This window comes from Allobosea sp. GW823-FHT01F03 (assembly GCF_058798075.1).
On sequence record NZ_CM179505.1, the window covers coordinates 2,599,620 to 2,654,960 of the forward strand.

The window sequence follows — 55,341 nt, forward strand, 5'->3', positions numbered from 1 at the left end:
GGCAGCGTCTGCGATTCCGCGACATAGCCGGAGACATAGCGGGCGGGCGCACCGAGCGAGCGGGCACAGGTCATGAAGACATGTGCGACATCCTGCGGGATGCCTTCGCCCGCTTCGAGGCAGGCGCCGGCGCCGATGCCGAGGCGCTCTCCGGTCGGCACGCAGGTGATTCTTTCTTGCAGCGTCTCCATCAATGCGTGCAGGCGCGAGAGCTCGCTGCCGCCTCCGGCCGCCGCCTCGGTCGCGAGGTCGCGCAGAGCGGCGCTCGGCTCGGTCAGCCTGGTGTCGCGCATGAACACGGCCGGCGGCACCTTCTCGACCACGCCCCGGATGACCCCAGCGAGATCGATGGTTTCGACCATGCCGTTGACTTCGATCGCATAATTTTCGATCGGCCCGTCGGCTGAGAAATCATGGACGAGATTGCCGAACGGATCCTGGCTGGAACGCAGCCGGCCGTCGATGTTCGGTGTGATCCGCCAGGACATGACATGCTGGCCGTCATGGTCGCGGGGCGTCAGCCGCAACACCTGCCGGAGCTGGCGCACCGGCTCGGCATAGGCATAGGCGATGCTGTGCGAGATCCGGATACGCATGGCGGCTGCTTGAGGTCCTCGGTTCCGTCGGTGGCCAATGGCCTATTGCAGATATTGGTCGACGATGATCGCACCAAGGCGGTTGTTCTCGGTGATGAAGTCCTCGATGAATTCGTGCAGCCCGCGCCGGATCACCGCGTCGATCGGCATGTTCGACAGGCTGGCCAGGGTCTTGCGGGCCTGGCGCTGGGCCGGGCCGTGCCGGTCATAGGCATCGCCGATCTGGTCGAGGAAGCGCGAGATGCTCTCATAGCAGCTCGCCAGCGAGCGCGGCATGCGCTTGTTGAGGATCAGGAGATCGGCGATCAGCACTGGCTTCACCGCTTCGCGATAGACCCAGTGATAGGCGGTCAGCGCCGAGACCTCGCGCAGCATCGTCGTCCACTGGAAATAGTCGAGCGAGCCGCCGACCTGCTCGGTCTCCGGCAGAAGCAGATGGTACTTCACGTCGAGGATACGGGCGGTGTTGTCGGCCCGCTCGAGATGCACGCCGAGTCGCGAGAACCAGTAGCCGTCATCGCGCAGCATGGTGCGGTAGGCCGAGCCGTCGAAGACCAGCGAGACGTTCTTTACCCAGTCGAGGAAGCGGGCGAACTCCTCGCGGTCCATGCGCTTGCGTTCGAAGCGCTGGAGTTCGAGCCAGGCGCCGTTGAGCGCGTCCCACATTTCCGAGGTCAGCGCGGTGCGGACTGCACGGGCGTTCGAGCGGGCGAGGGCGAAGCAGTTGCGGATCGAGGACGGGTTATCCGGGTTGAAGGTGAGGAACTCGCAGACATTGCGCTCGTTCGCCTCGTCATAGGCGAGGGCGAAGGCATCCTCGCAGCCGGCGGTGGCGACGGCGCTCTGCCATTCGGTGCCGGCGCCGCCATAGGCGGAGGGCAGGTTGGTCAGGCGGGTCGTGGCGTCGAGGATGCGGGCGAGATACTCGGCCCGTTCGACATAGCGCGAGACCCAGTAAAGGCTGTCGGCGGTGCGCGAAAGCATGGTCAGGTCCGGGATTCCGGGAGGACTCGAAGACAGGTGAAAGCGGGCATCCTCATGCGTCGAGCACCCAGGTGTCCTTGGTGCCGCCGCCCTGGCTCGAATTGACCACCAGTGAGCCTTCCTGGAGGGCGACGCGAGTGAGCCCGCCGGGCACGCAGGAAATGCCGTTGGCGCCCGAGAGCACGTAAGGCCGCAGGTCGACATGGCGCGGCGCGACGCCGGAGGCGACGAAGGTCGGGCAGGTCGAGAGCGCCAGCGTCGGCTGGGCGATGAAGCCCTCGGGCTGGAGCTTGAGCTTCTGCCGGAAGGTCTCGATCTGGGCCTTGCTGGCATGGGGGCCGACCAGCATGCCGTAGCCGCCGGAGCCGTTGACCTCCTTGACCACCAGCTTTTCGAGATTGTCGAGCACATAGGCGTTGGCCTCGGGCTCGCGGCAGCGATGGGTCGGGACGTTCTTCAGGATCGGCTCCTCGCCGGTGAAGAACTTCACGATCTCGGGCATGTAGCTGTAGACCGCCTTATCGTCGGCGACGCCGGTGCCGACCGCATTGGCGAGGGTGACGTTGCCGGCCTTGTAGGCACCGATGATGCCGGGCACGCCGAGCACGGAATCGCCGCGGAAGACCAGAGGGTCGATGAAGTCGTCGTCGATGCGCCGGTAGATCACGTCGACACGCTTCGGCCCCTGGGTCGTGCGCATGTAGACGATATCGTCCTTGACCAGCAGGTCCGAGCCCTCGACCAGCTCGACGCCGAGCTTGTCGGCCAGGAACGAGTGCTCGTAGAAGGCCGAATTGTACTGGCCCGGCGTCAGAAGGCAGATCGTCGGGTCGGAGGAGGCGCTGCGGGGCGCGACCGAGCGCAGCGTCGCCAGCAGCTGGTCGGGGTAATTGTCGACCGGCGCGACGCGGTGGGTGGCGAACAGCTCCGGGAAGAGCCGCAGCATCACCTCGCGGTTCTCCATCATGTAGGAGACGCCGGACGGGGTGCGGGCATTATCCTCCAGCACATAGAAGGTGTCGGCGTCGACGCGGACGATGTCGATGCCGGCGATGTGGCAGTAGATGCCGTGCGGCACCTGGAAATCGACCATCTGCAGCTGGTAGCAGGCATTGCGGTAGACCAGATCGGCCGGGATGATGCCGGCCTTCAGGCACTCCTTCTTGCCGTAGACATCGGCGAGGAACATGTTCAGCGCGGTGACGCGCTGGCGCAGCCCTTTCTCGAGCTTGGTCCATTCCGGCTTGGTCAGCACGCGCGGGATGATGTCGAAGGGGATCAGCCGCTCGGTCGATTCCTCGTCGCCATAGACGGCGAAGGTGATGCCGATGCGCCGGAAGAACAATTCGGCCTGGGAGCGGCGCAGGGCCAGCATCTCGGGCGGCGCTTCCTTCAGCCAGCGGTCGAGCTCGACATAGGCCGAGCGCAATCCGCCTTTTCCCCCCGTCATCTCGTCGAACGCCGGCATGCAGGCTTCTTCCCCTGTTTCGGGTAGCCTATGCGCAATTGCGCGGCTTCGGAAAGAGGTCTGCTGCCGAGGGTTGCGGCGAAGCTTGCCCGTTCCTTGGGCAAAGCGCGGCGACCGGACCGCGGTGGGCGCGCCGACGAAAGGGGATGAGGGCGGAGCGATCATGCCTTGGACAGCGCAGGCGCTGCCAAAGGGGGGCCTGCGGCGTTGCTGTCGCTTGCCTGGCTGGCGGGAGGAGCGCAAGGTCCGCGGCGGCGACAGGTTAGAAAGATTCCAATATGGGATTGAAGCCCTATTTGCTCCGCTTGCACCGCTGGATCACCCTCGTTTTCGCGCTGCCTCTACTCGGAATCATCGTCTCGGGGCTGGTGCTGTCGCTCGAGCCGCTGGCGCAGCGCCAGGCACCGGCGGCGCCTCTGACCGAAGCGCGGCTGCTCGGCTTCCTCGACCGCTACGACCCGGACGGCAAGGCGACCGGCCTCTCGGTTCGCACCTATGACCAGCTGGTCCGACTGTCCGGCGTCGGAGAGGACGGAACAGTGGATGTCGGCCTCGCCAGCGGCGAGGAGGTCGAGACGGAGGGGCTCGCCGAATGGTTCGGCTGGGCGCGCGGCCTGCACGAGCGGCTGCTCCTGGACCTCGGCTGGCTGGTGACGGCCAGTACCGTCGCGATGATCGCCCTGGCCGTGCTTGGCGTCGCCATGGGCTGGCCGCGCTTGCGCAACACGCTGGGCGGCTGGCACGCCGGAATGGCCTGGCTCACCCTGCCGCTCGCCGTGCTGAGCCCGCTGACCGGGCTGTTCATCGTGATGGGCGTCGGAACCGGTGGGGCGCCTGCCGGGCCGCGCGGCGAGCGCGTGCCGATCCGCGCCGCGGTCTCGGCCGTCGCGCGCGACCATGATCTGGCCGGCCTGACCTCGCTGCGGATGCGGGGCGGGCGCCTGGTCGCCCGGATCTACGAAGGCAACCGGCTGTCGACCTATGTCGTGACCCGGGAAGGGCTGCAGCCGGCACCGACGAACTGGTCGCGCGCGCTGCATGAGGGCAACTGGCACGCCTTGCTGGGGACCACTTTCAACACGCTGCTGTCGCTGGTGCTGATCGGGCTCTGGGGTACGGGGCTGGTCATCTGGGCGAGGCGCCGCTTCCGCAAGCGCCGTCCACGGGCGCTGCAGTCGGCGCGCGCCGCGGCGTCCGGCTGATCCGGGGACGTTCAGATCAGGCCGAGCCCCTTGAAGCTGGCATGGCCGTCGCGGCCGACGATGATGTGGTCGTGGATGGCGATGCCGAGCGGCTTGGCGATGTCGACGAGCTCGCGGGTCATGCGCATGTCGGCGCCGGACGGCGTCGGGTCTCCGGATGGATGATTATGGATTAAAATCAAGGCTGTAGCCGATAGTTCCAAGGCGCGGCGCATCACTTCGCGCGGATAGACCGGGGTATGGTCGACGGTGCCGGTCTGCTGCACCTCGTCGGCGATCAGGGCGTTCTTCTTGTCGAGGAAGAGGATGCGGAACTGCTCGCGCTCGGCGAAGGCCATCGCCAGGCGGCAATAGTCGATGACCGAGGACCAGGAGGAGAGCACGGGCTTCTTGGCGATCTGGCCCTTCATCGCCCGCTTCAGCGAGGCCTCGACGATCTTGAGGTCGAGCGCGACGCTCTCGCCGATGCCCTTGACCTCCCGCAGCCGCGAGACCGGTGCGCCGATCACCTCGGCGAAGGAGCCGAAATGCTGGATCAGCTGCTTGGCGAGCGGCTTGACGTCGCGCTGCGGGATCGAGCGGAAGAGCAGCAGCTCGAGCAGCTCGTAATCGGGCAGGGCGCTGTCGCCGCCTTCGAGGAAGCGCTGGCGCAGCCGCTCGCGATGACCGAGATGGTGCGGGGCGGCGCTGGCGGGCGCGGCAACGGGAGCGGGACTTCCCTTGCCGCTTTCGCTCATCTGGGTGCGAGCGGGTTGTCGCGGCCGGCGGGCGAGCGCGTGAAGATCTCGCAGCCGTCTTCCGTGACGCCGACCGTATGCTCGAACTGGGCCGAGAGCGAGCGGTCGCGCGTCACGGCGGTCCAGCCATCGGAGAGCACCTTCACGCTCGCCTTGCCGAGGTTGATCATCGGTTCGATGGTGAAGAGCATGCCGGGCTTGAGCTCGGCACCTTCGCCGGGGCTGCCATAGTGCAGGATGTTCGGCGCGTCGTGAAAGACCTCGCCGAGGCCGTGGCCGCAGAAATCCCGCACCACCGAGCAGCGCTCGCCTTCGGCATAGCGCTGGATGGCGAAGCCGATATCGCCGGTGGTCGCGCCCGGGCGCACTGCGGCGATGCCGCGCAGCAGGCTCTCATAGGTGATCTCGATCAGGCGCTCGGCCTTGCGGGGTATCGCGCCGACGCCGAACATCCGGCTGGAATCGCCATGCCAGCCATCGAGGATCAGGGTGTAGTCGATATTGACGATGTCGCCCTCGCGCAGCGGCTTGTCGTCGGGAATGCCGTGACAGACGACATGGTTGATCGAGGTGCAGATCGACTTGGTGTAGCCGCGGTAGAACAGCGTCGCCGGATAGGCACCGTTGTCCATGGCGAACTGGAAGGCGAGATCGTCGAGCCGCTGGGTCGTCACGCCGGGCCGAACCTCGTCGGCGAGCATGTCGAGCCCCTGGGCGACCAGGCGCCCGGCCTTGCGCATGCCGTGGAAAGCTTCGGCGCCGTGCAGCTTGATGACGGGCTCGCGCCTTGCGCGCGCGATCGATTCGTCGAGGGTCATGTCGAGAAGTGGCTCCTTGATGCCTTTATTTATTGGCTTTGGCGGCTGGTGCAAGCCGGACGGGCCGGGCCGCGACATCGCGGTAGTGCTGGCGCAGGGCGGATTTGCCGTGTACAGCGCGCCGATGGCACTTAATGACATGCAGTCGGGCGAGGAACAGCCCTACGGAACCTTCGCGCCGCAGGGGCTGGTTGCACGGATCATCGCGCGCACCCGGCGCGCCTCCGGCTCCTATCTCGGTCGCAAATTCGCCTTCGCGCTGCGCCGGCTCGGGCTCAAGGCGCTGAAGGGGCGGCCGGTCGACATCGAGGCGCTGGGCGCCCGGATGCGGCTCTACCCCGACGGCAATGTTTGCGAGAAGCGCGTGCTGTTCACGCCGCAATATTTCGATGCGCGGGAGCGCGAATTGCTCGCGGCCCGGATCGGCGAGGGCTTCTGCTTCATCGATATCGGCGCCAATATCGGGGCCTATTCGCTGTTCGTCGCCGCAAAAGCAGGGCGCCGGGCGCGCATCCTCGCCGTCGAGCCGCAGCCGGAGATCTTCGCGCGGCTGACCTACAACATCGCCCGCAACCCCTTCGGCACGGTCAAGGCGGTGGCCTGCGCGCTTGCCGACAAGCCGGGCGAATTGACCTTGTTCCTCGACCCCGCGAACAAGGGTGAATCGAGCGTGCGCCTGCTGCGCTCCAGCACCTCGACCTCGGTGCGCGTGCCGGCGACGACGCTGCTCGCGCTGATGCAGAGCGAGGGCTATGAGCGGCTCGATGCGATCAAGCTCGATGTCGAGGGGGCCGAGGACCTGATCCTGGAACCCTTCCTGCGGGATGCGCCCGAGGCGCTCTGGCCGGGCTTCATCGTCATCGAGGATTCGCGCGCCCGCTGGCAGATGGATCTGCCGGCGCTGCTGGAGGCGCGGGGCTATCGCCTGCTGGCGCAGACCCGGCTCAACCTCGTCTATGAGCGCAAGGTGTCCTGATCCACCTTGCCGCGCATGACGGCTCCGCCCCGGACGGTGCTTGAGCGGCCGGGCCCGAGGCGCTTAGCTCCGTTCTGCGCAGGCGGCGTCATTCTCCGCTTCGACATTCCAGGAGCCTGCCCATGAGCGCGTCATCGAACAAGGCTTTCGAGCCGCCGGTCACCGCGGCGATCCTGGTGATCGGCGACGAGATTCTGTCGGGGCGGACCAAGGACAAGAATATCGGCTACATCGCCGAATTCCTGACCAATATCGGCATCGAGCTGCGCGAGGTCCGGGTCGTGCCCGACCTGATGGACGAAATCGTCTCGGCGCTGAACGCGATCCGCGCGCGCTACACCTATGTCTTCACCACCGGCGGCATCGGCCCGACCCATGACGACATCACCGCGGATGCCGTCGCCTGTGCCTTCGGGGTTTCGATCGACTACGATCCGCGGGCGATCGCCATGCTCGCCGAGCGCTTTCCGCCGGACCAGCTCAACGAGGCCCGCATGCGCATGACGCGCATTCCCGCCGGGGCCGAGCTGATCGCCAATTCCGTGTCGAAGGCGCCGGGCTTCCGCATCGGCAATGTCCATGTCATGGCCGGCGTGCCGGCGATCATGCAGGCCATGCTCGACGTCGTCGCGCCGACCCTGAAGACCGGGGTCAAGATCCTCTCCGAAACGGTGCGCGCGGGTCTGCGCGAGGGCGATATCGGCACGCCGCTCGCGGCCATCGCCGCTGCTCATCCCGACTGCACGATCGGCTCCTATCCGTTCTGGTCGGAGACCGGGCCGGACACCAATCTCGTGGTGCGCTCGCGCGATCCGGAGAAGCTGATGAAGGCGGTCGCTGCGGTTCAGGCGATGGTCGAGACGGAGCGCGCCCGGCTGAAGCGCTGAGCTTCGCTGAGCCGTCCGGAACAATTTCCGGTTGCGCAGGGAGACCGGGGTTCCCGTCAAGGTACAGGGAGCTCTCGCGTCGGCCGCCGCGCGCTCTCGCGCGTTGTTTAAAGTTATTAAAATCTGCAATCTGCCCGCTTGATGTGCGAATGTCTTCTGGATCGCCATTTCAATGGTGCGCTTAATTCTTTCTGGACTTTGTATTCGGTTTTGTATTGTTTGGATTTCGACGTTATATTTACTTTACAATTTTAAGTACTTTTCCGATCACGATTTTGTTATTCCGTGGATTTTTAAGCTCCTTAGCTGACCGTAAACTGTCGTCGTCTATCCTTTATTTCCGCGGATCGAGTTCCGCGGTGCTGAATGCAGGGGGATGGGCATGCGGCTAAATCCATTCACGGGCGGCGCTGCGCGCCGCGAACTCGAAGGTGAGATGGCGGCTCTCGGCCGCTCGATGGCGGTGATCACATTCAAGCTCGACGGGACCATTATCGAGGCCAACGAGAACTTCCTTGGAGCGGTCGGCTACACGTTGGAGCAGGTGCGCGGGCGGCACCACAGCATGTTCGTCAGCAAGGAAGAAGCGGCCAGCGCCGACTACAAGGCGTTCTGGGCGAAGCTGGCGGGGGGCGAATACCAGGCCCGCCAGTTCCTGCGCGTCGCGGCCGATGGCAGCGAGCTCTGGATCGAGGCGAGCTATAGCCCCGTGCTCGATGCCGGTGGCAGGCCGGTGAAGGTGATCAAGTTCGCGACGGTGATCACCGCGCAGAAGAACCGCGAGGCCGACATGGCCGGGCAGCTCGGGGCGATCCGCAAGGCGATGGCGGTGATCGAGTTCTCGCTCGACGGCACGATCCTCGACGCCAACGAAAACTTCCTTGCCGTCACCGGCTACTCGCTGGCCGAGATCAAGGGCCAGCATCACGGCATGTTCTGCGAGCCGGTCTATCGCGATTCGCCGGAATACCGCGCCTTCTGGCAGAAGCTCGGCCGCGGCGAATATGATGCCGGCCAGTATCTGCGCCTCGGCAAGGGCGGCAGGGAGGTCTGGATCCAGGCGAGCTACAATCCGATCTTCGATGCCAAGGGGCAGCCCACGAAAGTGGTGAAGTACGCCACCGACATCAGTGAGCAGAAGGCGGCGCGCCAGCTCGCCCAGGCGGTGGCGGAGGCGCAGGGCGTGATCGGGCGGGCCAAGGAGCGCGACCTGACCCAGCGCATCCCGATGGCGGGCAAGGAGGGCGAGGTCGCCGATCTCTGCAACGGCATCAACGAACTTCTCGACAATATGGCGCAGGTGATCGGTGCCGTCGGCGGCGTTTCCGGGAAGGTCGCGGCTGCCGCCGACCGGATCGCCTCGGAAAGCGTCGATCTCGCCGAACGCACCGAGGCGCAGGCTTCCAGCCTGCAGCAGACGGCGGCGACCACCGAGGAGCTCGCCGCCTCGATCAAGACCAGCGCCGGCAATTCGCGCCAGGCCGCGGCGCTCGGCGACGAGGCCAAGACCGTGGCCTCGCGTGGCGGCGCGATCGTCGCCGATGCGGTGACGGCGATGGGCCGGATCGAGCAGGCCTCGACCGCGATCGCCGACATCATCTCGATGATCGACGAGATCTCGTTCCAGACCAATCTGCTGGCGCTGAATGCGGCGGTCGAGGCGGCCCGCGCCGGTGATGCCGGCCGGGGCTTCGCCGTGGTCGCCTCCGAGGTCAGGGCGCTGGCCAAGCGCTCCAGCGAATCTGCCCACGGGATCAAGGAGCTGATCAGCAATTCGAGCGAGCAGGTCCGCTCCGGGGTGAAGCTGGTCCAGCAGGCCGGCAAGACGCTGGAGGAGATCGTCAGCGCCGCGACCCGGGTCGCCGGTACCATCGCCGACATCTCCAGCGCTGCGGTCGAACAGGCCAATGGCGTCGACGAGATGGCGCGGACCGTCGCGCATATGGACGAGATGACCCAGCAGAACGCGATGATGGCCGATGCCAGCTCCCGGCTCTCGCGCGAATTGCAGGGCGAGACTCAGGCTCTGGCGGCGCTGGTCGGGGCGTTTCGGCTCGGTGGGCGCGAAGCCTCGGATGCGCCCGAGAGGCTGGCCGCCGGCCTGCGTGCCATGCTCCCGGCAGCGAAGCCCGCGCCCGTCCCGGCGGGCAGGCCGCCGGTCCGCACGGCGGTGCGGGTCGGGAGCGGAGGTGCCGACGGCTGGGCCGAGTTCTGACGGTCCGAAGCGGTGGGACGATCCGGCCCGGCGAGCCGGGTCGGACCATGCCGTTGCGATCACAGCGGGGAAAAGCTTCCGCTCGGCACTTGCGCGCGCCGGCCGGATGCGCTTTGCGGAAAAGCCAGCCACGCTTTCCGCAGGACCGCCCGCCATGGCCGAACCGACCGCCAACAAGGCTTTCCCCGTTTCCTGGGACCAGTTCCACCGCGACGCCCGCGCGCTCGCCTGGCGCCTGGCCGATGCCGGGCCGTTCGAGGCGATGGTCTGCATCACCCGCGGCGGGCTGGTGCCGGCGGCGATCATCTGCCGCGAGCTCGGCCTGCGCATGATCGAGACGGTCTGCGTCGCGAGCTATCACGACTACAAGAACCAGACCGAGCTCAAGGTGATGAAGGAGATCGCCCCCTCGATCCGCGCCATCGGCGACGGCAAGGGCAAGGGCGTCCTCGTCGTCGACGACCTCACCGATACCGGCAAGACCGCCCGCGTCGTGCGCGAGATGCTGCCGAACGCGCATTTCGCCACGGTCTATGCCAAGCCGGCCGGCGTGCCGGTGGTAGACACCTTCGTCACCGAGGTCAGCCAGGACACCTGGATCTATTTCCCCTGGGATATGGCCCTGTCCTATGTCGAGCCGATCGCCAAGGGTCATAAGGGCTGAGGATATGCCCTGTCGTTCCGGGGCGCTGCGTAGCGGCGAGCCCGGACCCTATGAGCGCTCCTTTTTTCGTCATGGTCGGGCTTGTCCCCACCATCCACGCCTTCAGTGGTCGAGTGTCGTGTTCAAGACGTGGATGCTCGCCACAAGGGCGGGCATGACGGGCTGGAATTGCAGGGTGTCCATGGGTTCCGGGCCCAGGCCTCCAGCCTGTCCCGGAATGACTGCGGAAGGGCCGCTCAGCGCGCGCTCGGCGCCCTGAGCGCCACGACCATGCCGGTGATGGCGATAGCCATGCCGGCGATCTCCTGCGCCGAGGCCTTCTCGCCGAGCAGGGCGGCGCTGGCGATCGCGGTGACCACCGGGACCAGCGGCAGGAACAAGGCTGCGCCGCCGGCGCCGAGCGTCGCGACCGACTGGGTGTAGAGGAACAGCGCCAGCGCCCCGACCAGAACGCCCTGGTAGACGGCCTGCAAGGCGACGGCTGAGAGCGGCGCCTGCAGCAGATTGACCGGCTGCACGAGGGCGAGCAGCGGCAGGAACGGCAGCGCCAGCAGGCAGGTCGCCATGGTGACTTCGACCGCATTGGCGCCCCAGCGTCGGCAGAGCACGCCGAAGATCGACCAGAGCAGGGCGATCAGCACGAAGAGCAGATCGCCGATCCAGGCGCCTGCGCGCGTCGGCGTGTTGGCCAGCGCCTCCCGGGCGAAGACGGCGATGCCGAGCACGAGCAGGGCAAGGCCGATGAGGCGGGCCTTGCCGGCACGCTCGCCGAGCACGAACCAGGCGAGCGCGGCGGTGCAGACCGGGATCAGCCCCGGCGAGATCACCGAGGAATGCAGAGCGGGCGCGAAATGGGCACCGCCGACCAGGATCAGGCTGTAGGCCGGGCCGACCAGCGCGGTCAGCACCAGCGCCCGCTTCCAGCCGAGCGTCCCGACCGGGAAGGGCTTCAGCCGCTTCAGCGCGAAGGGCAGCATCACCAGCGATGCGGCGAGGAAGCGCAGCATGGTGACGTCGCCGGCCGAGAGCCCGTCGGCGACCGATTGGCGCGAGACCACGGCCTGGACGCCCCAGATCACGGCGCAGAGCAGGCCGCAGGCGACGCCGAAGGCGGGCCGCGAGGTCAGGGGAATGGCTTTGGTCACGCGGCGGCTTTCGGGCGAGGAGAGCCGGCTCTATGCGCGGGGGCGGGAGGCGCGGCAAGGGCGGGCAGGCGAGGGTGCTGCTCGCTGAATGCATGGACGCAACGTCATGCGCCGCCGGCGGATCACGGGCGCGTGGAACCCTCTCCTGCAAGGAGAGGGTAGGGTGAGGTGTAGGCCATCTGACCAGTGCCGCGAGCGCTGACCGCGCGGTCGGGTTCAGGCCAATAATTCAGCTTCCGAACACCTCACCCCTGCCCCTCTCCTTCCAGGAGAGGGGTTCTGCGTCGAGGTTCCGCCGCCTCACTCCACCGCCGCGACGAGCCGCTCCAGGAAACCGTCGATCGCGGCCTTGTCGATCCAGCGCAGCACGGCGACGAGGTCATGCTCCGGGTCGATCCAGATCAGGTTGTTGCCGGCGCCCTGGGCGCTGAAGCTGCTCGCCGGCAGCTTCGGGTTGGCGTTCAGCCACCAGAGGAAGCCGTAATTCGCCAGGGTCGGCGAAGGCTTGAGCGACTGCTCCAGCCAGGAGGAGGGGATCAGCTCGCGCCCGTCCCAGACGCCCTTCTGCGCGACGAGCTGGCCGAAGCGGGCATGGTCGCGGGCGCTGATGAACAGGCCGCCGCCCCAATGGCCGCCGCCGGGGACCGACTGCATGCGCTCACCGTCGATCTCGACCCACGAGGTCTCGTAGCCCTCCCAGCGCCAGCCCTGCGAGGCGCCGATCGGGTCCATGATGCGCTCGCGCAGGACCTGCGGCAGCGGCCGGCCGAAGCGGCGCAGCAGCGCATAGCCGAGCGCGTTCACCCGGACGTCGTTGTACTCGTAGAGGCTGCCGGGCGCGCCGAGCTCGCGGCGCTGGCCTTTCCGGCTGTTGTCGGCGCCGACGCCGATCTGGCGGAAATGGTCGACCTGGTCGGACTTGCCGAAGATTTCGCCCTGCCATTCGCTGTTCATGTTGAGCAGATGGCGCCAGGTGATCTTGGCATTGTGCGGGCTCGCGAAATGCGGCCCGTCGACGCTCTTGCCCACGGGCTCGTCGATATCGGCGATCAGTCCGTCGGCGACGGCGAGGCCGGCCAGCACCGAGAGATAGCTCTTGGCGATCGAGAAGGTCATGTCGGCGCGCTCGACATCGCCCCATTCGGCGGCGAGCTTGCCGCCCTTCAGCACGATGCCGGCCGGCCCGCCGCGCGGCTCGACCGGGCCGACGATCTCGGTCCAGGGACCCTTCTCGTCCCATTCGCGATTCCCGACATAGGCGCCGTCCGGATAGAACATGCTGCGCGGCCAGGGCGAGTCATGCGCCTGCGCGAATTCGACGGCGTCCTGGAGACGGGCGGAGGAGAGGGAGCTGGGCAAGGCGGGGACTCGGGGAAGGTAGCTGCTGATGGGGCCGGTTTAGCATTGCTGCCGGGGAGTGTCTTCGCCTGCTGGTGGAGACGGTGTTGTGCCAGATGGAAGGGCTGATGTGGGTAGGGAGCAGAGCTTGGGCTCGTTGAGTTGCTGCAGCACCCAGCGGCAGCCAAGGTACTACGGTTGATATCGCCCTTTCTCGCACCAGAAGCGCACGGTGACGCCGGGCTGGCCTTGATAAAGCTTGGAGGCGAAGTTGCAATTTTCGCGATTGTAAGCATCACCATCTTTAGCGTCGAAAGTTGCAATATGAATTCGCATGCCAGCGTCCGCAGGGCTGCTTCTATTATGTGCCACTGCGCTCGTAGCGTCCTAAGAAAGCCATCGCACAGCCAAATATAGACGTAATTATCTAGCATAATCTTAATTTAGATCTCCAATTTTTTTATTGTTCATTAAATAATTATTGTGCAATTATTTTATTGCGTTTTTTGCAGATTTGATATATTAAGTAATATGTGGTATATATCATTATTATAAATTAAAAATAAATATATTATTTATATATAGACTACCTTGTTCCTTGATGTATTCCATAACGAAATGTAGTTGCGTCGATGGCTTTATTTATTTGCTCTATAGCTATATTCGTATCTATGGTTCTTGAATTAAATGCAATGCGAGTTTTCCATGCTAGCTGCACCGCAAGATCGTACCCTGTTGCGTATTCGTGAGGCTTCAAGAATTGCACCAGAGCGGCAGAAAGGGCCCCGCCGGCAGCTAAGAATTTTGCTGCTATTTCATCAAAAAAACCAATCGCTGCTATGCCGGGTAGTATAATACTTAAAGATCCTAGAATTATATGTATCGCGAACCAAAGATAATAGCCCCCTTGCATTACGCGAATCGCGTCGTCGATATCTGAAAGTGTCTTTTCTGCCTGATCCATTTGGAGGCCCCTTTGGGTGTGGCGCTCAGTGACGAGATACGGCTAATTTGCAAGGTAACCTCCAATTTCGTGGCAATAATACCCTGAATATGTATGGCGACCGCTTTGCTGTCTGCTCCCTAACATTCGACGAGGGGCAGATATCGAGGCGTTGTCTGGAAGCCTAGTCAAATCATCTGCCCTATCGCCAGATTGGCATCGTCCCGCCGCTAGGACGATGCCTGGTAGAGGGCGGGCGGGTCGGCGTTCTGCTGGGACAGGTGGGGCCAACTGATATGGCGATGCAGTGCTCACATGGCTGACACGGAGCACGGAGCGTGAGATTGCCACCCTCACTCCTCCATCATCGTCTCCACGAACGTCGCGGGGGCCGCGCAGAACTCCCGCATGATCCGGTAGTGTGGGTCTGCTCGATCGTCACGGGATCGAGCCCGTATTTGCTCAAAGCCAGCAGGCGGGCGCCCTGATAGGCCATCAGGATCGGGGCAGAACTCCACGACAATTTGCGTCGCCATGATCACCTGGCACTGGCCGAGCATGGTCCATGCGGCGGAGCCGTTTCAGGAATTCGATCTGCCGGGTCGGCGATAGCGCGCCGCCGCCCAGGGCCGAGCGGGGGGCTTGAACGCTCACGCCGGGAGGCCCGCAGGCTTGGGACAAGACTCAACCTCATCCTGAGGAGATCGCTTCGGCGGCCGTCTCGAAGGATGTTCGCGGAGGCGCCGGAACCCGCTGGAGCATCCTTCGAGACGGCCCATTCGGGCCTCCTCAGGATGAGGTCTGGAGGTTCGGGGGCCCAACCCGGTCATCCTGGGCTTCGCGCAGCGAAGTCCCGGGATCCATCGTAGGGCTCCGGAGCTTTGCGATGGATCCCGGGCCGAGCTTCGCTCGCCCAGGATGACGGGGGGAGGCTGTGTGAGGTCAGCACGATCCGGACAAGCGATGTGGAATGCGATGGCTGCCGCGCGGCTGACGGGATTGCTTGCGACAGGCCGATGCTCTCGCCGGCTCGACGCCGCGAGGGGCTGAGGGGAACGCCATCCGAGGGAGGGCGCGGGGCCGGGCGGCGTCGCAGTCGACGGCTGCGTGCCGAATGTCGATGTCTTCTGTCGAAGCAGCGCCATTGGCCGCCGCCCGAGCCCCGCGCGCGGTTCTCTATGGTGTCTTCGTCGTCTGGTTACGTCCGGCAGGACTGGGAGGGCCTCTCCCATCGACGAAAACCCCTCCGCGGTGGAGCGGGCAGGCCGGCCGCAAAGGTGGATCACACCTTTGTGGAGCGCGCTCGCTCGGGCTCGCAAGGCCCTTTCGCCGCGAAGACCGCTCTCCCGCCCGGCCTCATGATGCCTCGCGAAGCCCCCTCGGTTCGGGCGGGACGGGCAGAAGCATAAGCGAGGTTTTGGGGGCGGGGATAAGTTGGCGGGTTGTCCCCGGTGGAACGCGGCTGCGCGCGAGGGAGAGGCGCGGGGAACCCTCTCCTGGAAGGAGAGCGCAGGGTGAGGTGTGTGAGGTTTGACCATCCCGCGCTGCGCCCACCGCACAGTCGGGGGCAGGCTCACGATATCCCTCCCGGACACCTCACCCCTGCCCCTTTCCTTCCAGGAGAGGGGTTTTGCGTCGAGGTTCCCGCGCCTGTCGCAGCTGCCTGCTGCGGCGCCGCAACGCTTTTCGCGGTTGCGGTAGAATTGGAATCCTGCTCCCCTGCGAGCCGCCTCATCAAACGATTTAAAGAAGACGGAGAGCGGCGTGGCTGCGGAGGAAATGTCGCCATCGGTGCTGGCGAGCGAGTTGTCGGCGGCGATCGTGCAGGCGCGCAGGGATGCGCGCGAGGACCCGTTCGGCAATCCGGTGCTGCGCGCCACGCTCTGGCTGACCCGCAAGATGGATCGCGGCGAGGTGACGCTCGCCGACACCGCGGCGCTGATCCGTGAGCTCGGCCGCGCCGCACTCGCCGACCGGGCGGGGCGCGTCGCCTCCTATGTCGGGCTGGAGCAAAGCGAGGCCGAAGCCTATGCGGCGCTGGCGCGGCGCGTCGGCGAGGAAGCGAGCGCCTCGGCCCAGCCTTTCGAAGCCTATGGCGCGGCGCTGGCCCGGCTGCGCTTCGCCGCCGTGTTCACCGCGCATCCGACCTTCGGGATGAGCCGGGCGGTGGCGCATGCCCTGGCCGAGCTCGCCTCGAACGAGGGCGAGGCGGCGGTGCTGAGGTCGGCCGATCTCTCCTTCCGGCCGGATGCGGCGATCACCCTGCAGGACGAGTTCGAGCAGGCGCGCTTCGCGGTGCGCCATGCCCGCGACGCGATCGACCGGCTGAACGCGGCCTTCCTCGCCGAGGCGCGGGCGCGCTGGTCGCAGCGCTGGCGCGAGCTCAGGCCGCGCGCTTTGCAGCTCGCCTCCTGGGTCGGCAGCGATACCGATGGGCGCACCGATATCGGCTGGTGGGACACTTTGCGCTACCGGCTGGAATCGAAGCGCGGCCAGTTCTTCCGCCTGCTGGAGAAGCTGCCGGAGGTGCCGGCGGCTGCCGAGGTGAGGGCACTGCTCGAAGCCGCGCTCGCTGCTGTCGAGCGGCAGCTTGCGCTCTGCCCGCCCCTGAACAGCCAGCCGGAGATCGAGGCCTTGCAGGCCTTCTCGCTGGCGCTGATCGGCGAGCGCGAGGCCGCCCTGCCTGACGCCTCGAAGCTGCTGGCGGCGCTCGACAAGGCGATCGTGCTGGCCGAGGACGATGAGGCGGCGGAAGCGCTGGTGCTGGCGCGGGCCGGCGTCATCGCCCATGGCGTCTCGATCGCGCTGCCGCATTTCCGGCTCAACGCCTCGCAGCTCCACAATGCGATGCGCGGCGTGATCCCGCTCGACGAGGACCCGGCCCAGCCGGCGCAAAGGCGCGCCTTCCTCGCGGCGGCGAACCAGGCGCTCGCCAAGGCGCAGCCGACGCCGGTCGATTTCGGCGCGCTCGCGGTCGAGCGCGCCTCGGCGGCGCGGATGATGATGATGGTCGCGCAGATCGTGAAGCATGTCGACGGCTCGCGGCCGGTGCGCTTCCTGATCGCCGAGACCGAGACCGGCTATACGCTGCTCTCGGCGCTCTATCTCGCGAAGCGCTTCGGCATCGCCGATCACGTCGAGATCTCGCCGCTTTTCGAGACCTCGGACGCGCTCGAACAGGGGCCGCGGATCATCGACGAGGCGCTGCGCAGCCCGCATTGGCGCGATTATCTCCAGCGCCATGGCAGGCTCTGCGTCCAGTTCGGCTATTCCGATTCCGGGCGCTATATCGGCCAGGTCGCGGCAACCTTCTGGGTCGAGCGGCTGAGGAGCCGCATTCTCGAATTGCTGCAGCGCTATGGGCTCACCGAGATCGAGCTCGTCATCTTCGACACCCATGGCGAGTCGGCCGGGCGCGGCGCCCATCCCGACAGCCTCGCCGATCGGCTCGCCTATCTCGATCCGGAATGGCCGCGGCGCGCGTTTGCGAAGGCCGGCGTCAAGGTCACCCGCGAGACCAGCTTCCAGGGCAGCGACGGCTATCTGCTGTTTGGCACGAAGGGGCTCGCCGGGGCGACGGTGGCGCGCATCGCCGAGGCCGTGTTCGCCGATCCGGCGGATGGCGAGGACGATCCGATCTATGCCGAGCCGGACTTCGCCACCGAGTTCTTCCAGACCGTGCGCGAGGAGATGACCCATCTCGTCGACGATCCCGGCTATGCCGCGCTGATCGGCACGTTCGGCCCGTCCCTGCTCGACAAGACCGGCTCGCGCCCGGCGGCGCGGCAGAGCGATGCCGGTGGGCCGGCGGTGATCCGCCATCCCCGGGAGCTGCGCGCCATCCCGAACAACGCCATCCTGCAGCAGCTCGGCTGGCTGGCGAACAGCGTGCACGGCATCGGCCAGGCGGCGGCAAGGGCGCCGGAGCTGTTTGCGAGCATGCGCGAGAGTTCAGAGCGCTTCGGCCGGGCCTATCGCCTCGCGGCCCATGCTATGGCGAACAGCGATCTCGACGTGCTGCGCGCCTATCTCGACACGCTCGATGCCGGCTCCTGGTTCGACCGGGCGCGGCGCACCGAGAAGGAGGGGCGGCGTGACGAACTGCTCGCGGTCGCCGAGGCGCTGGCGCGGCTCGACCTTGCGCCGGCGCTGCGGCGGCTGTTCTGGCGCTTCGCCTCCGATCGGCTGAAGCTGAAGGAGGCGGCGGGCGAGCCGCCGGCGATGCCGGTCAGGCTGGTCGCGCTGCACACGCTACGGCTTGCGCTGCTGCACCGGATCTGGCTCTCGGCGACGCATATCCCGGATTTCCGACCGCATGCCGGGGTGACGCGCGAACTCCTGCTCGAGCGTATCCTGCGGCTAGACATGGCCGGGGCGCTCGTCCTGCTCGGCGAAATCTTCCCGCTCAATCCCGACCCGGCGCTCGGCCTCGATTTCGGCGAGCCGCCGGGGCCGCGCGAGGGCGGCGCCTATGCGGCGCTGCATCGCGACGTGGTCGAGCCGATGCGTCAGTGCTTTGCGCTGCTGCGCGAGATCTCCGGCGCGATCCAGCACGAAATCGGGGCGTTCGGCTGAGATCGCCGCCCCGTCATGCTCGCCCGCGTGGCGAGCAGCCACGGCTTGAACGCCGCGCTTCGTCAAGGAAGACGTGAATGGTCGGGACAGGCCCGACCATGACGAAGCCGGTCGCGCTTGCGGCTTTGCAGCCGTCAGTCCAGCGCGAGGGAGCCGCGCAGCGGCCGGGAGGGCGGCATCAGCGCCGCGATGCGGGCGTCGCTCTTCGGCGGCGCGATGAAGGCCTGCGTGGTCTTGCGGGCGATGCCGAGATCGTAGGGGCGGCTCGGCGGCAGCGTCGCATTGGCGACGACATAGGAGGCTGAGCTCGTGGCCAGGGCGATCGCGGGGGCGGGCGCGGCCGGGGCGAAGGCGAGCGGCGCGCTGGCGAAGGCGGTCGAGGCCGAGGAGGCGCTGGTCGCGAGCGGCGCGGGCTCGGAAAGCGCGGCGACCTGCGAGCTCGGCTCCTCGATGCGGCGGCGCTCCGGGCGCTCGCCCTTGACGTAGAAGGCGTTGCCGCCAGCCACCGTCACATAGTGCATGTTGGGGTAGGAGAAGCGCATCCCCGCCATGTGGAAATGCTTGGCGTTGCCGACGGCTTCGTTGCGCTTGCCGGCGAGGATGGCTTCGGCGGCGGCCTCGGCCTTGGGGAGTTCGCGCGCCGACATCGGGCGGGTGAGCACGCCGGAGGCGAATTGCTTGGGGGCGCCGACGACGCCGCAGATCGTATCGTGATAGCGCGGCGCGCCGACCCGGTTCATCACCACCGTGCCGACGCCGAGCAGGCCGGATTCGCTGGAGCGGTTCGATTCGAAATACATCGCGCGGACGAGGCATTCCTTCTCGCGCGGGTCGGCCTTGGCCAAGGCGATGGCACGCTTGCGGATCTCGTGGCTCTGCTTCGGCGCGGTGCTCGCAGCGGTCGTCCGAGCCGTGGTCGAGGCGGTCTCGACCGGCGTCATGCTGCAGGCGCCCAGGACCGGAGCCGCCAGTGAAACCAGGAGCGGGATCGCCTTGCGACCGTGGCGGCTTTTGCCGGAAAGACGGGTAGCGTTCGCAGCGATCTCGGTCCGCGTCATGCGGCAACCTCCTGATTACGGGATCGGGGCTGCCCAGGGCGGCGGTCCGTCATCTCCGGCAAGGAATCCTCTTCCTCTTACCAGAAGGTTAATTTCGGAAGGAAGAGGCAAAGTTGTGCGGCGCGAGATGACGGCGACTCACGCTCGAAAACGACGAGGTGGGTTGTCGGAGGCCGCCCCGGCGGTTCGTTCTGCGACTGCGGGCGCCTCATGCGAGCCTACCAGGCAATAGACGGGAGCAAGATGATGACCGTCACATCACCGCCTTCGAACGCTCGCCCGACCGTGGCCGGGGGCTGGCGCGCGACATGCGAGTCCGCTGGGCTCTGGAAGAGGTCGGCCAGCCCTATGAGGTCCGGCTCCTGTCATTCCGGGTGCTGAGCGAGCCGGCGCATCTGGCGCTCCAGACCTTCGGGCACGAGCTTCGACGCGGTCTTCGAAGCCTCCGCGGCAGGCGTTCCTGCGTGACTTTTGCGCGAGCAGGTCGCGCTCTATTCTCAGCATGCTCATAGGGAGGCCAGCAGCGTGGCGAAGCTCGTTTTCGGCATGAACCAGTCCCTGGACGGCTATGTCGATCTCCACCCGGAGATGCAGGTGGGCCCGGTGCTGTTCCGCCACTGGACCGAGCATGTGCGCGCCCTGGCCGCCAGTCTCTATGGCCGCCGCATGTACGAGACGATGCGGTATTGGGACGAGGACGACCCTGCCTGGGATGCGGCGCGGCGCGATTTCGCCATGGCGTGGCGGAAGCAGCCGAAATGGGTGGTCTCGCGCTCGCTGAAATCCGTCGGCCCGAATGCGAGGCTCGTCGCGGGGGACCTCGCCGCGATGGTCCGCGGCCTGAAGGCGAGGCTTGCCGGGGAGATCGCCGTCTCCGGGCCGGAGCTGGCGCAAAGCCTGACCGAGCTCGGCCTGATCGACGAGTACCGGCTCTATTTCCACCCGGTCGTGCTGGGGCGCGGCATGCCGTTCTTCGCCGGCCCGCGGCCGCCGCTCCGCCTCATGGCCAGCGAGCCGGTCGGCGAGGGCGTGATCAGACTGAGCTACGTCCCGGCCTGAGCGCGGCCCGCGACGCTCAGCGGGCGCTTTCGGAGACCTCGACGGTGGTCATGGCGCCGTTGCTCTTCATGATCTCGGCCGGCTCCCAGACCGTATGCGTGTCGATGGGGGTCGAGACCATGTGCCTGAGCTGCTTCTTGGCCCGCTCCGAGAGCAGCCGGCTCTCCTTGATCGACTGGAAGCTGCTGTAGCTGCGTTCGCCGCCGCTGAAGACGACGACGCGGCCGTCGAGCACGATGACGTCGCCCTTCTTCAGCGTCGGGTCCTTGAGATACCAATAGGGATCGCTGGCATATTCCATCGGCGCGACGCGCGGCGTCGGCGGGGCTTCCTTGGTCGCGACACCGGGCCGGCCGTCCCGCGGTGCCCGCGGGCGCACGGTCATGTGCAGCGGCTCGCGTTCGGGCACCGGCGCCACGACCCGGCGCGGCGCGATGCCGAACAGGGTTTCGAGGAAGTTCGCCTGCGCCGGAACGGCGCTGGTCAGGGAGGCCGCGGCGAGGGCGATGACGGCGGTGAGGCGGTTGCGATCGGCGGACAAGGCGGCGTTTCCCAGCTCTGAGCATCAGGAGATAGCGAGCGGGCAGGGCGATCTCAACGTGCAAATCGGCAAGTGCTGAATCGCTTGTTGGCAATCCTTTCGAGGGCGTGCGCTCCGCTTTCCGAAGGTCTTGGTTTCATTCGCGTTTCTGACGCTTTCTCGGTTAATTTCCGAGGCGTTGCGGGCGGCGCATCGTCGCCATGCGCCGTTTGCCAGGAGCGGACGGGCCGGTGACCTTGCGACCCTGGCGCCGAAGTGCTCATCCGGCACGGCGACAGCTTCGGGGCCGAACCGACCGTTGACCGCGGCGGAAAGCCGAGACCATGATGGGCCGAAGCGGGGGGAGCAGGCATGCGCATGGCGTTGGCGTATCCGGTGGCGATCATCGGTCGTCTCCGGGGCAGGGGGCGTGCGGGGATTTCCGCAATGGCGGGCCGCGGCGCGGCGGGCGCCTGCCTGTTCGGCGCTGCGCTGCTGCTGGCGGGCTGCGGCTCTACCAGCCAGGGGCCGGCTGGCGGTGGGGGTTCCGCCGGCGGCGCTTCGGGGCCTTCGAGCATCCCGCGCGAGCGCCTGATCGGGCGCTGGGGCATCGCCTCCTTCCATACCGAGAAGGACCGCAAGCGCACCGAGGCGCAGGCCAAGGCCGGCTGCTCCCAGCCCTATACCATCTCCAAAGGCCCGACCGACGGCGTGATGATGCATGTCGCCGACGATCCCAAACCCTATGAATTGCGCCTGAAAGGCGGGCCGGGCGGCAAGAACTATGTCGGCTTCGAGGCGCCGGCGGGTGATCCGCAGGACCGCGAGATCCTTTCGGCGAGCGATTCGATGCTGACCATGCGCTTCGTCGATCCCGATGCGAACCGCCGCTACGGCACCTTCATCTACGCCCGCTGCGGCACCTGAAACCCGCGAGGCGAGATCGCGCATGAAAAAGCCCGACATGACACGGATTCTCGGCGGCCTCGGCGCCGCGGCACTAACGCTGGCGCTTGCCTGGCCGGCTGCCGTCCAGGCGCAGGGCAAGGGAATGGTGCCGCCGGCCGAGACGATGGATGTCGGCGACGAGCCGGGCCGGGTCTCGACCGAGGAGGTCACCATCACCGAAGGGCCCTATGCCCGGCAGATGGTGTTCTTCCGCTCGAACGAGGCGCCTGGCACGGTGGTGATCCACAGCGCCGAGCGCTTCCTCTATGTCGTGCAGCCCAACAACCGGGCGCTGCGCTACGGCATCGGCGTCGGCCGCGAGGGCTTCCAGTGGTCGGGCCTCGTCCAGGTCAGCCGCAAGGCGGAATGGCCGGACTGGCGTCCGCCGCCGGAGATGCTGCAGCGCCAACCCTATCTGCCGCGCTTCATGGCCGGTGGGCCGGGCAATCCGATGGGGGCGCGCGCGCTCTATCTCGGCTCGACCGTGTTCCGCGTTCACGGCACCAACCAGCCGGAGACGATCGGCCAGTCGATCTCGTCGGGCTGCTTCCGCCTGGCCAATGGCGACATCATCGACCTCTACTCGCGCGTTCCGCTCGGGACCAAGGTCGTGGTGCGACACAAGGCGACGATCTGACCGGCCTTTTCAAGGCCGCACGCCATTCAGCAATCAGGAGATCCGACCCCATGCGAGGCGCGTTCCGAATTCGTCTCCAGCCATCGGCGCTCGCCGTGCTCGCCGCGGGGCTCGTCGCGCTGCCGGCCGCTGCCGGCACGCTCGACAAGGTGAAGCAGCGCGGGACGCTGGAATGCGGCGTCAGCGAGGGGCTGCGCGGCTTTTCCGAGAAGGATGCGCAGGGGCGCTGGGCCGGGTTCGACGTCGATTTCTGCCGTGCCGTGGCGGCGGCGGTGCTCGGCGATGCCGGCAAGGTCAATTTCACGCCGCTCTCGGCCGGCGAGCGCTTCGAGGCGCTGAAACAGGGCAAGGTCGACCTGCTCTCGCGCAATTCGACCTGGACGCTCGGCCGCGAGGCCGGGCTCGGCCTCGCCTTCGCCGGCATCACCTATCATGACGGGCAGGGCTTCCTGGTGGCGCGCTCGCTCGGCGTCGACGGGGCGCTGTCGCTCGACAAGGCCAAGGTCTGCGTCGAGGCCGGCACGACGACCCAGCTCAATCTCGGCGATTTCTTCCGCGCCAATTCGATGAGCTTCGAGGAGAAGGCGTTTCCGAGCGCCGCCGAGGCGCTCGCCGCCTTCCAGTCCGGCCAGTGCAATGTGCTGACCCGCGACCAGTCGGCGCTCTACGCCGAACGGCTCAAGCTGCCTAAGCCGGGCGATGCCGTGATCCTGCCCGACGTGATCTCGAAGGAGCCGCTCGGCCCGGTGACGCGCTCCGACGATTTCCCGTGGTTCAACATCGTCAAATGGGTGAATTTCGCGCTGGTCAACGCCGAGGAACTCGGCGTCTCCGCGGCCAATGCGGACGAGGCCGTCGCCTCGACCAAGCCGGATGTGCGCCGCCTGACCGGCGCCGAGGGCGGCTTCGGCAAATCGCTCGGCCTCGACGAGGCCTGGGCGATCCGGGCGGTGAAGGCGACCGGCAATTATTCCGAGATCTATGAGCGCAATCTCGGGGTGAACTCGCCTCTCGGCATTCCGCGCGGGCTGAACCAGCTCTGGAACATGGGCGGCGTGCTCTACGCTCCGCCGATGCGCTGACCGGCGCCTGCGCCGTTCCCTCGCATGCCGTCCCGCCTTAGGGTAGCGGCTACAGGAAACGCAGCCGGGAGCAGGGCGCAGCATGGTGGCCACGGAATTCGGGGCGGAGCCCTTCGACGCGGAGGGTGCGCGCACCACGCTGTTCTCGGCCCTGCTCGCCGCCGTCTCCCGCCATGGCAAGGCGCGAATCGCGCTGGAAGATCCCGAACGCCAGCCGATCAGCTTCGGCCGGCTGGTGCTCGGCGCCTTCGTGCTCGGCCGCAAGCTCGCGGCGCAGACGCAGAAGGGCGAGAAGGTCGGGCTGCTGCTGCCGAACATGCAGGGCATGGCGGTCACCTTGTTCGGCCTCTCCGCCTATGGCCGGGTGCCGGCGCTGCTGAACTTCACGGCCGGCACCAAGAACCTCAAGGCGGCCTGCGAGGTCGCTCCGCTCTCGACCATCGTCACCTCGCGGCGCTTCATCGACCAGGCCAAGCTCGACGAGGTGATCGAGGCGATCGGCCAGGGCAGACGGGTGATCTATCTCGAGGATGTCCGCAAGCAGCTGACCAGCCTCGACAAGCTGCTCGGCGCGATCGCGGCGCTGGCGCCGGGGTTCGTCCATCGCCGGCATGCGGCCGGCCCGGACGAACCGGCGGTGGTGCTGTTCACCTCCGGCACGGAGGGTAAGCCCAAGGGCGTGGTGCTGAGCCATGCCAACCTCGTCTCCAATGCCCGCCAGATATTCCAGCTCGCCGCCGGCTTCCTCTCCGAGCGCGACATCGTCATGAATCCGCTGCCGGCCTTCCATTCCTTCGGCCTGACGGCGGGGCTGCTGATGCCGCTGCTGCACGGCATGAAGGTCGTGCTCTATCCGAGCCCGCTGCACTACAAGCAGGTGCCGCGGCTGATCGCCGAGACCGGCGCGACCTTCCTGTTCGCCACCGACACCTTCCTGCAGGGCTATGCGCGCGCCGCCGACGAGGGCGACCTCAGAAGCGTGCGCTATGTCGTCGCCGGGGCAGAGCGCGTGAAGCCGGAGACGCGCCGGCTCTGGGAGCCCTATGGCACCACCATCCTCGAGGGCTATGGCTGCACGGAGTGTTCGCCGGTGCTCGCCTGCAATACGCCGGTGGCGATGCGCGAGGGCAGCGTCGGACGGCTCCTGCCCGGCATTACCGCGCGGCTCGAACCGGTCGAGGGCATCCATGAGGGCGGCCGATTGATGGTGAAGGGCCCCAATGTGATGCTGGGCTATCTCAACGCCGACAGCCCCGGCACGCTCGCCCCGCCCGAGGGCGGCTGGCACGATACCGGCGACATCGTCGCGATCGAGGACGGCTTCGTCAGCATAAGGGGCAGGGCGCGCCGCTTCGCCAAGCTCGGCGGCGAGATGGTCTCGCTGGCGGCGGTCGAATCGATGATCTCCGGCCTGTGGCCCGGTTTCAATCACGTCGTCGTCGCCTTGCCGGATCTGCGCAAGGGCGAGCAGCTCGTGCTCGTCACCGAAAAGCCGGATGCCGACAAGAAGGCGCTGCAGGACGAGGCGAAGCTTCAGGGTTTCCCGGAATTGTGGATGCCGAAGGCGCTGCTCGTAACCCGCGCCATCCCGGTGCTCGGCAACGGCAAGATCGACTATGGCGCGACGCGCGAGCTGGCGATCACGATGCGGCCGCTGCTGTGACGCCACATTCGCATGATCTCAGAGGGGCATGCTGCTGCTGCTTCCCGTCGCCATGATCAGGATGGCCTCGCTGTTCGCCTTCGGGCTGGCGCTCGCGCCGGCCGACCTCGCGGCGCAGGCGGTCGGGCAGACCTATGTGCGCCGCGACGAATGCATCGAGGCCGGCAAGCTCTCGGCCGAGCAATGCGAGTTCGCCTATCGCAATGCCCGCGCCGAATTCGAGCAGAAGGCGCCGCGCTATGCCTCGCGGGCGCAGTGCGAGCGCGCCCATAAGCGCTGCGGCGCCCAGGTCACGACGACCGGCGGCTGGGACGCGCTGGCGCGCGGCGGCGGGGCTGCGAGCTATGTGCCGCGCTTCGTCGGCATCCGCGTCAGCGGCGAGGGGGCGGCCGCCAGGGCGCTGCCGATCGTCGAGGGCTCGGCCAGGATCGCCTTCACGGCCCGGAAGGTCGCGGCGCTCGACGACAAGGTCGCAGGACGCCGCGGCGTGATCGGTGGCGGCGGGCGCGGCCAGACGCAGGCGAGCGGCCCCTATATCCGCCGCGGCGACCGCGACGACACGGTGCGCGTGCCGATGGAAGAGAAGAAGATCGGCTCCGATGTGGCGCCCGGGCTCTATGTCGATCCCGACGGGGTCGAATGGTACAAGCCCAGCCGCCGGCGCTGACGCTGACGGTACTCGCCAACGACTCCCACAAGTGCCGTCATCCCGGGCTTGCCCCGGGATCCATCCTGGAGCGCAGCAGCCCTACGATGGATCCCGGAGCTGCGCCGCTTCGCGGCTTGTCCAGGATGACGAGTGCTTCCGAAGGCAAGCATGCAGCGCTTGCCCTTGTAGGCGCCGTCGCGGGAGGCTAACCGTGTCCCGGCGCGGACGTGGCGAAACTGGTAGACGCAAGGCACTTAAAATGCCTCGCCAGAGATGGTGTGCGGGTTCGATCCCCGCCGTCCGCACCAGCTCGATCGTGATTCCCCCTTCCTACACTGAACTAGCCGGGAGCCGCCGCCATGCCGGCGCGATCATCGCCGCCTTGCGTTCGCGGCGGGTGCCCCTTGCCGAGTTAGCAATGGGATGTCGGGCTGCGGATGCGCACAGATGGGCGCGTTGCATTGCAAGGGGAGGAATCGGATGAACGGAGCAATCGGGCTGAAGGCGCGGATCCAGTCGGGGGAGCTGGTCGCCGGAACGATGGCCCTCGAATTCTTCGTGCCGGGCCTGCCGGCGATCGCGGCAGCGGCAGGGGCGGAGTTCATCCTGCTCGACATGGAGCATACCGGCACGAGCTTCGAGACGATGCGGATGCTCTGCGCCGCCTGCCGGGGGCTCTCGATCGCGCCGATCATCCGGGTGCCGACCACCGAATACAGCCTGATCGCGCGGGCGCTCGATATCGGCGCGCATGGCGTCATGGTGCCGATGGTGAACACGGAAGAGCAGGCGCGGCTGATCGCCTCCTGCGCGCATTATCCGCCGGCCGGGCATCGCGGCGCCGCCTTCGGCATCGCGCATGACGATTATCTACCCGGCTCGCCGGTCGAGAAGATCGCGCAGGCCGCCGCCCGCACGCTCATCATCGCGCAGATCGAAAGCCCGCAAGGTGTCGAGAATGCCGAGGCGATCGCGGCCGTGCCGGGAATCGACGTGCTCTGGGTCGGTCATTTCGACCTGTCGAACTTCATGGGCATCCCCGGCCAGTTCGACCATCCCGATTTCGAGGCGGCGCTCAGCCATGTCGGCCGCAGCGCCCGGGCGCACGGCAAGGCGGCCGGGCTGATGGCCGGCGATCTCGGCTGGTCGAAAAGGGTGCGCGAGCTCGGCTATTCGGTGATCGCGCAGGGCGTCGATGGCGCGCATTACCAGAACAGCGTCGCGGCGGCGCTGAAGACGCTGCGTACGCTGTAGCTTCGTCGGATTCGGGTGGAGCACCGCGTCATCGCGGCTGGAGCGAAGCGGAGCGCCGGGATTCATCCTAGATCACCGCGCGTCCGTTCGGACGCGGTCACGGTGATCTATCCCATTATTATCGCATCGGAATTTTCCGAAAAGTGGATTCCACTTTTCGGTCCGATGCTATGGAGCGCCGGAGCCCTATGATGGATCCCGGAGCGGCGCGGCTTCGCCGCTTGCCCGGGATGACGCCGGACCTCTTCTCGTGCCCTGAAGCCGGTCTGCCGCCCCGACCGAGCGTCGTTTCCGCCTCCTGCGCGTCAGGACAGCCGGCGGTCGCGGATATCGAGGATTCGCTCGAAGATCGCCTGATGGTCGGCGAGCAGGGCCTGGAGCGGGCCGATCGGCCGGAAGGCGCGCATGTCCTGCTCGTCCTCGCCCGCCTCGACCCAGCCGGCGATGGCTTCGTCCGCGGCGGCGAGCTCGTCCTCGGTGGGCGAGAGGCGCGCGGGTGCGCCGTTCTCCGCTGCGATCTGCAGGGCGATTCTGCGGCGCAGATCCTGTTCGAGCGCGAGCAGCGGCTCGAGTTCGTCGGTATAGGCCACTCGCAGGCCCTCCCATTCATTCCGGCTCGCCCTGCTTCGGCCGGCGCCGCGTGGTGATTCCTTCGCCGGCCCGGCGGCGGGCTGCTGCACGCGGCGCAGATCGCGCGCTCGGCGGTGCTTCCGGGCGCTGATAGCGCATGGTTTCGCCCGGCCCAAGCCATGGGCGCGATTCCCGCCCGTCCAGGCCTGCGGGGCATCGGGATTCGCATCGGCGATGCCAAGCCGGGTTGGAAACGGGATTCGGCTGCCTTGCGGCTGCGGCGGCTTGTCACGCCGCTTGCCGATAGGCTTCGCCGAAGCGCCCGCCGCCTAGCACCGAGCGGCTCAAAATCAGCAAAAACCGGGTCTGAGGGGCTGGAAGGCGCGCCTGCGCGCAAAACAGAAAGGGCTTAGCCGATCTCTCGACTAAGCCCTTGAAACTGCTGGCTCCCGGAGCAGGAGGCAAAACAAATATACAAGATACTGACGTATAACGAAAATTTCCCATAACTGCGACGCATTGACCACCATTATACCATCACTGAAGTCTTGGCAGTGGGTTCGGTCGCTGGCTCGATCAGCGAGGCAGGGGGGGCTCAGACGACAGAATCGACAATTGGGCGAATCTTGGGCAACCTTTGACAAGACGTTGCTGGCTTGAGGCTGAGATGTTGAAGAATATCGTTGTCGATATTAAAACTCGGTTTATCGATGAAAATCGCAGGGTATTCATTCTGTTTCCCGGTAACGGTTATAGATATTACGAGTATATGAAGAATAATTCTTCAATATTTCTTGATATTCCCGGATTTCCGATAGCGGATGGAGAGAGTCTATCCGATGCTAAGGATTTAATTCAGCGCGTTATTGTTAGTGACAGAATTAGACACTGGCACTACAACGGAAGGCCTAATGATGATCTTCCGGTCCGTGAAACTAAGAACCTAAAAGATTATCGAATTTCCGAAGCAAAGAAGATTTTTGCTGGGTTAGTTCGCGGTTTTTTTACGAACGTTAAGCCAGGCGATGTGGTAATTGTGCCGCCGCCGACCTACGATGGCGATATTCTTTACGGCGAGGTGCAGCCCATTAAGGAGCAGCATTTTGCTGAGCTTCCTGAGTTTCCTGAGGAGAAGGTTCCGGCTCTAAAGGTCGAATGGGTTAAGACGGTTCCGCGTCATAAGGCTCCGGGATGGCTAGAGCGTAAGATTCCGAGTCCAAACCCTTTGCGTCAAATTGAAAAAGAGCATTACCCGGCAATATTTGATATAATGTTCGAAAGATATTATTATAGAGGGAAATTCTCTTGTAAATTCAATGTAACGTCATCGGATTTTTCGGCGCTTGATGATTTTCTATTTCAGCAAATTGTTCTTTATGTTTCTGCTCTGCATGAAGATATTCATGAAAATAATATTGATGTCAAAAACAATTCAATAGCTGTTGTGGCATCGAGAATTGAATACTCTGAAGATATTCCAGAGTTGAAGATGAACATCAATTCTCCTGGCGATATCGTAGTTTATTCTAAAAATATCATACCGCTAGTCGCCGGAGTATTGATTGCTTTGGCGGCGACGGTTCCAGCACTTGCGCCCTTCGCGACTGTCGCGGGGGAGATTCCCTCGGTCACCATTGTCAACAGCGTAGATAGTAGCCAAATAGCGAGAGAATGCATCGCAGACGTGCAGCGCGAAGCGTCGCAAGATTTGCGTGCCATGGGCTATCCGCGCTGGCAAGAGCTTTGCGCGATCGAGATGCAGGCCAGAAGACGTACCGGGTTGTCGTCCGGAATGGAAGCCGATGCGCTCGGTGTCGTCGCGCCGAGTGCGCTTGCTCAACCCAAGCAGAACTGACGTGTTATGAGAAAGCGTACAAAATCAATCAGCACAGCGTGGTGGAGGAGCACGGAGACGCCTCTCTGGGCCCTAGCGCTCGGCGGCGTGGGCCTAGCCATTCTAACCGCGGTCCTGACTACCGGGTCCGGTTATATCCTTGAAGGCTGGAAGGGCAGTCGAGATCATCGAAATGAGCAGGTTCGCGAACTGGTTGACTCCATGCGTGAATTTCAAACGTTTGCATCGGCATTCTCGTTAGAGATGCTGGAGAATGGAAAAGTGGCGAGCGAGACAAAGTTTAATCTTCAAAAGAACATTTCTGAGCAATTTGGAAAGATTAGAGCAATTGAACCTCATATTAAGACAAACGATCGTGCGCTCGTTGAGGCGTATAAAGAAAATCTTATCGGAATGCGTCACTCTATTGATAAGGCAAGTGACATAGTTGCTATGAAGGAATTTTGGAATTCGGCGAGTAAGCTTACGGTCAATAAGAATCAATTAAATCATAAGCTGCAAAAGAGTCTTTAGTTGGTGTAATTTGGTTGGTTCGGTTTTATTTTCGTTTGTTTGTTGATGCGGGTGCCTCGAAAGGGGGGGGGCTGAGCAATGTCAGAGATTGACGGCGCATACCTGGAATTCCTCGCTGGGAGACTGTGCCGCGCCGAGGATCTGGTTGGCCGGATCGAAGAGCTGGTTTCTGACGCACGAGCTTAAAGGCAGGACAGCATCGCCTACTTCCTAGAGATGGCATTGATCGAGGCGCGCATTCAGCTTGAGCGGGGCGGCAGCGTAGAGCCCATCCGGCTTCGCTCTCAGGCTATAGACGGGGCGGGCGGCTAGGGTGTGGCCAGAAAACCGAAAGGCGGCGGCGCACCGCTACAGCTTGAGCAAGGCCGACCTGACGGCTTTGTTCGATGCTGAGCCTATCGAGCCGAAGCATGAGCCGCCGCAGGACTTGGCCGCAGCGGGCATCTCAAGCCTTGTCACCGCCGCCGATGAGGCCTTTTTCGAGGACTTCCGGGCGTTCGCGGTCATCGTGAATGCGAGGTATCTCAATCGCGGACCTTGGCGCTTTCGCGAGACGCCACAGGTCCTGGTTGGGCGGGGCGAAGACCCGGAGCATGGTCGATCGTATGCCCTGTTCCACAACCAATACCGGATCGGCCAGCTGGAGCTTTCGGCTGGCCTCGACATTCGAGCGCCCGGATTCAAGACCTATTCCGATGCGCCATTCGTTTCCACGAGCCTTAGTATCGAGTGGCGTTTTCGTCCACGGCGACAACTCCTCTAGATTTTGCGGGTTTCAGGGGGATGCCGGCCGCCAGGCCGGCGAGGACGGTGGGGAGGGTGGCGACGCGATCGGCTAGTTTCGCTTCGATCGCGGGGCGGCGGCCGGTCTGCGGGTTCAGTGCGCGAAACATCTTCGCCTCAGTCGCCAGCGCGGACTTCTCGGACAATGCCGGCCGCCCTTTCGCAACGTCGCGGGCGAACATGATCCGGAGACCGTCAATCTCGCCTTGGATGTGCGCGCGAGCATCATCCGAGAGCGCCATGAGTGGATGTCCATCGACCTTGTGAGCCCCGGACGAGATAACGGAGACGTCAACCCCATCCTTGTCGAGCATCCGGCTGAAACCCAGCAGGGTCGTGTAGACGCCGATCGAGCCGACCATGCTCATGTCGTCTTGCAGGACGATCTCGTCGGCCTGCGCGGCGAGCCAGTAGCCGCCCGAGGCGGCGATCGAGCCTACGAAGGCGGTGACGGGCTTGGCTTTACGTGCTTCTCGGATCGCGGCAGATGGCGCCAGGACGCCAGCCGCGGTCCCACCGGGCGAGTTCACGGTAAGGACGATCGCGCGGATCGTAGCATCAGCGGCGGCGCGCTGAACCTCTCGGGTGATGGCCGGATACGAAGTGTACGGCGAGCCGTCGGCCATGAAGTCGTGGCCGCTCAATAGCGCGCCAGAGATCGGAATGATCGCGACGCCATCACGGGTCGCGTATCGGGGGCGGGTGGTATCGAACGATCGGCCGGCGCTAGCCATCGCCTGCGCTTCGGCCTCAGCTGCGAGCCAAGCATCGCGCAGCTCGAACGCGTGCGTATCGGCAATGAGCTGCGGGCGCGAGGTGAGGGCGGCCGGCCAGTCGATCATGGCAGCGTCACCGTCTCTGTCTCGAATGCAACGCCGCCCTCGAAGGCTGGACCGGTGTCGGGGTCGACGAGGGCGAAAGCGTAAACTTCGTTGACGAAGTGCAAGGCGCGGCTGCGATCAGAGGTCCAGACCCACGCTCCACTCTCGAAACGCAGCCAGGTGCGATTCGATGGGTGCTGTCCGACCTTGGCGAGGATGGACGCTGTTTCGGTCATGCAACACGCTCCCGGCGCCTCGTTTGATCAGAGATGTACGCGTTGAGCACGTCGCGCCGAACGCGGACTGAACCGCCAACTCTCGTCTCTGCGATCGCGCCCCCCGCGATCAGTCGCTCTACCGTGCGCATCGTGACGTCGAGCGCATAGGCCACTTCTTCGATGCGCAAGAGTTCAGGAGTCGATGTGAGTTCGATTTCCGACATGAGGTGACAGTTGTCGAAAGAAATACTGAGAGTCAATGGGGGTATATCTGGCGAATAGTGTCCATAATTATTTGAATACGTTCATTTGAGATTGTTGTCGCTCATTTTGGTTCGCGAAAATTTTTTCAGATCACAGGTTTTCGGACCTCGTAGCTGATCCCCTCTTAGGAATTCTCAAGGCGGCGACAACCTGGGAGCAGCGGGGCCGCTCGCCTTCCAGGCGCCCTATACGGTCCCTACGCGCCCGCGGCCGAAGGCCATCCCCAAGGGCCAGCGAAGGCCAGCGAGCGCCCTCGCGCAGGGCAGGCGCTAGGCTCCCGGCCTGTGCAGTCAGCCCCAGCCCTTGCCCCTCCAGCCCCCGCTCTGACCCAGGCAGGCCAGGCAAACCATGAGGGCACGAGCAGGGGCAGCCTTGACCTTGAGGGCAGCTCAAGAGGGCAGGGCCTGGCTCAGCCAGGCACGCATCCCATGCACGCGCCCTGCCTTCACTGACTGGATTGCTTCCACCCATGGCTAGGGCAGTGCGCCTCGCGCTTTTCTGTGCCGCATGGGCGAACGTTTCGAATGCAGCACCGCCAGCTCGTAAAGGGAACTGGCGCTCTCCTCGCACCCGCCAGACCTGTTCCGTGACGCAATGGGCTTGCATGGAAGCGCGATGCCACCCGCGCGTCACGCGCGGTGCGAAACCCGTGACTTATGAGGCCGCAGGAGTGACGCCGAATCAGATGACAGGCGTATTGATGAGGTCGATTGCTATCTGAAGTTCAGCATCTCGCGCCGGCGCGCTCGCGGGGACAAGCTCGCCGATCTCGTCGCCGCCTTCCGGAATTCGATCCATGCGGTCGAGCATCGCTGTAATCGCCGCTTCCTGCCGTGCGACCTTGGTAGGCACCTTGACTATCAGACGAGCGGTCTCGACCGGCGCGCCTTGCGGCGCCGGTGTCACAACATGGCTGGCCTTTCCTGGCGCCGGACTAGCGACAACCGACCAGCGGGCAATGCCGCCAGGCGCCGGCTCGCGGTCCGGTTCCTCGGCGATCGTGAATCGCAAACCGCCAATGTCGCCGCGAAGGTATCGTCGGCCCGACCGCGCGATATACTCGGTCAGTGTTCCTATCTCGAAGCGCAGGACATCGTTGCTCATCAGATCACTCACTGTGTGGGAGGCGGCGGAGCAGAGCCCGCCGCTCACGTGATCAAGCGCCTAGCGGCTGAAACGGGTTCGCGCGGTGCGCGTGTCGGTCTCTCGCTTCTCTAAATCTCTATGGGTGCACGCCGTGTGCAGGGTAGCCTGCATGCCGTGTGCAGGCTTTTCCCTGCGAGACTTCTCTCCTGGCCGATCAAAATGCCTGCATGCCGTGTTCAGGGTAGTCGTTCATTTAGCCTGCATGCCGTGTGCAGGCTTTGCCGGGACGACAAGGGTTATAGTGCGACGCGGTCCGGCAATCTCGATGGTGACAAAGCCGGCCTTGGAGAGATCGGCAAAGCCGTAGGCGATCGCACGAACGCCTAGCCCCGTTTCCGTCTGGAACCACGCGTTTCCAGCGTGCGTTTTGAGCGTCGACTTATCGACCACGGCGGGCAGGATTCCGACCAGCATGACCGCTCGCGCCCTGGCCTGCATCGCCCGATAGGCCGCTCGGCGCCAGGTGATCCGAGGATCATCATGTTGATCAATATCCATGCGAGCCTTCGCACGAGCGAATGCGCTATCAGCGCCCGCGGCCGTAGCTGCGCCTCGGCTTCCCCGTGAGGCGGCGCCGGCCGTGCTCATTTGCCGCCACCACGATTGTTCAATCGGGACATGCGCCAGGTCGCCGCGCGCACGGCGTTCTCGAACGCGCCGAGATTGGTATCGATATCCACCTCGGCCACGCCAATCTGACGAGCCCGCTGGATAGATTTGGCTAGGTGGCGCACGAGATAGTTTTCTGCCGCTGCCGGGGCCATGCCGAGCATGTTTCCAGCGATACGCTCGACTTCCCCGAGTCGGGCCGTTGCAGGGAACAGGACGATATGCGCGGTCATCTCAGGCCACCTTGCGGCCGCGCCGGCCCTTGCCGCGGTGCACTGGATATTCGCGCTCCTTTCCGGCGCGCGGCCCGTTCCCCATCTCGGCGATCGGCAACTCGGCGATGAATCGCTCTAGCTCGTCATTCGTGACAACGGTGCGATTGAGTAGCTTCCTGGCTTGCAGCTTCCCCGAATTGATTAGGCCGTAGGCCGTCGACAGGCCACAGCCGAGACGGTCCGCAGCTTCGCGCAGTGAATAAACCTGTGACATTGGATGACCTCCGCATTCATTTCGAATGCGGCGAATGTCAGTGAAAAATCCGGTGGCAGATACGCTTAGCCGCGAAGAAAAGCGGGCCAGCGGTTAGGCGATGTAATGCTTTGCTATTGCTCGATGTTTTCACGATTGCCGACTATCTCAGCAACCTTACCGAGGGCACTGTGGAGGTCTGTAGCGCGTTTAACCGGAAAGCCTAGATCGTGCCATCCCGCGACAAGGATATCGACATGCCATCCGCTTCGCGCTCGCGGCCATTCCTCCAGCGACAAGCGCGTCCAATGGTTGCTCACGCTGAAAATATACGCCCGGCGCAGAACATTCTCGCCGCTCGGAGGCTTGATCTTCGGTGTATGCAGCTCTCCTAGGCGGATGCTCAGCATGAGCGCGAGGTCTTTGATTTCTCTCATCCGCGCTTCGAACGCATGCAAGCTGAAGTTGGATGCCGCGACAAGGCATTGCCCTTCGCTAAGGCTTTGAAGGTCAATTTTCGCAGCCGCGGAAGCGGTCCTCTTGAGCTCATCAAGGCAAGCGAGTGCCTTCGAACGCTCGGCAAGCCTGTCGCGGTCCGCTATCAGTTTTGACCAGGCGACCACGATTGCATCCTGACCGCCGCGAAGGATCGCCGTCCTCACCATGTCGACGGGCAGCAGAGAGGACGGCCTCCGCATACTGTTTGAAAGAAGGAGCTTGTCGATCAACAATGAGCCGTGTGGTGGATCGGCGAGACGAGCTTTGTCGACAAGGAAACCGATATCAGCCGCGTGATGGAGCATCCGCCCGACGAAGGCGCGGGCGGCGTCGTTTCCCTCTCGATTCCGCTTTGGCCCCGCGACCGTCACAGCGTGTGCTTTCCGAGCTGGCGCATGGCGTCACACTCATTTGCCCACCACGCGGCCATGCGAACCCGCTCTTCCCAATACTGGCCGCGCGCATATGCCCGGCGCACTGCATCACGATCCTGATGGGCAAGAGCAGCCTCGATCGCATCCCGTGACCACAAGCCTGACTCGTTCAGAAGTGTACTGGCGCTTGCCCGGAAGCCGTGCGCGCTCATTTCCTCCTGCGTGTAGCCGAGACGCCGAAGAGCTCCGTTCAGCGTGTTCTCACTGATGGGCCGCTGTGCCAAGGGCGCCCCCTCACGCGGCCGCGCACCAATGCCAGGAAAGGCGAGCTTCCCTCGGCCGGTGATCGCCTTCAGGTCGCGCAGAATGGTAATGGCCTGGCCGGGCAGGGGGACCGAATGCGGTTTGCGCATTTTCATCCGGATGGCGGGTATGGTCCAAACCGCCCCGTCCAGATCAAACTCCCCCCATGTCGCCGCTCGCAATTCGCCAGGGCGCTGGTACAGCAGCGCCGAGAGCAGCAACGCCGCCTTGGTTGAGGGCTGACCCGTGAAGCCGTCCACCGCCCGCAGGAGCGCCCCGAAGGCCTTTCGGTCGGTGATCGCTGCACGATGAGTGACGGTTGGCGCTATCAGCGCGCCACGGAGCGCCAGCGTCGGATCAGTCGAAGCTCGGTCCGTTGCTATCGCGAACCGGAAGACTTCAGACATGGTCGCACGAAGACGCCGAGCTGTTTCGTGATGGCCGCGAATCTCGATCGTCCGCAGGGCGGCCAGGACATCAGCCGACGTGATGTCCCGAATCGGAATATCGCCGAGGTGGACATAGGCGAGGTCGAGCAACCACCGCACCTTTTCGAGAGTGCGATGCGCCTTTCCCTCCAGCCGCTTTTTGTCATGGATCTCGTCGCCGATGAGACGGAAGGTAATCGCGTCCGACGCCTGGCGCGCCTCGCGATCGCTGCGTCGCTTCGCCGACGGGTCTGTTCCATCGCGCAACAAGCGCTTGGCATCCTCGCGCCGGTCGCGGGCCTCGCGAAGGCTGACATCGGGGTATGGGCCTAATGCGAGGCGTTTCTGCTTCCCGTCAAAGCGATACGCAAGGGACCAGAGCCGAGCCCCGGACGTCTCAATCCAGAGCTGAAGCCCGCCCCCGTCTGAGAGCTTCCGGCGGCTCTCGCCAGGCTTTGCCCCTCGAATGGCCGAATCCGTCAACCTCATGTTGGTCCCGCCATGTTGGTCGCTCGCAATGACCAACATCACGACCAACAGATTTGTTGGCTGTCAACGAATTCGCTTGGAAAGCTGAGAATGCCTACGGAGCGCGAGAAGGCCAGGATTCTCTGGCTTTTCAAGTGCTTATGAAAGGCTATGAAAAAGTATCTGGCTCCCGGAGCAGGATTCGAACCTGCGACCAATCGATTAACAGTCGATTGCTCTACCGCTGAGCTATCCGGGACCGATGGGGGGCGTATAGCGACGACGCTCGCCGGGTGCAAGCCCTTTGCGACGCAACATGCCGGCAAATCGTCATCGATGGGGTGCGTCGCATTTTCGCTGTGGTCGACGTGTTGGTTTCGGTTGCGGAGGCGCGCGCCATGTGGTTATAGGCGGCGTCATGGAGATCACGCCCGCGTGATCTCCCGGAAGGCCTCGTGGCGGAGTGGTTACGCAGAGGACTGCAAATCCTTGCACCCCGGTTCGATTCCGGGCGAGGCCTCCAAACTCTTTTTCATGAACAGATTTCCTTGGGCTGTTTCGGCAGGTTGTTCCGCCCGGCGCCCACCCCGTCAGCTGGCGGGATAAACTCCCTCCCGTTCTCGTCCTTCCCGGGGCGATCTTGTTTCCGGGGGCGATCCCGGTGCCGGCCTGACCGGCTGGCGAGGCTTCGGTTCAAGTGTCGCTGTCGCGCTCGCTTCGGCCGGCCGAGCCGTTCTTGTTTTGGGGTCCCGACCCGGCGCAAAATCTGCGGGAGAACCTCAGGCTGGCCGGTGGTCCGATTGCGTTACGCAAGAGGATGTGAGAGCAGCCCGTTGCTGCAAGCGATCTGTTTCGCTTGGCCTACGGAATATGCCTATGACCACTCGTCTCATCATCGCCGCCGTCACAGTTGCATCGCTCCTCGCCGCTCCGGCTTTTGCGGCGAACCGGAAGGTCGACATCATCAACAAGACCGGGAGCGTTATGACCAGCTTCTTCGCGTCGTCGACCGGCACCGACAGCTGGGAAGAAGACATGCTCGACAACGACACGCTCGCAAATGGCGAGACGCTCGAAGCCGACATCGATGACGGCACCAAGGCCTGCATCTACGACTTCAAGGCGGTCTTCGCGGATGGCGACACCGTGATCAAAAAGAAGGTGAATGTCTGCGAGATCTCGACCTTCACCTTCACCCAGTAAGCCGAGCCAAGGCAGGGCGCCTGTCGAAAAGCGGTGCGGGCGATGATGCCGTCTGTACCGTAGCCGTAGAGCCGCGGCCTTTCGGCACGGCGCCCCGACATCGAAATCTGGGCCGCGCATCCCCCGGGGGGAGGGGCGGCCCTTTTCAATCGGCGGCCCGATCCCGGCGATTCGGTCGGTGCCTGCGCAGCGCCGTCGGGAACAGGGTTCCGGCGAGGGCAGGCGAATCGCTCCGTTTCGGGCGAGCGCGCTTGCCGCATGCTCGGCACCGAATTCCTTCAGGCGCGTTTGCCCGTTCCGCCCGCAGGCGAGGGGCAGCGGTGCGACCTCGGGTCTCCGGGGATGTCGCGGTTGCGTGTGAACTGGCCGCGTGGCTCGCGGCGATGGCGATCCTGGCTCTGCGAACGGGGTGCGTACCCACAATGCGCCCAGCCGGCCGGCCTTGCCTTTTGCGGCCGCCTCGCCCAAAACCCCGCTGCCGGCCTTGTGCCGTCACTCGGAGATTTTGAGCATGTCGAGCTTCGCGGATTTGCGTCGCATGATGGTGGACTGCCAGCTGCGCACCTATGACGTGACCGACCGGGCCGTGCTTGCCGCCGCCGACAGCGTGCCGCGCGAGGCTTTCGTGCCGGGTGATCTTGCGCATCTGGCCTATGTCGACCAGTCCATCGCCCTGCCGGGTACGACGCGCGCCCTGCCGGCGCCGATGGTCGTGGCCCGCATGATCCAGGCGCTGGAACTGAAAGCCGGCGAGCGCGCGCTCGAATATGGCGGTGGCTCGGGCTATGGCGCGGCGCTGATGGCGGCGATGGGCGCGCAGGCAAGCCTGTGCGAGCCGGACGAGGCGGCGCTGGCGCTGGCGCGTGCCGCGTTCGCGCAGGATGGCGTGCCGGAGGTCCAGGCGCTGGCGGCGATTCCCGCCAAGGCCCAGTACGACGTCGTTCTCGTCGGCGGTGCCTGCGAAACGCAGCCGAGCAGCCTTTTCGGCCATGTCGCCCCCGGTGGTCGGCTGATTGCGATCGAAGGACTCGGCCGTGCGGCGCGGGTGATCCTCTATCGGCATGCCGGCGAGACATTGACCGGCCGGCCGGTCTTCGACGCCGCGGCGCCCGCTCTCACGGAATTCCGCAAGGCCGAGGCCTTCGTTTTCTGAAGCGGTGCCGTTCGCGAGGGGGGTCCGCGATCTGGCTCGGGAGCGGAAGCGAATTCCATGCCGCCCCGGGGGCGGTATGGCGAGCAGGATAAAGGTGTCTCATTTTTGCGGCACTGGCGAACTGAAAAGGCGATGGGTTCCCTGCGGCCGTTGGCGATATCGGTCGACGCGCCTATAAATTTCAAATGAGTGCCGAGGCTGGGGCGATGCCTGGGCGAGACAAGAGTCCGCACAAGAGGCGTCCGGTGACTGAAACGAAGCTACTCTGGAAAAGGTCCGCGAGCCGCCTGGCGCTGATCGGCGTTCTCGGCACGGGCTTGGCTGCACCAGCTCTTGCGCAGACGATGGAATCGGCGCTTTCGCGCGCTTACTCCGGCAATCCGACCCTGAATTCGCAGCGCGCGGCGGTCCGCGCCACCAATGAGAACGTGCCGCAGGCGCTTTCGGGCTACCGCCCGCGGATCAACGCCTCCGCAGATATCGGCGCCAGCATCACCGAAAGCAGCACCCCGGCGGTTCCGCGTAACGGAAGCTTTCACAATAACAACACCTCGCGACTCACGCCGCGCGGTGCCGGGATCCAGATCGACCAGAACATCTTCGACGGCGGCAAGACGCGCAGCTCCGTGAGCCAGGCCGAATCGCAGGTGCTCGGCGCCCGCGCGACGCTGCTCAACACCGAGCAGAACGTGCTGCTCGACGCGGCGACGTCCTATATGAACGTGCTGCGCGACACGGCGATCCTGAACCTCAACCGCAACAACGTCGAGGTCCTCGAGGAGCAGCTGCGCCAGACGCGCGACAGGTTTCAGGTCGGCGAAGTGACCCGCACCGACGTCGCGCAGGCCGAGGCCCGTCTTTCGCAGGCGCAGTCGCAGGCGATTCTGGCCGAGTCGAACCTCAAGACCTCGATCGCCCGCTTTCGGCAGAACATCGGCGTCGAGCCGAAGCAGCTTTCCCCCGGTCGCCCGGTCGAGAACCTGCTGCCCCGGAATCTCCAGGCTGCGCTGAACATCGCGCTGACGGGACACCCGGCGATCATCGCGGCGCTGCATGGCGTCGATGCGGCGGAGCTGCAGGTCAAGGTCACCGAGGCCGATCTCTATCCGGTGCTCGGCGTGCGCGGCATCGTGGCGCAACGCTATGACAGCCAGTTCTTCGGTGACAATCGCACTTCGGCCAGCGCCGTCGCGACGCTGACCATCCCGATCTACGAGGGCGGGCAGGTCTATTCCCGCACCCGCCAGGCCAAGGAAACGGCCGGGCAGCGGCGCATCGACGTCGATACCTCGCGCGACACGGTCCGCGCGGCGGTCGTCTCGGCCTGGGGCGCGCTCGATGCCGCCAAGGCGCAGATCACCGCGGCGCAGTCGCAGGTCCAGGCCGCCGAAACGGCGCTCGCCGGCGTCCGCGAGGAGGCCAAGGTCGGCCAGCGCACCACGCTCGACGTGCTGAACGCCCAGCAGGAACTGGTGATCGCCCGTTCGACGCTGGTGACCGCGCAGCGCGACCGCGTCGTCGCCTCCTATGCCGTCCTTTCCGCTACCGGCAAGCTCTCGGCCAATACGCTGAAGCTGAAGGCCGAGCGCTACGACGCCCGCAAGCACTATGATCAGGTCAAGGGCCTGCTCTGGGGCACGCAGACGCCGGACGGTCGCTGAGCCAGCCTGCCGGTTCCCGGTACTGCCTCGTCGCCGCACCCGGCGCGAGGCCGGGTTCCGGCGCGCGGATCACGCGAAACCTCGGCGCATAGGTCGCGATTTCTCCTGTGGGCGGGCACGCCGCTGCCTTGCCTGCCGGTTCAGCAGTGAACTACTCATGATGTGGGGGCGCGCTGATTCCATGGCCGTTCCCCGGTCGAGCGGTCCGGATTCAGCATGAGCGCGCAGCCCAAGCCCAATGAACCCTCGATGGAGGAAATCCTCGCCTCCATCCGGCGGATCATCGCGGATGACGAGAAGCCGGCGACTCCTCCCGAGCCCGAGCCTGTCGCGCTCGCTCCGGTCCCGGAACCCGACCCGGTTCCCGAGCCCGAGGCGGTTTCCGTGCCCGAGCCCGATCCGCAGCCGCAACCGGAGGACGATGTGCTCGACCTCGGTGCCGAGGCGAGCCTGGTCGAGGCGCCGGTGGCTGTCGACGATATCGAGTTCGCCGAGCCTGTCGAACCCGCGCCTGTGCCTGCGGTTGCGCCGTTGCCACCCGAACCTCCGGTCGCGATCGCGCCGCCAGTTCAGGTCGCGCCGAGCACGCCGTCTCTCGACATGGCGTCCTTGATTTCGGATCAGGCCGGTGCCGCCGTGCACAACGCCTTCGGCGCCCTCGCCAACACCGTGCTGAGCAACAATGCCCGGACCCTCGAGGATCTGGTCAAGGACATGCTCAAGCCGATGCTGAAGACCTGGCTCGACGATAATCTGCCGGGCATGGTCGAGCGGCTGGTGCGCGCCGAGATCGAGCGCGTCGCCCGCGGCGGACGCCACTGAGGCAGCCTGCCGGACGGGGCGGCGGCGGCCGCTCCGATTTCGTGGGGGGCGGCGGGTCCGATAATCCGACCTTCTTGAACGTTTCCGAGTCTCTGCCGTCATCCCGGACAAGCCGCAAGGCGGCGCAGCTCCAAGACCCATACCAAGGCGCCGAGCCCTGCGATGGATCCCGGCGCTCCGCTTCGCCACGGCCGGGATGACGCGGTTTGCGGCGCTGGGGCGGCGTCTAACGCCGCCTCGGCGCGCGGGCCCTGGCTGGCCGGACCGTGCGAGGCCGATAATTGTCGAAGACGCCGCCCTCATAGAGCCGCTGGATGGTGCAGCCGGCGAGCGCCATCAGCGCGGTCGGCGGGCCGAGGCGCGCGACCAGCGCCCCGAGCGCCAGCGAGACCGGGCGGGGATAGCGGCCTGAAGCGGCTTCTGCCGCGACCCAGGCGCCGACGAGATGAACCAGCAATCTCATGGATTTGCTCCCCCTGCTTCAAAGAACGACCTTGCGGTTCGCGCCGAGATCCAGCCGCGAACCCGTCACCGCTGCGGCCATCATCTTGACGCTGGTGACGATCTTGCCCGGGCTGTCCCAGAACTCCGCCATGGCCGGACGCACCCGCAGGATCCTGATATTGGGATCGTCCTTGCTCTCCCAGAAGGCGCGGGCGGCGGTGGACCAGAGCTCTTCGACGCGGGGCCGGTCGTCGAGCACGTTCGCGGTGCCGCTGACCGAGACATATTTGTAGGAGGCATTGTCGGCGAAGGTCAGGCAGATATTCTCGTTGATCTCGACTTCGTCGTCCTTGTGGGAGCGCTTGTCGGTCAGGAAATAGATCGCGTCCTCGTCGCGCCTGGCATGAGCGCTCATCGGGCGGGCGCGCAGCTGGTCGCTGGCGCCGTCATGGCTGACGAGCATGCACAGGCCGATCTCCTCGATCAGCTCCCAGACATGATCCTGGTCGGTTTGGCGGGGCATTTCAGATCCTCCTTGATCTGCCATTTCCAACGGCTGGAAAGCGCGCCGGTTCCTCGCGCGGTGCGGTTCGGCGCCAGGGAACGGGGAGGGGCGTTCATGCGTTGCTGGAGCGCCCGCCATTCTCTCCAGCCGAGGAAATCGCCATGAAGAAGCCCGCCACCCGCATCGACCTGCCGTCCAATGCCAGGAACGAGGTGATCGGCCTGCTGAACGAGCGCTTGCAGGACGGGATCGACCTCGCCCTCGCCACCAAGCAGGCGCATTGGAACCTGAAGGGGCCGGGCTTCATCGGCGTGCATCTGATGCTCGACGGCTTCCGCAAGGAACTCGATGGCCATGTCGACACGGTGGCCGAGCGGGTCGCCCAGCTCGGCGGCATCGCGCTCGGCACGACGCAGGCGGTCGCCGCGGGCAGCGACCTCAAGCCCTATCCGACGGAGATCGTTGCGGTCAGCGAGCATCTCGCGGCGCTGATCGAGCGCTATGCCGCGGCGGCCAACAGCGTTCGCGAGGCGATCGACAAGAGCGACGAGGCCGGCGACACCGGCACCGCCGATCTCCTGACCGCCTATTCGCGCATGCTCGACAAGGCGCTCTGGTTCCTGCAATCGCAGGCCGCCTGAGGCCGCCCAAGCCCGATGCAGGGCTGCATCGCGTCGAAAACGTTGACGCACAGCCCCCGCATGCGCTCTTAAGGCGGCAGACCTTTTGGCTTTCGTTATTCAACGGCCGGGGCAGGTTCCCCGGCCTTTCGGCGTTCGAGCAAAGCGATGATGGACAAGACATTCGAGCCGGCCAGCGTCGAGGCACGCATCAGCGAGGCCTGGGAGAAGGCGGATGCCTTCCGGGCAGGGCGTGGCGCCGCGCCCGGCGCCGAGCCCTATTGCATCGTGATCCCGCCGCCGAACGTGACGGGTTCGCTGCATATGGGCCACGCGCTCAACAACACGCTGCAGGATGTGCTCTGCCGCTTCGAGCGCCTGCGCGGCAAGGACGTGCTCTGGCAGCCCGGCACCGACCATGCCGGCATCGCGACCCAGATGGTGGTCGAGCGCAAGCTCGCGGCCGAGAACCGTTCGGACCGGCGGAGCATGGGCCGCGAGGCCTTCGTCGCCGAGGTCTGGAAGTGGAAGGAAGAATCGGGCGGCATGATCGTCAACCAGTTGAAGCGCCTCGGCGCCTCCTGCGACTGGTCGCGCGAGCGCTTCACCATGGACGAGGGGCTCTCGGCCGCCGTCCTCAAGGTCTTCGTCGCCTTGCACAAGCAGGGGCTGATCTACCGTGCCAAAAGGCTGGTGAACTGGGACCCGAAGTTCCAGACCGCGATCTCCGATCTCGAGGTGCTGCAGGTCGAGAAGACCGGCTCGTTCAAATGGCAGCGCGACGGCGAGGAGGCGTTCGACGCCGCCAAGCTCGACAAGGCGCTGGCCAAGGACCCGAACGGCCATCTCTACTATTTCGACTATCCGATCGAGGGCGCGGTCTACGACCCGGAGAACCCTGCGACCTACATCACCGTCGCGACGACCCGGCCTGAGACGATGCTGGGCGATACCGGCGTCGCGGTGCATCCGGAGAACGAGAAGCTCAAGGGGCTGATCGGCAGGAATGCCGTGCTGCCGCTGGTGGGCCGCGTCATCCCGGTCTTCGGGGACGACTATGCCGACCCCGAGAAGGGCACCGGCGCGGTCAAGATCACCCCGGCGCACGACTTCAACGACTTCGATGTCGGCAAGCGCAATTCGCTGAGGATCGTCAACATCCTGGACGGCGAGGCTCGCATCCTGATTCAGGACAATGCCGACTTCCTGGAAGGCGCTTCTCCCGAGGCGGAGACGCTGGCGCTGCACGGCACGGACCGCTTCGCGGCCCGCAAGGCGGTGGTCGGCCTGATGGCGGCGCGCGGGCTGCTGCGCAAGGTCGAGCCCAACACCCACACCGTGCCGCATGGCGACCGCTCGGACGTGGTGATCGAGCCCTGGCTGACCGACCAGTGGTATGTCGACGTCAAGCCGCTGGCCAATCGCGCGCTCAAGGCGGTCAAGGACGGTCGCACCAGGATCACGCCCGAGAGCTGGACCAAGACCTACAACGACTGGCTCGAGAACATCGAGCCCTGGTGCGTCTCGCGCCAGCTCTGGTGGGGCCACCAGATTCCGGCCTGGTACGGGCCGGATGGCGAGTGCTTCGTCGCCGAGTCCGAGGCCGGCGCGCAGGCGCTGGCGCTCGGCCATTATGGCGGCCCGGTCGCGCTGACGCGCGACGCGGACGTGCTCGACACCTGGTTCTCCTCGGCGCTCTGGCCGTTCTCGACGCTGGGCTGGCCGGAGGAGACGGCCGAGCTCAAGCGCTACTATCCGACCGCGACGCTGGTCACCGCCTTCGACATCATCTTCTTCTGGGTCGCCCGGATGATGATGATGGGCCTCAACTTCATGGACGAGGTGCCGTTCAAGGACGTCTACATCCACGCCATCGTTCGCGACGAGAAGGGCGCGAAGATGTCGAAGTCCAAGGGCAACGTCATCGACCCGCTGGTGCTCGTCGACAAATACGGCGCGGATGCGCTGCGCTTCACGCTCTCGGCGATGGCGGCGCAGGGGCGCGACATCAAGCTCTCGACCGCGCGCGTCGAGGGCTACCGCAACTTCGCGACCAAGATCTGGAATGCGGCCCGCTTCGCCGAACTGAACGGCTGCCTGCGGGCCGAGGGCTTCGACCCCGCCAAGGTCGCGCTGCCGCTCAACCGCTGGATCCTCTCCGAGGCGGCGCGCACCGCCGATGCGATCGCCGCCGGCATCGAGAGCTTCAAGTTCAACGAGGCGGCCGACGCGGCCTATCGCTTCGTCTGGGGCCAGTTCTGCGACTGGTATCTCGAGCTCTCCAAGCCGGTGCTGCAGGGCGAGGGCACCGACGCGGCTGCCGTTGCGGCGAAGGCCGAGACGCAGGCGACGGTCGCCCATGTCATCGACCTGATCTGCCAGCTGCTGCACCCGTTCATGCCGTTCCTGACCGAGGAACTCTGGGCGCAGAAAGCGGGTGACGGCGCGCCGCGGCCGGTTCCGGCCGGGGAGGATGCGCTGGTCTGCCTGACGCGCTGGCCGCAGCTCGGCGCGCTGGTCAACGAGGCGGCCGAGGCCGAGATCGGCTTCGTCGTCGACCTGATCTCCGATATCCGCTCGGTCCGCTCGGAGACCAATGTGCCGGGTGGGGCGCAGGTGCCGCTGGTGCTGGTCAAGCCGAGTGCCGCGACGCGCGCCGCCGTCGAGGCCTGGGCGCCGATGATCGAGCGTCTGGCGCGGCTTTCGGCGATCGAGTTCGCCGATGCGGCGCCCGGCCAGTCGGCACAGATCATCGTGCGCGGCGAGATCGCGGCCCTGCCGCTCGCCGGGATCATCGACCTCGATGCCGAGCGCGGGCGCCTGACCAAGGAACTCGCCAAGCTCGACCAGGACATCGCCGCCGTCGAGCGCAAGCTCGGCAATGCCGATTTCATGGCGCGCGCGCCCGAGGAGATCGTCGAGGAGAACCGCGAGCGCAAGGCGATCGCGCAGGCCCGCAAGCTGAAGATCGCCGAGGCGCTCGAGCGCCTTGCCTGAGGCGAATGCCGGGGTGGTGCTTTCGGGGCCGCCCCGACCTTTTTCCGTCACGAAACGGTCGCGCTATTGACGCTGGTCTAAGAGAATTCTGGCGTCCGGCCGCGGGATCGCGTAGATGCATGCGGCGCACGCCAACCATGCGTCAGGGGCGAGCCCGGGGAGCGGTCGAACAGTAAATGCTCAAGCGTGCATATGACTGGTGCGTGTCTTACGCGTCCCATCCCGCAGCGCCCTGGCTGCTCTTCGCCATCACCTTCGTTGAAAGCTCGGTCAGCCCGCTGCCGCCGATCCCGCTGCTGATCCCGATGTGCATCGCGCGTCCGGACCGCGCCTGGTTCTATGCCGGCGTCTGCTCGCTCGGCGCCGTCACCGGCGGCTATCTCGGCTATGCGATCGGCGCCTTGCTCTATGAATCGGTCGGCGCCTGGCTGATCGGCATCTACGGCCTGCAGGAGAAGGCCGCCCATCTGATCCACACCTCGCAGGACTACTGGTTCTGGGTGCTGCTGACCAAGGGGCTGACGCCGATCCCGTTCAAGATCGTCACGATCATGTCGGGCTTCCTGCATTTCGATCTCTGGAAGTTCACCGTCGGCATGGTGATCTCCCGCGTCACCTTCTTCGCGATGATCGCGGTCGCCCTGCGCTATTACGGCGACAACATCCGTATCTTCATCGAGAAGCATCTGCCGATGACGGCGCTGGCGCTGGTCGTGGTGGTGGTCGGGGGCTTCTTCGTCCTGCCGATGGTGCTCTGAGCCGGCCTCCGGATATTCGAGTTCTCATCCTGAGGAGCCGCGCCAGCAGCGCCTCGAAGGATGAGGGCTGGGGCGTTCTCCGACAGGCTCTGAAGCCCGCCGCACTCGTCGCTCAGCGCTTGCGAAACACCACGCTGAGATTGTTCGCCGGCATCGCCGTGACCTCGGGCGGGCCGAAGCCGGCTGCGGCGGCGAGGGCTGCGACCGTGTCGAGCTCGCGCAGGCCCCAGCGCGGATCGCGGCCGCGCAGGCTCTCGTCGAAGGCGGCATTGCTCGGCGCCAGCGGCACGCCGCTCTGCCGATAGGGGCCGTAGAGATAGAGCGGGCCGCCCGGTGGCAGCAGCCGCGCCGCTTCGGCGATCAGTCCCTGCGTCGCCGCCCAGGGCGAGATGTGGATCATGTTGATGCAGATCACCCCATCGGCCCGCGCCAGCGGCCAGCCGGGCGTCGACGCGTCCAGGGCCAGGGCGGGCAGCAGGTTCGGCAGCGCGGCCTCCTTCGCCCAGGCGTCGATGCTGGCGCGCGCCTCGGCATTGGGGTCCGAGGGCTGGAAGGACAGGCCGGGCAGGGCGGCCGCGAAATGCATGGCGTGCTCGCCGGAGCCGCTGGCGATCTCGAGCACCAGCCCCTTCGCCGGCAGGGTCTCGCGCAGCACGGCGAGGATCGGGTCGCGGTTGCGCTGGGCGGAGGGCGCGAACTGGCGGATCTCGGCTTCAGGCAATTTTGCGTTCTCCCATCGCTTTCGGGCGGAGCTGCCCGAAGGATAAAATGCGCGACCGATACGTAAAGTTCGGCATAGGGCCCTACGAAAAACCGGTACCCACTTCTTCGCGCGATGCTCTATAAGCGCCAGCGAAGCAGGACGATAGCGAGTGCGGCCCTGCAGCCTTCGAGCTGGTGTTGTTAACCGAGATTTTGATCGTCGTCGTCCTCACCGTCATCAACGGTGTGCTCGCCATGTCGGAACTCGCGGTCGTCTCATCCAGACCAGCAAGGCTCAAAGTCCTCAGCGATCAGGGTAGCCGCGGCGCGGCGACGGCGCAGCGCCTGGCCGACAATCCCGGCCGCTTCCTCTCCACCGTCCAGATCGGCATCACCCTGGTTGGTGTGCTTTCCGGCGCCTTTTCGGGGGCGACGCTCGGCACCCGTCTCGCCGACTGGCTGCGCGACGAGCAGGGCTTCTCCAGCGCCGTCGCGGACGGCGTCGGCGTCGGCACGGTCGTCGTCGCGATCACCTATCTCTCGCTGATCATCGGCGAACTCGTGCCGAAGCAGATCGCGCTGCGTGATCCGGAACGGGTCGCCGCGCGGGTCGCGCCGGTGATGGCGCTGCTCGCCAAGATCGGCTCGCCGCTGGTCTGGCTGCTCGACGTCTCCGGCAAGACCGTCCTCGCTCTGCTCGGCCAGAAGGGCGAGTCGGAGGAGAAGGTCACCGAGGAGGAGGTCCGTACCATCATCGCCGAGGCCGAGACGGCCGGCGTGCTGGAGCGCGACGAGCGCGAGATGATCTCCGGCGTGATGCGCCTCGCCGACCGTTCGGCGCGGGCGCTGATGACGCCGCGGCGCGAGGTCGAGCATCTCGACCTCGCCGACAGCCCGGCGGAGATCAGGGCGCAGTTGCGCGCCACGCGGCGCTCGCGCCTGCCGGTGCAGGATGGCGAGGCGGATGCGATCATCGGCGTCGTCACGGTCAAGGACATGTTCGATGCCTTTTCCGACGGCGACGGGCGCGAATTGCGCAGCATGGTCCAGCAGATCCCGGTGGTGCTCGACACGACCGGCGCGCTCGACGTGCTGCGGGCGATCCGCGCCTCGCCGGTGCATATGGCGCTGGTCTTCGACGAGTACGGCCATTTCGAGGGGATCATCACCTCCAGCGACGTGCTCGAGGCGATCACCGGCGCCTTCCAGGAGGAGGACGACAGCGAGCCGGCCCTGGTGACGCGCGCCGACGGCTCCTATCTCGTCGCCGGCTGGATGCAGGTCGACGAGTTCTCGCACGAGCTCGGCATCCATGTGCCGCGCGATGCCGATTACCAGACGGTCGCCGGTTTCGTGCTGGCGGAGATGAACCGGCTGCCCAATGTCGGGGAGAGCTTCGAGAAGGGCCATTGGCGCTTCGAGGTGGTCGATCTCGACGGCCGCCGCATCGACAAGATCCTGGTCAGCCGGATCGATTGAGCGGCGTCTGCCAGCGCTCGATTCTCCGTCGCGGTCGGGCTTGTCCCGACCATCCACGCCCTCCCTCGGACAGCTTGGTCTCCAAGGCATGGATCCTCGCCACAAGGGCGAGCATGACGGCGGTTGTCTCATGAAACCGCCGTTGACGCTCCCCCGACGCCATGGTCTAAATTCCGCAGGGGTTCATTCGCGACGACCCCGTGAGGCGTCAGCCCAAGGATCGCGTCCAGTCTCCTAGCTTCCGGGAGGGACGCCATGTCTTCCAATATCCAGATCAGCGCTGCCCAATTGTCACGGCTCGTCGGCCTGCCCGATGCGCCGGTGCTCGTCGATGTCCGCACCGCGGAGGATTTCGCCGCCGATCCACGGCTGCTGCCGGCCGCGCAGCGCCGGAGCCATGAGGACGTCGCCGGCTGGGCCAATGTCTTCGCCGGCCACAAGCTCGTGATCTGCTGCCAGCGCGGGCAAAAGCTCAGCGAAGGCGTCGCGGCCTGGCTGCGGCATGAGGGGATCGCCGCCGAAACGCTGACCGGCGGCTTCGAGGCCTGGCGCGAGGCCGGCCTGCCGCTGGTCGATGTCGGCCGGCTGCCGGCCCGCGACGGTGCCGGGCGCACCGTCTGGGTGACGCGGGCGCGGCCCAAGGTCGACCGCATCGCCTGTCCCTGGCTGATCCGCCGCTTCGTCGACCCCGCGGCCGTCTTCCTGTTCGTGACGCCGTCGGAAGTCGCTGCGGTGGCCGAGCGCTTCGGCGCGACGCCCTTCGACATAGACGGCGTGTTCTGGAGCCATCGCGGCGAGCGCTGCAGCTTCGACACCATGATCGCGGAGCTCGGCCTGTCGACTCCGGCGCTCGACCGGCTCGCGGCGATCGTGCGGGCGGCTGACACCGCCCGGCTCGACGACGTGCCGCAGGCGGCCGGATTTCTAGCCGCGTCGCTCGGATTGTCGCGGATGTTTCGCGATGATCTGGCACAGCTCGAGGCCGGCATGCTGCTCTACGACGCCTTCTATCGCTGGTGCCGCGATGCCACAGAGGAAACCCATAACTGGCCATCCGTGCCGGCAGGGGCGGAGGCAAGGCCATGACGACGGCGACCGATGATGCAAGCAGGGCCGCTGCTGCCGAAATCCCCTCGCTCGGCGAGGCGACGCGGGTCTGGCTGAAGATCGGGCTGCTCTCCTTCGGCGGCCCGGCCGGCCAGATCGCACTGATGCACAAGGAGCTGGTCGAGGAGCGCCGCTGGATCGGCGAGCGGCGTTTCCTGCACGCGCTCAACTACTGCATGCTGCTGCCCGGACCGGAGGCGCAGCAGCTCGCCATCTATGTCGGTTGGCTGCTGCATCGCACGGCGGGCGGGCTGATCGCAGGGCTGCTCTTCATCCTGCCCGGCGCGCTGGTGATGCTGGGCCTCTCCCTGCTCTATGTGCTCTATCGCAGCGTACCGGTGGTCGATGCGCTGTTCTTCGGCGTCAAGGCCGCGGTTCTCGCCGTGGTGATCGAGGCCGGACTCAGGATCAGCCGCCGGGCGCTGAAGAACCGGGCGATGGTCGCGATCGCGGTCGCGGCCTTCCTCGCGCTCTTCCTGTTCAAGCTGCCGTTTCCGCTGGTGATCCTCTGCGCCGGACTGACCGGCTGGCTCGGCAGCCTCTATGCGCCGGCGCTGTTCGAGGCCGGCGGCCATGCCGGCAAGGGCGGCGCGCACGAGTTCAAGGGCGTCGTCGACCTGATGTTCGAGCGCGGCGAGCTGGAGCACGCTAAGCCTTCAAGCGGCCGGGCCTTACGCACGCTGGCGCTCTGGCTGCCGCTCTGGCTCGGCCCGGTGGCGCTGCTCTGGCTCTTGGCCGGCGGGGGGAATGTCTTCACCCAGATCGGCAGCTTCTTCAGCGCCATGGCGGTGGTCACCTTCGGCGGCGCCTATGCGGTGCTGGCCTATGTCGCGCAGGCGGCGGTCGAGGGCTATGGCTGGCTCGTCGCCGGCGAGATGGTCGATGGGCTCGGCCTCGCCGAGACGACGCCGGGGCCGCTGATCCTGGTGCTGCAATTCGTCGGCTTCCTCGCCGCCTGGCGGGTGCCGGGCGGGCTCGATCCGCTTCTCGCCGGCAGCCTCGGCGCCCTGCTGACGCTCTGGGTGACCTTCGCGCCCTGCTTCCTCTGGATCTTCCTGGGCGCGCCCTATGTCGAGGCGCTGCGCGGCAACCGGGTGCTCTCGGCCTCGCTGACCGCGATCACCGCGGCGGTGGTCGGCGTGATCATGAATCTCGCGCTCTGGTTCGGGCTGCACGTGCTGTTCGGCACGGTGAAGCCGGTCAGCTTCGGGCCGCTCGTGCCCGACCTGCCGGTGTTTTCGACGCTGGACTGGCGGGCGGCGCTGCTCGCCGCCGGTGCGATGCTGGCCATGCTGCGCTTCAAGCTGGGGATGATGACGGTGCTCGCCGGCTGTGCAGCGGCAGGCGTCCTCATCATCCGGCTGACGGGAGGTTGAGATGGGCGCGAAGGCGAGGAGGGCAGGTCTGGCTGTGCTGGCCGCAGCCTGCCTCGGGACCCAGGGGCTGGCGCAGCAGTCGGGCGCCAAGCGCATCCGCGGCACGGCGATCGAGCGGCTGCTGGCGGACAAGGAGTACAGCGACGGCGTCCATTGGCGTTACAGCTTCCGACCCGACGGCAGCGTCACCGCGTATGCCATGAGCCGGCGCCAGGAGATGCGCTGGCGAGTCAAAGACGACGGCCTCCTGTGCTGGCGAAACGAGGTGGAGGAGGATTGTTTCGAGGTCTGGATATTGGGGACTTCGGTGCAGTTGCTGCCACAGGGAATCGGGACGCCGTTCGAGGGGACCGTATCGCCGCAGTCGCCGTGACCGGATTGTTCCGACTTTTGGAATTTTGAACTGCTGGTGCCGGTGATTGTGGCAGGGCGGTGAAGAGGTCATCTCAGGGACCGGAGGCCCGCAGGATGACCCATCGTTTTCTCGAGATCGCGACCACGCCCGCCGTCCGGGCGGCCCAGGAGGCACAGGGCAGCCGCCGGGCCTATGCGCGGCAGGAGGAGGGCGCGCCGCATCACGACCGGCTCGGCGACAGCGAGGCGGCCTTCATCGCCGCCCGCGACTCCTTCTACATGGCGAGCGTCTCGGAAACCGGCTGGCCCTATCTGCAGCATCGCGGCGGCCCGCCGGGCTTTCTGCGCGTGCTCGACGAGGCGACGCTGGGCTTCGCCGATCTCAGGGGCAACCGGCAATATCTCAGCCTCGGCAATCTCAGCGCCGATGACCGCATCTGCCTGTTCCTGATGGATTACGGTCGCCAGGCCCGGCTGAAGATCTTCGGGCATGCCCGCTTCCACGATCTCGCGGCGGAGCCGGAACTAGCGCGGCGGCTGATCGTGCCGGGCTACCGGGCCGTGCCGGAGCGCGGCATGACGATCGAGGTCGAGGGCTTCGACTGGAACTGCCCGCAGCACATCACGCCGCGCTTCAGCGAGGCGGAGCTGGGGCCGGCGCTGGCGCCGGTACGGCAGCGGCTGGAAGAGCTCGAAGCCGAGAATGCCCGGCTGCGGGCGGAGCTGGCCGGGCGCGTCCGGAGCTAGTGGTCAGCGCCGCTCGTTCGTCTCGATGACCCGGTATTCGGCGTCGACAATCTCGCCCTGCGCAGCGCCTTGCTGGGGCTGGCCGAAGGGGTTCTGCGGATCGATGCCGGCGGCGCGCATGCGCCGGCGCATCTGCCAGGCGGCGACGGCGCCGCCGATCAGCACCACCGGGATCAGGACCAAGGCGAGGCTGGCCGCCACCAGGAAGAGCAGTACGCCGAGCGCGAAGGCGCCGGCCATGATGAGATAGCTCGCCCAGCGCGGCAGCCGGGCCGTGCTCTGGTTGAGGCGGCTGTTCAGGTCGATGCGGATCATGGCTCGTCGTTCGTTCAGTTGGCGCTAATCTAGGAAGCCAATGCGGCGTTGACGAGGGTGCCGCCCCGATTTTTCAGCCCGGGAGCGGCCAGTCATAGACCCAGGCATAGCGCTGGCGCAGACCTTCGGGGCCGAGCCGGCGCAGCACGAGGTCGCGGGCAAAGCTCCAGGGGCGGCCGAGATGATAGGAGCGGGCATTGTCGCGGCTCGCCTGCTGGACGCGCGTCGCACGGGTCTGCCGCGCGGCGGCATAGGCGGTGAAGGCGGCCGGAACCGAGGCGGCGCCCCCGGCCTGCAAACCGTTTGCCAGTTCATGCGCCAGGACGGCGGCATCCTCGATGGCGAGCGCAGCGCCCTGGGCGAGGAAGGGCAGGACCGGGTGGGCTGCGTCGCCGAGCAGGGCGATCCGGCCCTTCGCCATTGCCGCCGGCTCGCGATCATAGAGCGACCAGACCTGCCAGCCGGGCGCGGCCTCGATCAGATGGCGCAGCGCGATCGGGGCGCCGCTGGCGATGCCGGTCAGGTCGCGTGCGTCGCCATCGCGCGACCAGCCGGGGCGGGCCTCGCGCGCGGCGCGGATCAGGACGAGATTGATCTCCTTGCCGGCGGAAACGGGATAGTGGACCGCATGGCGGGCGCTGCCGAGACGCAAGGAAATGGTGGGCTGGCGCAATTCGGAGGGCACTTCGGCCGAGGGAATCAGCGTCCGCCAGGCTTCCCAGCCGGTGAAGCGTGGCGGGCGCGTATCGCCCGTGAGCTCGCGGGCGCGCGACCAGAGCCCGTCGGCGCCGATCAGGCCCATGGCCTCGATGGTCTCGGTCTGGCCGCTTTCGCTGGCGAGCGTCACGGTCAGGCCGGCTGCGGTCTCGGTACAGTCGAGCAGCCCGCGGCCGATCAGCCAGCGGATATTCGGCAGGGTGCGGGCGGCATCGAGCAGGATCTGGTGGAGATCGGCCCGCTTCAGCGCCCGCGAGGGCGTCGCGCCCGGCGCCGGCGGCGCATAGGGCATCCGCAGCAATGGCGCCTCGCCCTGCCAGCGGCTGATCGCCAGCGCTTCGGGCCGGACGGCGACCCGGCGCAGGGCGATGCCGAGGTCGAGCGCCTCGAGCACCCGGCCGGCATTGGGCGAGATCTGGATGCCGGCGCCGGCCTCGGCGAATCTGGTGCGCTTTTCGGCGATGGCGACGGGAATGCCGCGGCGCGCCAGCGCAATGGCCGCAGTGAGCCCGCCAATGCCGGCGCCGGCGATCAGGATCGGAAACATGGCTTTCAGCCGTCTATGTCCCGCCGTGCCCCGGCGGGAAGCGCCTCAAGCCGCCTTGGGGGCGTCGTGGTACTCGCATTCCGCCGGCTTGCCGTGACCGGCGCCGAGCGAAGGCTCGTATTTGAACAGCGTCGAGCAATACGGGCAGATGATCTCGTCATCCGAGCCCATGTCGAGGAAGACATGCGGATGGTCGAAGGGCGGCTTGGCGCCGATGCACATCAGCTCGCGCGCGCCGACATGGATGACGGCGACGCCGGGGTCGTTGTGGAAATGCGGGGTGCCGTGGTCGGCCATGGTCGCTCTCTGTCGTCTCGATTTGCGGCGCAGGATAGTCGCTCGCCTGCGGGCGCGCCAGTGCGCCGCGGCGATGGCTCCATAATCTCAGAGCATTGCCCGCCGCCTTTCCGGCCTCAGCGAGCCCGGGCGCAGGCCATGCCGATGGCGCGGGCGCGCTCGGTCTGCTCCGGGGTGAGGGCGTCGGCGAGCACGCGGCTCCAGAGCTCATCGCGCTTCAACCCCTCCATCGAGCAGGAGCAGACGCGCTCGCAGGCCTCCTTGGGCGTTCCGGTCGCGACGCAGCTGCGCTGGCAGGCGCTGAGGAAGGGGACGGCCTCGGCGTCGGGCAGCTTCGGCCCGGAGAGCTGCATGAAGAGCATCAGCGCGCCGATGAACAGCGGCTGGTGCACGAGGTAGACGATGAGGCTGTTGCGGCCGCCGAGCGCGACGAGGCGAGCCGGGGCCGATCTGGCACGCCAGAGCGCCCAGTCGCCCTCGGGCGCCCTGGCCAGAGCGAGCTTGCCCAGCGCCATGCCGGCGAGCACGCAGGCGAACCAGGGAAAGAGCGGCACGAAATCGGCAGTGTAGGGCCAGGGGCCGAAGCCGAGCCAGGACAGCCATTCGCTCTCGAAGACCTCGCCGCCAAGGATGAAGGGCAGGGCGAACCAGGCCGCCGCGACCAGCGCCAGAGCCAGGGCTGGCAGCCGCAGGAACGGCAGGGCCAGCAGGCTCGCCAGCGCGATATGGTGCAGGATGCCGAAGAAGATGAAGTTCTCGGGGATCGCGAACCAGGTGCCGATCGTGACCAAAAGCGCGGCG

55 protein-coding genes, 3 tRNA genes and 1 pseudogene (2 of these 59 running past the window's edge) are annotated in these 55,341 nt (G+C 66.0%); 31 read left to right on the top strand and 28 right to left on the bottom strand.

Annotated elements, in window-relative coordinates; genetic code table 11:
• The 3 genes in view from AC3RCC_RS12390 to AC3RCC_RS12400 are tightly spaced (at most 52 nt apart) and all read right to left on the bottom strand, a layout consistent with a single transcriptional unit that may run on beyond the window.
• A protein-coding gene (locus tag AC3RCC_RS12390) for a transglutaminase family protein (RefSeq protein ID WP_492258582.1) crosses the window boundary here: on the bottom strand, positions 1-596 show its 5' portion. It extends 232 nt beyond the left edge of the window; only the first 596 of its 828 coding nucleotides appear in the window; the start codon lies at positions 594-596; the stop codon falls past the left edge of the window.
• 42 nt (positions 597-638) lie between these two features.
• Positions 639-1,580 (bottom strand): alpha-E domain-containing protein, encoded by a 942-nt coding sequence (locus AC3RCC_RS12395; RefSeq protein ID WP_291640868.1) that lies wholly within the window; start codon positions 1,578-1,580, stop codon positions 639-641.
• 52 nt (positions 1,581-1,632) lie between these two features.
• Positions 1,633-3,048, bottom strand: coding sequence for a circularly permuted type 2 ATP-grasp protein (locus AC3RCC_RS12400; protein WP_492258583.1), 1,416 nt, complete (start codon positions 3,046-3,048; stop codon positions 1,633-1,635).
• A 296-nt stretch (positions 3,049-3,344) separates the two neighbouring features.
• Here AC3RCC_RS12400 and AC3RCC_RS12405 point away from each other — a divergent pair, with 296 nt between their 5' ends.
• The gene (locus AC3RCC_RS12405) at positions 3,345-4,250 is read left to right on the top strand and encodes a PepSY domain-containing protein (protein WP_492258584.1); all 906 of its coding nucleotides are present in this window, start codon (positions 3,345-3,347) and stop codon (positions 4,248-4,250) included.
• An 11-nt stretch (positions 4,251-4,261) separates the two neighbouring features.
• Here the strand turns inward: AC3RCC_RS12405 and radC are convergent, their stop codons facing one another.
• Together radC and map are read right to left on the bottom strand one after the other, a co-directional pair.
• Positions 4,262-4,987 carry a RadC family protein gene (radC, locus tag AC3RCC_RS12410; RefSeq protein WP_492258585.1) on the bottom strand — a complete coding sequence of 242 codons (726 nt, stop codon included), beginning with the start codon at positions 4,985-4,987 and terminating at the stop codon, positions 4,262-4,264.
• Complete coding sequence (gene map, locus AC3RCC_RS12415; RefSeq protein ID WP_291647431.1) at positions 4,984-5,805, bottom strand: type I methionyl aminopeptidase; 822 nt, start codon at positions 5,803-5,805, stop codon at positions 4,984-4,986. Before map ends, radC begins: the two co-directional genes overlap by 4 nt.
• A gap of 124 nt (positions 5,806-5,929) precedes the next feature.
• Between map and AC3RCC_RS12420 the strand changes: the two genes are divergently transcribed.
• From AC3RCC_RS12420 to gpt, 4 genes are all read left to right on the top strand, one after another.
• Positions 5,930-6,781, top strand: coding sequence for an FkbM family methyltransferase (locus tag AC3RCC_RS12420; protein ID WP_291640897.1), 852 nt, complete (start codon positions 5,930-5,932; stop codon positions 6,779-6,781).
• A gap of 122 nt (positions 6,782-6,903) precedes the next feature.
• Positions 6,904-7,668, top strand: a complete 765-nt coding sequence (locus AC3RCC_RS12425) for a competence/damage-inducible protein A (RefSeq protein WP_291640858.1) — start codon at positions 6,904-6,906, stop codon at positions 7,666-7,668.
• A gap of 382 nt (positions 7,669-8,050) precedes the next feature.
• Positions 8,051-9,883, top strand: coding sequence for a methyl-accepting chemotaxis protein (locus tag AC3RCC_RS12430; protein WP_492258586.1), 1,833 nt, complete (start codon positions 8,051-8,053; stop codon positions 9,881-9,883).
• Between the two features lie 154 nt (positions 9,884-10,037).
• Complete coding sequence (gene gpt / locus AC3RCC_RS12435; RefSeq protein WP_291640854.1) at positions 10,038-10,547, top strand: xanthine phosphoribosyltransferase; 510 nt, start codon at positions 10,038-10,040, stop codon at positions 10,545-10,547.
• A 236-nt stretch (positions 10,548-10,783) separates the two neighbouring features.
• Here gpt and AC3RCC_RS12440 read toward each other — a convergent pair whose 3' ends face one another.
• The 3 genes from AC3RCC_RS12440 to AC3RCC_RS12450 form a co-directional block, all read right to left on the bottom strand.
• Complete coding sequence (locus tag AC3RCC_RS12440) at positions 10,784-11,692, bottom strand: DMT family transporter (RefSeq protein ID WP_492258587.1); 909 nt, start codon at positions 11,690-11,692, stop codon at positions 10,784-10,786.
• Positions 11,693-11,992: 300 nt separating this feature from the next.
• Entirely contained in the window at positions 11,993-13,051 is a 1,059-nt protein-coding gene (locus tag AC3RCC_RS12445) for a serine hydrolase domain-containing protein (RefSeq protein ID WP_492258588.1), read from the bottom strand.
• A gap of 565 nt (positions 13,052-13,616) precedes the next feature.
• Positions 13,617-13,994: a hypothetical protein gene (locus AC3RCC_RS12450; protein WP_492258589.1), complete on the bottom strand. Its 378-nt coding sequence runs from the start codon at positions 13,992-13,994 to the stop codon at positions 13,617-13,619.
• Positions 13,995-15,752: 1,758 nt separating this feature from the next.
• Here AC3RCC_RS12450 and AC3RCC_RS12455 point away from each other — a divergent pair.
• Complete coding sequence (locus AC3RCC_RS12455) at positions 15,753-18,548, top strand: phosphoenolpyruvate carboxylase (protein ID WP_492258781.1); 2,796 nt, start codon at positions 15,753-15,755, stop codon at positions 18,546-18,548.
• 134 nt (positions 18,549-18,682) lie between these two features.
• On the opposite strand, the gene AC3RCC_RS12460 is transcribed toward AC3RCC_RS12455, so the two are convergent.
• Positions 18,683-19,606, bottom strand: a complete 924-nt coding sequence (locus tag AC3RCC_RS12460; RefSeq protein ID WP_452118891.1) for a cell wall hydrolase — start codon at positions 19,604-19,606, stop codon at positions 18,683-18,685.
• A 257-nt stretch (positions 19,607-19,863) separates the two neighbouring features.
• On the opposite strand from AC3RCC_RS12460, the pseudogene AC3RCC_RS12465 reads away from it, so the two are divergent.
• Positions 19,864-20,022 (top strand): annotated as a pseudogene (locus AC3RCC_RS12465) (thioredoxin domain-containing protein); the annotation flags it as partial.
• A 109-nt stretch (positions 20,023-20,131) separates the two neighbouring features.
• Positions 20,132-20,665: a dihydrofolate reductase family protein gene (locus tag AC3RCC_RS12470; protein ID WP_492258590.1), complete on the top strand. Its 534-nt coding sequence runs from the start codon at positions 20,132-20,134 to the stop codon at positions 20,663-20,665.
• A gap of 16 nt (positions 20,666-20,681) precedes the next feature.
• Here the strand turns inward: AC3RCC_RS12470 and AC3RCC_RS12475 are convergent, their stop codons facing one another.
• Positions 20,682-21,206 carry a hypothetical protein gene (locus AC3RCC_RS12475; RefSeq protein ID WP_291638550.1) on the bottom strand — a complete coding sequence of 175 codons (525 nt, stop codon included), beginning with the start codon at positions 21,204-21,206 and terminating at the stop codon, positions 20,682-20,684.
• Between the two features lie 426 nt (positions 21,207-21,632).
• Here AC3RCC_RS12475 and AC3RCC_RS12480 point away from each other — a divergent pair, with 426 nt between their 5' ends.
• The 7 genes from AC3RCC_RS12480 (at position 21,633) to AC3RCC_RS12510 (ending at position 27,418) form a co-directional block, all read left to right on the top strand.
• The gene (locus tag AC3RCC_RS12480; RefSeq protein WP_492258591.1) at positions 21,633-22,112 is read left to right on the top strand and encodes a hypothetical protein; all 480 of its coding nucleotides are present in this window, start codon (positions 21,633-21,635) and stop codon (positions 22,110-22,112) included.
• A 22-nt stretch (positions 22,113-22,134) separates the two neighbouring features.
• A complete protein-coding gene (locus tag AC3RCC_RS12485) occupies positions 22,135-22,770 on the top strand; it encodes a L,D-transpeptidase (RefSeq protein ID WP_291647423.1) in 636 nt (211 codons plus the stop codon).
• Positions 22,771-22,820: 50 nt separating this feature from the next.
• A complete protein-coding gene (locus tag AC3RCC_RS12490) occupies positions 22,821-23,852 on the top strand; it encodes an amino acid ABC transporter substrate-binding protein (RefSeq protein WP_291638547.1) in 1,032 nt (343 codons plus the stop codon).
• Between the two features lie 82 nt (positions 23,853-23,934).
• Positions 23,935-25,515: an AMP-binding protein gene (locus tag AC3RCC_RS12495; RefSeq protein WP_492258592.1), complete on the top strand. Its 1,581-nt coding sequence runs from the start codon at positions 23,935-23,937 to the stop codon at positions 25,513-25,515.
• 28 nt (positions 25,516-25,543) lie between these two features.
• Positions 25,544-26,182, top strand: coding sequence for a DUF1190 domain-containing protein (locus AC3RCC_RS12500; protein WP_291638545.1), 639 nt, complete (start codon positions 25,544-25,546; stop codon positions 26,180-26,182).
• Between the two features lie 203 nt (positions 26,183-26,385).
• Positions 26,386-26,472 (top strand) — tRNA-Leu (locus AC3RCC_RS12505).
• A gap of 172 nt (positions 26,473-26,644) precedes the next feature.
• Entirely contained in the window at positions 26,645-27,418 is a 774-nt protein-coding gene (locus AC3RCC_RS12510; protein ID WP_492258593.1) for an HpcH/HpaI aldolase family protein, read from the top strand.
• A gap of 305 nt (positions 27,419-27,723) precedes the next feature.
• Here AC3RCC_RS12510 and AC3RCC_RS12515 read toward each other — a convergent pair whose 3' ends face one another.
• Entirely contained in the window at positions 27,724-28,008 is a 285-nt protein-coding gene (locus AC3RCC_RS12515; protein WP_492258594.1) for a hypothetical protein, read from the bottom strand.
• A 647-nt stretch (positions 28,009-28,655) separates the two neighbouring features.
• Here AC3RCC_RS12515 and AC3RCC_RS12520 point away from each other — a divergent pair.
• From AC3RCC_RS12520 to AC3RCC_RS12530, 3 genes are all read left to right on the top strand, one after another.
• Positions 28,656-29,843, top strand: a complete 1,188-nt coding sequence (locus tag AC3RCC_RS12520) for a hypothetical protein (protein WP_492258595.1) — start codon at positions 28,656-28,658, stop codon at positions 29,841-29,843.
• Between the two features lie 87 nt (positions 29,844-29,930).
• Entirely contained in the window at positions 29,931-30,356 is a 426-nt protein-coding gene (locus AC3RCC_RS12525; RefSeq protein ID WP_492258596.1) for a hypothetical protein, read from the top strand.
• Between the two features lie 355 nt (positions 30,357-30,711).
• Entirely contained in the window at positions 30,712-31,119 is a 408-nt protein-coding gene (locus tag AC3RCC_RS12530) for a hypothetical protein (RefSeq protein ID WP_492258597.1), read from the top strand.
• On the opposite strand, the gene AC3RCC_RS12535 is transcribed toward AC3RCC_RS12530, so the two are convergent.
• The 10 genes from AC3RCC_RS12535 to AC3RCC_RS12580 all read right to left on the bottom strand — a co-directional run bounded on the left by AC3RCC_RS12535 (position 31,076) and on the right by AC3RCC_RS12580 (position 36,995).
• Positions 31,076-31,981, bottom strand: a complete 906-nt coding sequence (locus AC3RCC_RS12535) for a S49 family peptidase (RefSeq protein ID WP_492258598.1) — start codon at positions 31,979-31,981, stop codon at positions 31,076-31,078. The genes AC3RCC_RS12530 and AC3RCC_RS12535 overlap by 44 nt on opposite strands.
• Positions 31,978-32,196, bottom strand: coding sequence for a hypothetical protein (locus AC3RCC_RS12540; protein WP_492258599.1), 219 nt, complete (start codon positions 32,194-32,196; stop codon positions 31,978-31,980). Before AC3RCC_RS12540 ends, AC3RCC_RS12535 begins: the two co-directional genes overlap by 4 nt.
• Complete coding sequence (locus AC3RCC_RS12545) at positions 32,193-32,402, bottom strand: helix-turn-helix domain-containing protein (RefSeq protein ID WP_492258600.1); 210 nt, start codon at positions 32,400-32,402, stop codon at positions 32,193-32,195. The genes AC3RCC_RS12540 and AC3RCC_RS12545 overlap by 4 nt, the downstream gene beginning before the upstream one ends.
• Positions 32,403-33,123: 721 nt before the next feature.
• Positions 33,124-33,546 carry a hypothetical protein gene (locus AC3RCC_RS12550; RefSeq protein WP_492258601.1) on the bottom strand — a complete coding sequence of 141 codons (423 nt, stop codon included), beginning with the start codon at positions 33,544-33,546 and terminating at the stop codon, positions 33,124-33,126.
• 231 nt (positions 33,547-33,777) lie between these two features.
• Positions 33,778-34,086 carry a hypothetical protein gene (locus AC3RCC_RS12555; protein ID WP_492258602.1) on the bottom strand — a complete coding sequence of 103 codons (309 nt, stop codon included), beginning with the start codon at positions 34,084-34,086 and terminating at the stop codon, positions 33,778-33,780.
• Positions 34,087-34,172: 86 nt separating this feature from the next.
• The gene (locus tag AC3RCC_RS12560; protein WP_492258603.1) at positions 34,173-34,430 is read right to left on the bottom strand and encodes a DUF6074 family protein; all 258 of its coding nucleotides are present in this window, start codon (positions 34,428-34,430) and stop codon (positions 34,173-34,175) included.
• Position 34,431: 1 nt separating this feature from the next.
• Entirely contained in the window at positions 34,432-34,686 is a 255-nt protein-coding gene (locus AC3RCC_RS12565; RefSeq protein ID WP_492258604.1) for a helix-turn-helix domain-containing protein, read from the bottom strand.
• A 113-nt stretch (positions 34,687-34,799) separates the two neighbouring features.
• A complete protein-coding gene (locus tag AC3RCC_RS12570) occupies positions 34,800-35,534 on the bottom strand; it encodes a hypothetical protein (protein ID WP_492258605.1) in 735 nt (244 codons plus the stop codon).
• Complete coding sequence (locus AC3RCC_RS12575) at positions 35,531-36,796, bottom strand: tyrosine-type recombinase/integrase (RefSeq protein ID WP_492258782.1); 1,266 nt, start codon at positions 36,794-36,796, stop codon at positions 35,531-35,533. Before AC3RCC_RS12575 ends, AC3RCC_RS12570 begins: the two co-directional genes overlap by 4 nt.
• 124 nt (positions 36,797-36,920) lie before the next feature.
• Positions 36,921-36,995: transfer RNA gene (locus AC3RCC_RS12580), tRNA-Asn, on the bottom strand.
• Between the two features lie 190 nt (positions 36,996-37,185).
• Between AC3RCC_RS12580 and AC3RCC_RS12585 the strand changes: the two genes are divergently transcribed.
• The 5 genes from AC3RCC_RS12585 (at position 37,186) to AC3RCC_RS12605 (ending at position 41,575) form a co-directional block, all read left to right on the top strand.
• A tRNA-Cys gene (locus AC3RCC_RS12585) sits at positions 37,186-37,259 on the top strand.
• Positions 37,260-37,612: 353 nt separating this feature from the next.
• A complete protein-coding gene (locus AC3RCC_RS12590) occupies positions 37,613-37,939 on the top strand; it encodes a hypothetical protein (protein WP_291638539.1) in 327 nt (108 codons plus the stop codon).
• Positions 37,940-38,450: 511 nt separating this feature from the next.
• Positions 38,451-39,092, top strand: a complete 642-nt coding sequence (locus AC3RCC_RS12595; protein ID WP_291638538.1) for a protein-L-isoaspartate O-methyltransferase family protein — start codon at positions 38,451-38,453, stop codon at positions 39,090-39,092.
• Between the two features lie 245 nt (positions 39,093-39,337).
• Complete coding sequence (locus AC3RCC_RS12600) at positions 39,338-40,753, top strand: TolC family outer membrane protein (RefSeq protein WP_492258606.1); 1,416 nt, start codon at positions 39,338-39,340, stop codon at positions 40,751-40,753.
• A 216-nt stretch (positions 40,754-40,969) separates the two neighbouring features.
• On the top strand, positions 40,970-41,575 hold the full coding sequence (locus AC3RCC_RS12605; protein ID WP_492258607.1) for a PopZ family protein: 606 nt from the start codon (positions 40,970-40,972) through the stop codon (positions 41,573-41,575).
• A gap of 226 nt (positions 41,576-41,801) precedes the next feature.
• Here AC3RCC_RS12605 and AC3RCC_RS12610 read toward each other — a convergent pair whose 3' ends face one another.
• Positions 41,802-42,038: a hypothetical protein gene (locus tag AC3RCC_RS12610; RefSeq protein WP_291638535.1), complete on the bottom strand. Its 237-nt coding sequence runs from the start codon at positions 42,036-42,038 to the stop codon at positions 41,802-41,804.
• Positions 42,039-42,056: 18 nt separating this feature from the next.
• Positions 42,057-42,542: a pyridoxamine 5'-phosphate oxidase family protein gene (locus AC3RCC_RS12615; RefSeq protein WP_492258608.1), complete on the bottom strand. Its 486-nt coding sequence runs from the start codon at positions 42,540-42,542 to the stop codon at positions 42,057-42,059.
• Between the two features lie 143 nt (positions 42,543-42,685).
• Here AC3RCC_RS12615 and dps point away from each other — a divergent pair, with 143 nt between their 5' ends.
• From dps to AC3RCC_RS12630, 3 genes are all read left to right on the top strand, one after another.
• On the top strand, positions 42,686-43,165 hold the full coding sequence (gene dps / locus AC3RCC_RS12620; RefSeq protein ID WP_291638533.1) for a DNA starvation/stationary phase protection protein Dps: 480 nt from the start codon (positions 42,686-42,688) through the stop codon (positions 43,163-43,165).
• A gap of 147 nt (positions 43,166-43,312) precedes the next feature.
• A complete protein-coding gene (locus AC3RCC_RS12625) occupies positions 43,313-46,141 on the top strand; it encodes a valine--tRNA ligase (RefSeq protein ID WP_492258609.1) in 2,829 nt (942 codons plus the stop codon).
• A gap of 176 nt (positions 46,142-46,317) precedes the next feature.
• Entirely contained in the window at positions 46,318-46,899 is a 582-nt protein-coding gene (locus tag AC3RCC_RS12630; RefSeq protein ID WP_291638531.1) for a YqaA family protein, read from the top strand.
• Between the two features lie 112 nt (positions 46,900-47,011).
• Here AC3RCC_RS12630 and AC3RCC_RS12635 read toward each other — a convergent pair whose 3' ends face one another.
• On the bottom strand, positions 47,012-47,620 hold the full coding sequence (locus AC3RCC_RS12635; RefSeq protein ID WP_492258610.1) for a DUF938 domain-containing protein: 609 nt from the start codon (positions 47,618-47,620) through the stop codon (positions 47,012-47,014).
• Positions 47,621-47,814: 194 nt separating this feature from the next.
• On the opposite strand from AC3RCC_RS12635, the gene AC3RCC_RS12640 reads away from it, so the two are divergent.
• The 5 genes from AC3RCC_RS12640 (at position 47,815) to AC3RCC_RS12660 (ending at position 52,664) form a co-directional block, all read left to right on the top strand.
• Complete coding sequence (locus AC3RCC_RS12640) at positions 47,815-49,080, top strand: hemolysin family protein (protein WP_291647509.1); 1,266 nt, start codon at positions 47,815-47,817, stop codon at positions 49,078-49,080.
• A 255-nt stretch (positions 49,081-49,335) separates the two neighbouring features.
• Positions 49,336-50,166, top strand: coding sequence for a chromate resistance protein ChrB domain-containing protein (locus AC3RCC_RS12645; protein ID WP_452118877.1), 831 nt, complete (start codon positions 49,336-49,338; stop codon positions 50,164-50,166).
• Complete coding sequence (chrA, locus tag AC3RCC_RS12650; RefSeq protein WP_492258611.1) at positions 50,163-51,563, top strand: chromate efflux transporter; 1,401 nt, start codon at positions 50,163-50,165, stop codon at positions 51,561-51,563. The genes AC3RCC_RS12645 and chrA overlap by 4 nt, the downstream gene beginning before the upstream one ends.
• A gap of 1 nt (position 51,564) precedes the next feature.
• Entirely contained in the window at positions 51,565-51,936 is a 372-nt protein-coding gene (locus tag AC3RCC_RS12655) for a hypothetical protein (RefSeq protein ID WP_492258612.1), read from the top strand.
• 95 nt (positions 51,937-52,031) lie between these two features.
• The gene (locus AC3RCC_RS12660) at positions 52,032-52,664 is read left to right on the top strand and encodes a pyridoxamine 5'-phosphate oxidase family protein (RefSeq protein ID WP_492258613.1); all 633 of its coding nucleotides are present in this window, start codon (positions 52,032-52,034) and stop codon (positions 52,662-52,664) included.
• A gap of 3 nt (positions 52,665-52,667) precedes the next feature.
• Here the strand turns inward: AC3RCC_RS12660 and AC3RCC_RS12665 are convergent, their stop codons facing one another.
• The 4 genes from AC3RCC_RS12665 to AC3RCC_RS12680 form a co-directional block, all read right to left on the bottom strand.
• Positions 52,668-52,979, bottom strand: coding sequence for a hypothetical protein (locus tag AC3RCC_RS12665; RefSeq protein WP_291638526.1), 312 nt, complete (start codon positions 52,977-52,979; stop codon positions 52,668-52,670).
• 73 nt (positions 52,980-53,052) lie between these two features.
• Complete coding sequence (locus AC3RCC_RS12670) at positions 53,053-54,243, bottom strand: FAD-dependent monooxygenase (protein WP_492258614.1); 1,191 nt, start codon at positions 54,241-54,243, stop codon at positions 53,053-53,055.
• 45 nt (positions 54,244-54,288) lie between these two features.
• The gene (locus AC3RCC_RS12675) at positions 54,289-54,540 is read right to left on the bottom strand and encodes a zinc-finger domain-containing protein (RefSeq protein ID WP_066467298.1); all 252 of its coding nucleotides are present in this window, start codon (positions 54,538-54,540) and stop codon (positions 54,289-54,291) included.
• Positions 54,541-54,656: 116 nt separating this feature from the next.
• Positions 54,657-55,341, bottom strand: partial view of an acetyltransferase domain-containing protein gene (locus AC3RCC_RS12680; RefSeq protein ID WP_291638524.1) — the 3' portion only. The gene runs 296 nt beyond the window's last position; 685 of the gene's 981 nt are visible here — the last part of the coding sequence; its start codon lies beyond the right edge, outside the window — the gene reads right to left on this strand; the stop codon is at positions 54,657-54,659.

Excerpts from the sequence above, each read along its gene's own strand:
- AC3RCC_RS12520 (WP_492258595.1), top strand. The coding sequence starts at position 28,656 with ATGTTGAAGAATATCGTTGTCGATATTAAAACTCGGTTTATCGATGAA.
- AC3RCC_RS12485 (WP_291647423.1), top strand. The coding sequence starts at position 22,135 with ATGAAAAAGCCCGACATGACACGGATTCTCGGCGGCCTCGGCGCCGCG.
- AC3RCC_RS12455 (WP_492258781.1), top strand. The coding sequence starts at position 15,753 with ATGTCGCCATCGGTGCTGGCGAGCGAGTTGTCGGCGGCGATCGTGCAG.
- AC3RCC_RS12430 (WP_492258586.1), top strand. The coding sequence starts at position 8,051 with ATGCGGCTAAATCCATTCACGGGCGGCGCTGCGCGCCGCGAACTCGAA.
- chrA (WP_492258611.1), top strand. The coding sequence starts at position 50,163 with ATGACGACGGCGACCGATGATGCAAGCAGGGCCGCTGCTGCCGAAATC.
- AC3RCC_RS12575 (WP_492258782.1), bottom strand. The coding sequence starts at position 36,796 with ATGTTGGTCATTGCGAGCGACCAACATGGCGGGACCAACATGAGGTTG.
- AC3RCC_RS12615 (WP_492258608.1), bottom strand. The coding sequence starts at position 42,542 with ATGCCCCGCCAAACCGACCAGGATCATGTCTGGGAGCTGATCGAGGAG.
- AC3RCC_RS12590 (WP_291638539.1), top strand. The coding sequence starts at position 37,613 with ATGACCACTCGTCTCATCATCGCCGCCGTCACAGTTGCATCGCTCCTC.
- AC3RCC_RS12450 (WP_492258589.1), bottom strand. The coding sequence starts at position 13,994 with ATGGATCAGGCAGAAAAGACACTTTCAGATATCGACGACGCGATTCGC.
- gpt (WP_291640854.1), top strand. The coding sequence starts at position 10,038 with ATGGCCGAACCGACCGCCAACAAGGCTTTCCCCGTTTCCTGGGACCAG.
- AC3RCC_RS12550 (WP_492258601.1), bottom strand. The coding sequence starts at position 33,546 with ATGAGCAACGATGTCCTGCGCTTCGAGATAGGAACACTGACCGAGTAT.
- AC3RCC_RS12655 (WP_492258612.1), top strand. The coding sequence starts at position 51,565 with ATGGGCGCGAAGGCGAGGAGGGCAGGTCTGGCTGTGCTGGCCGCAGCC.
- AC3RCC_RS12480 (WP_492258591.1), top strand. The coding sequence starts at position 21,633 with ATGGCGGGCCGCGGCGCGGCGGGCGCCTGCCTGTTCGGCGCTGCGCTG.
- AC3RCC_RS12660 (WP_492258613.1), top strand. The coding sequence starts at position 52,032 with ATGACCCATCGTTTTCTCGAGATCGCGACCACGCCCGCCGTCCGGGCG.
- AC3RCC_RS12610 (WP_291638535.1), bottom strand. The coding sequence starts at position 42,038 with ATGAGATTGCTGGTTCATCTCGTCGGCGCCTGGGTCGCGGCAGAAGCC.
- AC3RCC_RS12490 (WP_291638547.1), top strand. The coding sequence starts at position 22,821 with ATGCGAGGCGCGTTCCGAATTCGTCTCCAGCCATCGGCGCTCGCCGTG.
- AC3RCC_RS12420 (WP_291640897.1), top strand. The coding sequence starts at position 5,930 with ATGGCACTTAATGACATGCAGTCGGGCGAGGAACAGCCCTACGGAACC.
- AC3RCC_RS12400 (WP_492258583.1), bottom strand. The coding sequence starts at position 3,048 with ATGCCGGCGTTCGACGAGATGACGGGGGGAAAAGGCGGATTGCGCTCG.
- AC3RCC_RS12545 (WP_492258600.1), bottom strand. The coding sequence starts at position 32,402 with ATGTCGGAAATCGAACTCACATCGACTCCTGAACTCTTGCGCATCGAA.
- AC3RCC_RS12675 (WP_066467298.1), bottom strand. The coding sequence starts at position 54,540 with ATGGCCGACCACGGCACCCCGCATTTCCACAACGACCCCGGCGTCGCC.
- AC3RCC_RS12555 (WP_492258602.1), bottom strand. The coding sequence starts at position 34,086 with ATGGATATTGATCAACATGATGATCCTCGGATCACCTGGCGCCGAGCG.
- AC3RCC_RS12605 (WP_492258607.1), top strand. The coding sequence starts at position 40,970 with ATGAGCGCGCAGCCCAAGCCCAATGAACCCTCGATGGAGGAAATCCTC.
- AC3RCC_RS12425 (WP_291640858.1), top strand. The coding sequence starts at position 6,904 with ATGAGCGCGTCATCGAACAAGGCTTTCGAGCCGCCGGTCACCGCGGCG.
- AC3RCC_RS12460 (WP_452118891.1), bottom strand. The coding sequence starts at position 19,606 with ATGACGCGGACCGAGATCGCTGCGAACGCTACCCGTCTTTCCGGCAAA.
- AC3RCC_RS12595 (WP_291638538.1), top strand. The coding sequence starts at position 38,451 with ATGTCGAGCTTCGCGGATTTGCGTCGCATGATGGTGGACTGCCAGCTG.
- map (WP_291647431.1), bottom strand. The coding sequence starts at position 5,805 with ATGACCCTCGACGAATCGATCGCGCGCGCAAGGCGCGAGCCCGTCATC.
- AC3RCC_RS12500 (WP_291638545.1), top strand. The coding sequence starts at position 25,544 with ATGCTGCTGCTGCTTCCCGTCGCCATGATCAGGATGGCCTCGCTGTTC.
- AC3RCC_RS12630 (WP_291638531.1), top strand. The coding sequence starts at position 46,318 with ATGCTCAAGCGTGCATATGACTGGTGCGTGTCTTACGCGTCCCATCCC.
- dps (WP_291638533.1), top strand. The coding sequence starts at position 42,686 with ATGAAGAAGCCCGCCACCCGCATCGACCTGCCGTCCAATGCCAGGAAC.
- AC3RCC_RS12665 (WP_291638526.1), bottom strand. The coding sequence starts at position 52,979 with ATGATCCGCATCGACCTGAACAGCCGCCTCAACCAGAGCACGGCCCGG.
- AC3RCC_RS12495 (WP_492258592.1), top strand. The coding sequence starts at position 23,935 with ATGGTGGCCACGGAATTCGGGGCGGAGCCCTTCGACGCGGAGGGTGCG.
- AC3RCC_RS12565 (WP_492258604.1), bottom strand. The coding sequence starts at position 34,686 with ATGTCACAGGTTTATTCACTGCGCGAAGCTGCGGACCGTCTCGGCTGT.
- AC3RCC_RS12645 (WP_452118877.1), top strand. The coding sequence starts at position 49,336 with ATGTCTTCCAATATCCAGATCAGCGCTGCCCAATTGTCACGGCTCGTC.
- AC3RCC_RS12395 (WP_291640868.1), bottom strand. The coding sequence starts at position 1,580 with ATGCTTTCGCGCACCGCCGACAGCCTTTACTGGGTCTCGCGCTATGTC.
- AC3RCC_RS12560 (WP_492258603.1), bottom strand. The coding sequence starts at position 34,430 with ATGACCGCGCATATCGTCCTGTTCCCTGCAACGGCCCGACTCGGGGAA.
- AC3RCC_RS12670 (WP_492258614.1), bottom strand. The coding sequence starts at position 54,243 with ATGTTTCCGATCCTGATCGCCGGCGCCGGCATTGGCGGGCTCACTGCG.
- AC3RCC_RS12625 (WP_492258609.1), top strand. The coding sequence starts at position 43,313 with ATGATGGACAAGACATTCGAGCCGGCCAGCGTCGAGGCACGCATCAGC.
- AC3RCC_RS12540 (WP_492258599.1), bottom strand. The coding sequence starts at position 32,196 with ATGACCGAAACAGCGTCCATCCTCGCCAAGGTCGGACAGCACCCATCG.
- radC (WP_492258585.1), bottom strand. The coding sequence starts at position 4,987 with ATGAGCGAAAGCGGCAAGGGAAGTCCCGCTCCCGTTGCCGCGCCCGCC.
- AC3RCC_RS12510 (WP_492258593.1), top strand. The coding sequence starts at position 26,645 with ATGAACGGAGCAATCGGGCTGAAGGCGCGGATCCAGTCGGGGGAGCTG.
- AC3RCC_RS12535 (WP_492258598.1), bottom strand. The coding sequence starts at position 31,981 with ATGATCGACTGGCCGGCCGCCCTCACCTCGCGCCCGCAGCTCATTGCC.